The organism is Allosalinactinospora lopnorensis, assembly GCF_000981225.1.
GTDB classification, from domain to species: domain Bacteria; phylum Actinomycetota; class Actinomycetes; order Streptosporangiales; family Streptosporangiaceae; genus Allosalinactinospora; species Allosalinactinospora lopnorensis.
Genome location: NZ_LAJC01000013.1, coordinates 1 through 57,671, shown reverse-complemented (window position 1 = coordinate 57,671; position 57,671 = coordinate 1). Strand labels below are relative to the sequence as shown.

Below are 57,671 nucleotides of genomic sequence, written 5' to 3'. Positions count from 1 at the left end.
GATCGAGGGAGGTCTCGTTGCGCCCGGCAAGGCAGTGCGCGATCCCCAGAGCGATCAGGGTGACCGCGCTTCCCCGGTCGTTGCCCTGGGCCTGGCTCGCCGCGAGCGCCTTCTCCTGGGTGGACAGCAGCAGCTCGGTCTGGCCGTGGGAGGCGTAGAACCGCCAGATCGAATCGGCGAGCTGCCAGGCCTGGTCGCCGTGTCCGAGCGAGGCGTAGAAATCGACGGTCGAGGCGAGGTTCTCCTGGTGGGTCTCGAACCAGGCGATCGCCTCACGGCGGTTCGACAGCTCGGTGCGGTAGCGCGAGGAGTCCGGTACGCCCACCTCGTAGTCGTGCGCGCGTGGTCCCAGCCAGTCGGCCGCGCTGTGCGCCATGTCCAGGTAGTGGTCGGCCAGGCGGCGGCGCGCGGCCTCGATGTCGGTCTCCGGAGCGGTCCGCAGCGCCTTCTGCCGGGCATAGGCCCCGATGAGGTCGTGGAACCGGTAGAGGTCGACCCCGGACTCGTCCAGCAGGCACACGCTGACGAGTTCCTGGAGCAGGTCGTCGGTGTCGGGAGGGTCGCTGTCCAGTAGGGCCGCGGCTCCGTGCAGGTCGACGGTGCCCCCGATCATCACGCCGAGGAGCAGGAAGGTCCGCCGCTGTACCTCGTTCAGGCTCTGGTAGGAGAGCTCGAAGACGGCCTCGACGTTCTGCCCGTCGATGCGCAGTTCCCGGAACCTGCGCTGGTGCTCGCCCAGGCGCTGCGCGACATGGCCGAAGGTCCAGCGCGGCCGGCTCAGCATCCGCCCCGCGACGATCCGCAGCGCGAGGGGCAATCCCCCGCACAGCCGCACCACCTGCAAGGCATGCTCGGGCTCTTGCTCCACGCGTTCGGCACCGAGCACTGCGGAGAACAGCTGCAACGAGGACTTCTCGCTGAGCATCCCCAAGGAGATATATCGGGCCCCGCCCAGCCCGGTCAGGTCGTGGCGGGTCGTCACCACGGTCAGCGACCCCGGCGCCGCCGGGAGAAGCGGGTTGACCTGGGCGAAGTTGAAGGCGTTGTCGAAAACGACCAGGATGCGCTTACCGTCGAGCATGGCGCGCCACAGCGCCGAGCGCTCCTCCACCGACTCCGGGATCGACTCCGGCTCGGCACCGACGGCCCGCAGCAGGCTGCCCAGCGCGGAGGCCGCGGTCAGCGGATCCTGATCGACGGTGTAACCGTAGAGGTCGATGAACAGCTGACCGTCGGGGAAACGGTCGGCGAGCCGATGCGCGGCGTGCACGGCCAGGGTGGTCTTGCCCGCACCCCCCGGGCCGGTGATGACGGCGATCTCGGCGCGATCCTCAGCGCACTGGCCCACCTGCAGCAGCTCGCGCAGGGAGCGCCCGCGGCCGGTGAAGTCGGGGATGTCCCGCGGGAGGTCGTTGCGGGGGAGGAACTCAGCGGCCCTCTCCTCGGGAAGCAGGTCGTGCTCGGCCGACGCCGGTCCGCTCTGCACCGGAACGGTCGGGGAGTCCTCCGGGAGCCGTGCGGCACCGTCCTGGTCCTGCAGGATGCGCTGGTGCAGCTCCATGACCTCAGGACTCGGATCGACGCCCAGCTCCTCGGCCAGGTGCTCCCGTGTCTCCTGGAAGACGGTCAGCGCCGTCGCGCGCTGCCCGCTGCGATGCAGCGCCGCGATGAGAAGATACTGCAGCCGCTCGCGTAGCGGATCCTCGCGCACGAGCGGAGTGAGGCGGGTGACCACCTCCTGGTAGCGCCGCAGCGCGAAAGCGCACCCCGCCCACGCGGCCTCAGCGGCCCAGCGCTCCTCCAGCAGCGGTTGGCACACCGTGTACCAGAGCTGGTCGGATCCGGTGCCCGAGAACGGTTTGCCCCGCCAGCACGCCAGGGCGTGCTCCCACAGCACGATCGCTTCCTCGGGGTCACCGGCCGCTTTCCCGCGGGTCACCAGATCGCGGAACCGGTGCAGATCGACACGGCTCGGGTCGAAATAGGCGAGATACCCACCGGCAGTGGTCTGGATGACCTGCGGAAACGCACGGCGCAGATGGGAGATCTGCACCTGGATCACCGAACGCGCCGTCCGTGGAGGGGTGTCGTCCCACAGGTAGTCGATCAATCGGTCGACGGTGACTTCTTTTCCCAGATCCACCAGCAGCGCACCCAGGACGCACCGCTGCCTGGGCCCACCGACGGAAACCGCCTCGCCGTTGTCCCAGGCTGAAATGGGGCCCAGCACGCCAAATTCCACAAACGGCACTGTAGCAAGGTCATTTGCGGATTCCGGAGGACAGAGAGAAGGCCGTCGCACCCGTACCTCCCTCCCACGAGCACGGGTGCGATGGCGCTCATCCCGCCCGAGTCAACGGTCCGCGGACCTCCCCTTGTCGCCCTCGGGCTCCTCCCTCTCCCCTTCCTCGGCTCCGGTGTCTTCGCGTTCGGGGACCGGATACTCCATCGGGTCCTCGTAAGGCTGGAGTTTCGCCGTGGCCGGCGCTGGCTCCTCAAGACCGGCAACGATTTCCAGGAACCGCCCCTCAATCTGCGCCGGCTCGGCGCTCAATACCCGCCCCATATGCAACTCCTCGGTTCGAAACGCAATCCTCCGAGGGGGCTGCCATTACGGCCAGTCGACACCGCCGTCGCCAAGACCATCCTCGTCATCCCACGGCTCGATGTCCTCTTCCCGAGAAGGACCCTCCTCCCCCCAAGGTCGAGTTTCGCCCGAATCGGCCCGGCGGCCCCTAGACCCCCCACGATCTCCAGGAACCGCTCCTCGACCCGCTCCAGCTCGGTGGTCAGCATCTCTTCCGTTTCCCCCCTGGTGGACTTACGAAGGCGGACCGCCCCCTCCTGGTGAACGCCGGGACCGGTTCCGCGGGCCGTCCTCCCGCGGACACCGGTCTCGCCGAACGTGAATGACACTAGAGAGGAAGGCTTGCGCCCCGCTTTCACTTCGCTTACAGCTGGGCCTCACAGGGGCGGCCGGGCGGCACCGCCCGTTTCGGGCGGCTCGCGGAGAGCTTAGGCCACCGTGATGTCCCCTGCCCCGACGCCTGAACACGTCGATCCGCTGACCGGAAGCGGCCTGAAACGGCACACTGGTCCACGTACCTCATCAGCGCACTCGGCCCTTCCGGGCCGTCCAACGACTTACGGAGGCCCGATGACCGCGGGAGACGGCAACGGCTGGGTGGTGCTGCCCGATGGCACGCAGCGCTGGGGGCGCTACGGCGCGTCCGGGCTACTGCTGCATTCCACGGAGACGGCCGGAGCCGGCCACGTGCTGCTGCAGCACAGGGCGTGGTGGAGCCACCAGGGCGGCACATGGGGGATGCCGGGCGGCGCCATCGACAGTTCGGAGTCCGCGGTGCAGGCCGCACTGCGCGAGTTCGGCGAAGAGGTTCACGGCGACATCGGGGAGATCGTGCTGCGCGGGATCCACCGGCAGGACCACACGGTCTGGCGGTACGACACCGTTCTGGCTCGCTCAGTGGAGCAGAGGACTTTCTCCCCCGGGAACAACGAGAGCGCGGCCATCCGCTGGGTCCCGGTCGACGAGGTCGCCGACCTCCGGCTGCTGCCCGCGTTCGGGGAGATCTGGCCGGAGATACGCACGGCGCTCTCCCAGCGGCTCGTTCTCGTCGTGGACGCGGCGGCCGTTCTCGGCCAGGCGGCCGGCGCCTCGATGAGCGCGGACGCGCCAGGGGCGGCCGTGCGGCTGCGCGATGATCTCGCCGCGCTCGCCGCGGAAGGGCTCGGCACCCCGGCGCTGCCCGAAGGGCTTCCCCTCGTCGAACTGCACCGGTGGCTCCCGCAGGTCGTGCTCGTGACCGAGGAGGAGAGGCCCGGACTGCCCTCCGTCCCCGGTGTTGATGTCGTTCCGGCAGGCGGAAGCGGCGCGGACACCATCGCCGAGATCGTCCGGAGCCGCAGCGAGACACCGGTCCTCCTTACCGTCACAGCCCGGCCGGACGTGCACGAGCGCCTCGGTGCCGCCGGTACCGGCACGGTGCCGCCGGAGTGGCTGCGCGCCGCTCTTGGCGCGCTGGGGCACGCCGGGTCCGCACTGATACACCGATGACCTCGACCGATCGCGGTGCCGCGCCGGTTCCGAGGACGTACCCCGTCCACGGGCACCCCGCCGCGGAAGACCCTCGCCCTTTAGGATGGGGGTGTGCTGACAATGGAGATTCGCTCCCGCGCGCACAACCGACGCGGCACTGAATGTCACGCCCATTCGTTGGCTTGTCCAGGATGTTCGCGAACGGCATGTCGGTTCCAGGTGCCGGATCGCCGGGTCGGGGGTAAGTCAGGGGTGTGCCCTGATGTGCGCCTGCTGTTCGGTAGGCATCCTGGATACTGAAAGGCTGGGCGGCACCAGCCATGAACCAGCCAGACTTGAGGAGCTGACATGACGCTGGAGCGCGGAAACCCGATGATGCCCGTGCACGCGGCAACAATGATGTGGCCCACGGGTGTCGCTACCGGCGCGGGCGCGGTGGCCGGAGGGCTCTCCTTCCTGCTGTCCCTGCCGGCGATCACGATCGCCGGACCGCTCGGGTGGGCGATCTTCTGGTTCGCCCTCGCAGGGGGCGGCGTCGCGCTGCTCGGAGGCAAGGGCGACCGCCGGGCCCGCCGCTGGGCCGGCCAGTACCCGTGGCGCTGGGCCAGCGGGCCGGCCGTTCTCGCCGGGCTCGGTATCGGAGTAGTGCAGTTGTTCGGCGCGGGCATCCTCGGTGGTATCTTCATCGGTCTCGCCGCCGGCGCCGTGATCTGGGTCATCCTCGGCCTCATCGCTTCGGTCGCCGGGAACAAGAACTCCTAGATTCGGTGTTTCACTGTGGGTCCACGCTCCGCGGGGCCCACACGTTATGATGACCCACCACGGGGGACGACCAAGCGATCTATGTCAACTGAAGCTCGTCAGAAGATGATCGAGCGGGTCCGAGGGCTCCTCCGTATGGCGGAGGACCCCTCGGTCACCGACGCCGAGAGCCAGGCGTTCACCGCCAAGGCCGCCGAACTCATGACGCGGCACGCGATCGCCGAAGCAGAGGCGCGGGCACAGCGGGGCGAGGCCGCCGAATCCGTCACCCGACTGGACTTTCCCGTCTCCGGCGTGGGCGGACACGGCAAGGCCCGGGTAAAGGCGCTGGCCGGGATCGCCGCCGCCTACGGCTGCCAGTCGGCGGTCCGCGGCAACACCTCGGCCAACACTGAACGCACCCTCATCATCGTCGGCACCGTCACGGCGCTGGATTCGCTGCGCGTGCTGCTGCCGTCGATCACCATGCAGATGGAGGCCTCCGCGCGGCTCACCGCCCGCAACCACGTGGCCGACCTGCGCGAAATGCGCAATTACGACCGCTCCACACTGGCCACCGAGCGGAACCGCTTCTACCGGTCGTTCATCCGGGCCTACGGCTACGCGGTGGCCGAACGCATCCGCGAGTTCCGCGCCCGGCTGCGGGAGGAACCCTCGGCTCAGGCCGCGGAGAACGGTTCGGGGTCGGCGGCCGCCGCGGGCGAGGAAACGGCCCGCGGCGCCGAACTGATACTGCGCGAGGATGTCCACCGCGTGCAGGAGGAATTCCACCGCCGCTTCCCGCAACTCCGACCGACCCGCCCGGAGCGGACCCACCACCGCGCGGGAGCCCGCGCCGGCTACATCCGGGGACGCCGCGCCGACCTTGGGGTGGAGACCAACGTCGGGCAGGGCAGCGCCCCCTCGCTCACTGACAGCGACTGAGTGGCGCGGCACGCCCCGGAATACGGGCGATTTCGGGCTTCCCGTCCGCACTGGACGTCCACAGCATTCCGGCCAATCCTGTGGAAAACCTTGTGAATAACTGCGGAAAAGCGTCGGATGACAACCGACGGCCCAATCCCCCTGTGGATAAACCATTTTCCGTGGCCGGATCCGGCCAACTGGTTAGCGCCTGCCCGAAACCAGCCGTGTCCCGGCCTCGCACCGCCGCAGCGGGGCACGGAACTTCGTGGGGATCCCGAGGTGCGGCAACGCGGCGCCAGGGACCGAGGCGGTACCCGGGGACAGGAGAAGTCCCGGCCACGGCCTTCCCGGGAGTCGCATACGGAGCGCGGCGGTGGGCGCCGCGATCGTTCGGCCACCGCTGGGACCTTGACGTCGCTGCGGCGAGGCCGTGAGCAAGCGTTCTGGAAACTCGCACCATCGCGTGAGCGATTTCAGGTGACTCAGGTCACCGAATCGGGGAAAGTGGAGGGTGACGCCGTTTCCCACAGGAAGTGACGAGATGTCCCCAGCCACCCTCCTGAGGTCGTTCCGCAGTTTCAAGACGGCCTTGCTGACCACCTACCACAGTGATGGCATGCGCTGCGTCAACACGCCGATCAGCATCGTCATCGACGGAGACCGTGTACTGTTCCGGACCTGGTCGGACTCGGGCAAAGCAAAGCGCTGCGCCACTACCCTGTTGCCGATCTCCGGCCCTGCACGTTCCGCGGTGAACCGCTCGGCAAGCCCATACGCGGCGAGGTCCGGCTTCTGGAGGGTGATGACGCCAGGCGCGCGGCCCGGCTCCTCGCCCGACGCCACCCGGTGTTGCAGCGCTGGGCCGTGCCGATCTCGTACCGCCTGATGCGCTACACCACCCTGCACTACGAGTTGATCCCCCACGACGAGGACCTGGTGCAGAGCCTCGAAGGCTGGCCGGACTAGGAGATCCGCAGCGGCATAACGAGGTACCGGAAGTCGGACCGCGCACCCTCTTCGGCCGGCACACCGGAGATCACGGCGGGCTTGGTCGGCATGGTGAAGCGAGATGGGCCGTCTCGGTCTCGACCGCACCAAGGCCGTCGAGGAAGAACTCGGGGCCGAAGGCGATTCGCATGGGTTCGCCCTCGTACTTGACGTCCAGCACCTCCCGCGCCTGGGCGTCGTCGCCCGATCCGGCTTCGAGCAGCACCTCGGTCTCGGTGAACGAGAGCCGAAGGGGAGAGTTGCGGTCGGCGACGAGTGCCACCCGCTTCACCGCTTCGATGAGCTTTGCCTTGGACACCTCGGCACGAGCCGTGAAATCAGTGGGGAAGCGGGACTCGTACTTGATGAAGTCGCTGTCGATCAGCCGGGTGGTGGTACGCCGGCCGTTGTTCTCGAACCCGATCATGCCCTCGCCGTGCGACGGGGCGGTCCCTGCTCCGGCCGATACCGCGGACAACGCGATGCCGATATTGGACCCCGAGACCAGCGAGCGCCCCGTATCGGCGAGTGTGCGCGCCGGGACCAGCGCCGACGTATCGAGATCGGAGTACTCGGACTGCCACCAAAGCTCGCGGACGGCGATGCGGTAGCGATCGGTGGCGGCAAGGCTCAGCGAGTCGCCGGAGAAGGACATGTGTACGCCCGTAAGCATCGGCAGTGTGTCGTCGCGGCTGGCGGCCGGCGCCACCTGCCGCACCGCCGCCGCGAAGGCGTCCGCGGCCAGCGACCCCGTGATCCCCGGCATTTCCGGCAGCGACGGGTAGTCCTCCAACGGGAGTGTGAGCAGTGTGAATCGCGCACTGCCGCAGTTGACGAGGGCTCGCGAGCCGTCGCAGGAGAAGTCCACAGGCTGTGGGGAGAGATTGCGGGCGATCTCGGCGAGCAGCCGGCCCGAAACCAGGACCGCGCCGCTTTCCTCGGCCTCGACGTCCACCGCGGCCTGGGCGGAGACTTCGTAATCGAAACTCGACAGCCGCAGCTGCCCTGAATCTGTGGGTAGTTCCAGCCGCATCCCGGCCAGCACCGGCACGGCCGGGCGCGCGGGCAGAGCCCGGGCCGTCCAGGCCACGGCCTCGGCGAATGCGTCACGATCAACTCGGAACCTCACGTCAACCTCCTGATCGTGAGCGTCCGGACTATCGGATGCAGTCACCGTACCCAGAGGCGCCGACATTCCTTCCGGTAACACGGCAGGACAGCGGATGGATGCGCCGCCGCGACCGGGGAACCCGGGTTCGCCGGCGCCGAACGCCCACCGCGTCCCTCAGCGGTTGGGCTTCAGCGTCCACACGACGGTCATCGAGCCGGTGACCTTGCCGTCCTCGGTGCGCAACTCGACCTCGACCGAGAACTCGGGGCGCTTGCCCGCATCGAGTTCCGCGACGACCTCTTCCTTCGGCCGCCCCAGGCGCGCCTCGGCGATCACATCGCCCATAGCGAGCTTGTGGTAGTGGATCTCGGCCTTGACCGCGAGCGGAACGGCGCGGTCGAGCTGGTCGCTGAACGAGCCGATCACGATGACGCCAGAGGCCGACTCCGCGAGGGTGAACATCGCCCCGGCATGCAGGCCACCGACGTGGTTGTGGTGCGCCGGTTCGTCCGGCAGCCGCATGACGACCCGACCGTACTCCAGGTCCATGAACTGCACGCCCAGCGTTCGCGCGAACGGCACCGCCGCCAGGAACCCGGACTTCACTGTCTCCGCCGTCTCGGCGCTCATCGTTTCCATGAGGCCACATGTTACTCCCCGGTAACCAAAGAGGCCACCCATGGCAGCCGGAGAAATGTCTCTGGCCACGGACCGCGACACGTGGACCGGCTTCCCCGGACACCGGCGACCGTTTCCACAGAGACACGGATGGTGAGCTAGCATGAGCCCCGGGGAGCAGATCTCCTGCCCTCGGAGGGTTCGCATAGTGGCCGAGTGCAGTGCTCTTGAAAAGCACAAGATCCTTAACGGGGTCTCGTGGGTTCGAATCCCACACCCTCCGCTTCCATCCCCGGCCGGCCGGATCCGGTGCTCCCGTACGGAGAGCGTCGGAGCCGCCCGCCCCGTCTCGTGACAGGGCGAGGCGGTCAGCGCCCGGACCGGCTCGCAGCGGGACCGCGTCCTGCTGAGCCCCCTCCCGTCCACGGCACCAGCACCCCGAGACGGGCGGGGAAGCGACCCGCCGACATTCCCAGCCGGCGGGTTCGACAACGGGGCTACATCAGCGAGGCCAGGCGAAGGCTTCGCCGACCGTCGCGGCGAGCTGCAGGTAGGCGTCGCGTGTGGAGGGGGCGAGGCGATCGAGGTCGACCTCGGCGCCCTCCTCCAGGTGCGCGTCCCAGGGAACCCGGACCACAGCGCGGCAGCGGCTGGCGAAATGCTCCTCCAGCCGGTCCAGATCCACGCTGCTCTTACCATCCTGGCGCACCATGGACAGCACCACGACCGCACCGCGTACGTGGTAGCCGTACTCGTGCGCCTCCAACCAGTCGAGGGTGGCGCTGGCGCTGCGGGCACCGTCGACCGACGCCGAACTCACCAGAACGATCTGGTCGGCCAGGCCGAGCACCCCGCGCATCGCCGAATGCAGCAGCCCTGTACCGCAATCGGTGATGCAGATCGAGTAGAAGTGCTCCAGAATCCGGGTGACCTCGCGGTAGTCGTTCTCGCTGAACGCCTCCGAGACCGCCGGGTCGCGGTCGGAGGCCAGGATCTCCAGCCGACTCGACGACTGCGAAGTGAAACCGCGGATATCGGCGTAGCGCGTGATGTGGTTTCGCTCGTTGAGCAGGTCGCGGATGGTGGCAGCGGTTTCCAGACGCACCTTGTCCGACAGGGTGCCCCGGTCGGGGTTGGCGTCGACCGCCAGAACGCGGTCGCCGCGCAGAGACGCCAGCGTGGACCCCAGCGCCACGGTCGTGGTGGTCTTGCCCACCCCGCCTTTCAGGCTGAGCACCGCCACCCGGTGATGCCCGCCCGCCACGTGCGTGCTGGCGCGCTGGGTCAGTTCACGGCGCCGCATCTCCGCCGACGAAAGGCCGGGTTTCACCAGGCCGAGCGTTGCCGAATGCACGATCTTGCGCCACCCGGACGTGGGTGTCTGGCGCCGCCCGCGCACCAGGCTGTCCGCGTCCAGCGCGTCGGCCGTCTCGAACTGCCCCTGCTCCTGGGCCGCGGACTGGTTGCCGGGGAAGTGGGAGTGGTACTGGAAGCCCTGCGCAGGCTGCTGCAGCGGCGCCCCCTGCCCTCCGCCGGGGTAATGCGGCTGCCCTCCGTACGGCGCATGCGGCGGATAAGAGTGCTGCTGGCCGCCCTGCGGTGGCTGCTGGCCGGCGGGAGGCGGCTGGTAGGCGGGGGGAGGAGGCCCTTGGGGAGCACCGGGTGCTCCCTGGGGATGCTGAGGCACCTGCGGCGGACCGGCCGGCGGGTACCCGGGGATCTGATACGGGTTGCGCCGTTCGCCGGGCGGAGCCTGCGGTTCGGCCGCCGGCCCCTGGGCGGCGTGGGGCTCCTGCGGGGCGCCCTGCATGTTCGGAGGCGCTTGCGGTCCGGTGTACGGCGGCTGCGGATGGCCGGGCACCCGCCAGTCATAGGGGGACTGAACCGCTCCCGGCGGCATCGGCACCCCGCTGGGAGCCTCCTGCGCACCGCCCGGCCTGCCCGGCTGCCTTCCGGGAGCGTACGGCCCCTGGGAGTTATACGGGGTCTCCGGCGCGTAGAGAGGGGTCTGAGGGCCGGGCTGCGGCGGCTGACCCGCACCGGGGTCCTGCTGCGGGGCGAACCCGTGGGCGTCCTGCGGAAATCCCGGCGACTGCGGCTCGCCCGCCGGCCCTTCCGGGCCGCCCTGCCGCCACTCGCCATGGGACTGTGGGGTCTCCGCCGCCTCGGCGGCGTGCCCGCTCCGCTGACCGCCGGTGGCGCCAGGAGCCGACGCGCTGTCCTGGTACGGCTCTGGCACGGCGGGGTCCTGCTCAGGCTCGGTGGCCTGCGGCGCGGCCTCGGGGGGCTGCGGCTCCTCCGCCCCGCCCGGGAAGGCGCCCTGCGGCCGCTCGGACGCATCGAGCGCGTACGGTTCCCGGGGGTGGTGGGGAACTTCCGGGGTGTGCGACTCGTACGCCTGCCCGGGTTCGGCGGCACCGGGAACGAGGTCAGGCCCCTGCGGCTGCCCCTGCTGCACAGAGGGGTCCAGCGGAGGCAGCTGCTCGGGCTCGGGGATATCGGTCTCCAGGGAATCGGGTCCTGGCGGGAACAGGCCGACGCCTTCCTCGGGTATGGCGGGGGCCGCCGGGGGCGGATACCCCTGGTCGGGCCCCGGGTGCGGAAAGTCCGGCCGGAAGGCCGAGGGCGCCTGCCCCTGAGGGGCCGCCCGGTCATCGGCCGGCGCCCGCCCGGCGACATCCCATCCTTCCGCGGATGGCGTCTGGTGCGTTTCCGGGGAAGGCGGCGATCCCGGGTACCGCGTCTGGTCGGGCTGCGGAGGGTCGTACTGCTCAGGCGAGGGCGCCTGGTAGCCGGTGTCCGGCGGTGCGCTGTTGCCGTTCTGGGAGATGTCGTGGCCCGGCTGCGGTGCGGGAGGCGCCGGAGGGTCCTGGGGGGACGGGGGGAAAGCAGGGGGCGGAGCGATCTGATCACCGGCCGGCTGGGCGTAGGGCGGCGGTGGCGGGAGCATCCCATCCCCGAACCACTGGTCGGCCGGAGACATCTCGTAAGCCGCGCCCGGTGTCCCCTCTAGGGAGTCCCCGTTCCCTGTTCCCGCGGGATCCTCCTGATCAGGCTGATCCCACGGACGTGTACCCGCGTGTTCCCAGCCGTCGTGCTCTCTCGGTGCCACCGCGATTTTCTCCTCAAGGGCGGGTCAACATGGCGTGCAGGTTCATTCGCTGGGCGACCGGTTCACACCGGGGATGACATGGCCAAGCCAGACTCCCAGACTCGCGAGCTCTCTGACCCCAGTCTCAAAGATAAAACCATCTGCCAAACGGCTTCATCTTCGCCTGTCCACAGGGGTATCCCGGACCACCGGCACCCAGGTGGCGACGGGTAGCGTTCGGAGCATGCACGCAATTGTGATCAGTGAGCCTGGAGATCCCGACGTCCTCTCATGGGAAGAGGTTCCCGACCCCGTCCCCGCTTCCGGAGAAGTCCTCGTCGACATCGCCGCGTCAGCGGTCAACAGGGCCGACATCAACCAGCGCCAAGGTTCCTACCCGCCGCCGCCGGGCGCACCGGAGTACCCGGGCCTGGAGTGCTCCGGGCGGGTCGCCGCCCTCGGTCCGGACACGGAGGACTCCGGGTGGTCAGTAGGCGACGAGGTGTGCGTCCTTCTCAGCGGCGGAGGCTACGCCGAACGCGTCGCGGTTCCCGCGGGGCAGCTGCTGCCCATACCGCGCGGGGTGAGCCTGGCCGAAGCGGCGGCACTGCCCGAGGTGGCATGCACCGTATGGTCCAACGTGTTCATGGTCGGCGCTCTGCGCCCCGGCGAGACCCTGCTGGTGCACGGCGGCGGCAGCGGTATCGGCACATTCGCCATCCAGCTCGCACGCGCGCGGGGGGCCCGGGTCATCACGACGGCGGGCAGCGAGGAGAAACTCGCGCGCTGCCGCGAACTGGGCGCCGACGTCACCATCAACTACCGCGAGGAGGAGTTCGCCACACGCGTCAAGGAGGAGACCGGAGGCGCGGGAGCCGACGTCATCCTGGACATCATGGGCGGTTCCTATCTGGAGAGCAACGTCCGCTCCCTGGCCGTCAACGGGAGACTCGTCATCATCGGGCTGATGGGAGGACGCTCGGCAGAGCTCGACCTCGGGCGGATGCTCGTCAAGCGGCTCTCTGTACATGCGACGACGCTGCGCGCACGGCCTACTGAGGAGAAGGCCGCGATCGTCTCCGAGGTGGTCGAGCATGTATGGCCGCTTCTGGAGAAGGGGGCGATCCGGCCTATCGTGGACCGCACGATGGAACTGCCGGACGCGGCAGAAGCCCATCGCATCATGGAATCGAGCGCCCATGTGGGGAAGATCGTGCTCACCCGGTAAGGGTCGGGTTACCACCGTGACGGAAAAACTCGCGGACCCCGCATGAGTTTTCTAGGTGAGGGTTGATGAGCAACGGATTCAACGAAGAACGACAGCAGCCGCAGATCCTGGTGGTCGGCTCCGGAGCCGCCGACTCCGACGTCGAGCAGCAGGGCGAGGGGGCCGAGCAGGGGAAGGCCGCGGAACGCACGATCACCGAGCAGGTCGAGCAGCCCGCGAAGGTCATGCGCATCGGCAGCATGATCCGGCAGCTACTCGAAGAGGTGAAGGCGGCTCCACTCGACGAAGCCAGCCGCTCCCGGCTCAAGGAGATCCACACCAGCTCGATAAAGGAGCTTGAGGACGGCCTGGCCCCGGAGCTCATCGAAGAGCTGGAACGGCTCAGCCTTCCGTTCACCGACGGCTCCACACCGAGCGAAGCCGAGCTGCGGATCGCCCAGGCCCAACTGGTGGGCTGGCTGGAAGGACTGTTCCACGGGATACAGACCACCCTGTTCGCCCAGCAGATGGCCGCGCGCTCGCAGCTGGAGAACATGCGCAAGGCACTGCCCCCGGGGCGCCCGACGTCCAGGAGCAGCGGATGCCCGGCCCGGGATCGGGCCCGTACTTGTAGTCGTGCGGACAGGCGGCGCCGGGGCACGGGGGGCTTCCGGCGCCATGCCGCGGCCCGCTACTTGCCGACCGGTTCCAGCACCTCGCGGCCCACAAAGGGACGCAATGCCGGCGGCACCACAACGGAGCCGTCAGCCCTCTGGTGGTTCTCCAGAATGGCCACGATCCAGCGGGTGGTGGCGAGAGTGCCGTTCAGCGTGGCGGCGAAGCGCGGCTTGCCATCGTCCTGACGGTAACGGACGTTCAGTCGGCGCGCCTGGAAGTCGGTGCAGTTCGAGGTGGAGGTCAGTTCGCGGTAGCGGCCCTGGGTCGGGATCCACGCCTCGCAGTCGAACTTGCGTGCGGCGCTGGTCCCCAGGTCTCCGGCGGCGATGTCGACCACGCGGTACGGCAGCTCCAGCTTGTCGAGCATCTCGCGCTCCCAGGCCAGCAGCCGCAGGTGTTCGTCGTGCGCCTGCTCGGGGTGGCTGAAGACGAACATCTCGATCTTGTTGAACTGGTGCACCCGGATGATCCCGCGGGTGTCCTTGCCGTAGGACCCGGCTTCCCGGCGGAAGCACGGCGACCAGCCGATGTAGCGACGCGGCAGCGCGTCGGCGGCGAGGATCTCCTCAGCGTGGTACCCGGCAAGGGGAACCTCAGAGGTCCCCACAAGGTAGAGGTCGTCCGACGGCAGATGGTAGATCTCGTCGGCGTGGGCGCCGAGGAAGCCGGTTCCCTCCATGGTTTCGGGCTTGACCAGCACAGGCGGGATCATCGGGGTGAACCCGTTCGCCACGGCCTGCTGCATGGCCATGTTCAGCAGCCCCAGCTCCAGCATGGCGCCGACCCCGGTCAGGAAGTAGAAGCGCGCGCCGGAGACCTTGGCGCCCCGGTCGGTGTCGATGGCACCAAGAGCCTCGCCCAGCTCCAGGTGATCGCGCGGGGTGAAATCGAACTCGCGCGGGACACCGACCTCTTCGAGGACGGTAAAGTCGTCCACGCCCCCCTCGGGGGCTCCCTGCTCGACGATGTTCGGCACGCCGGCGAGGACCTTGTCGAGCTCCTCCGCGAGGCGCTCGGCCTCGCTCTCGGCCTCCTTGACGTCGGCGGCCAGGCCTTTGGCTTTGCTCAGCAGCTCCTCGCGTTCCTCCGGGGACGCTTTGGAAACCGACTTTCCGACGCTCTTCTGCTCCGCGCGCAGCGTCTCGAAGCGGGTCAGGGCCGAACGGCGGCGGGAGTCGAGGTCGAGTAGCCGGTCGACGGTGGACTCGTCCTCGCCGCGCGCCCGTTGCGAGGCGCGAAGAAGGTCAGGGTCGTCTCGGAGAGCACGAAGGTCGATCACGTTCAGCAGGTTACCGGGGATACACCACGGTCACACACTCTTTCCCCCCGCGGTCCCGACCGCTCGGCCTGTTCTTCGCCTTGCAGGGCGGTGCGGCCGCTCGGGGCGAACTCAGTGGGGAAAAGGGCGAACATGATCCGCGTGCCACGCGTGTGCAGGGGGGATGGGAACGAGGACCGCACGGAGTGCGTCCATATGAAGGACAGCCACGGGCTGAGAATCTTTTCGGGGGAGGTGCGGACCATGCCGCTACACCCGCCGCCGGCCGAGCGTCGCTCGGCCCCGCCGCGGCGGCGGTGGTCACGGCCCGGACGCACCGCGACGGCAAAGGGACCGGTGAAGGAGGCGGGTAGACGCCCCTCTGCCCGCCCGGCCCTGCTGGAAATTCCAGACCACGAGGGACGATGACATGAACGACGCACTGAAATCGGGAAACGAGAGGCACGGCCTACGGCAGACACGGCTGCTGGACGCACGCAGTCGGCGCGCCCTGCTGCGCGCATCGCAGCGGGACATCTCCCCCAGCGGGCGGCAGGAACGGCCGGGATCGGAACACGCGCGGGCCAAATCGGCGGTCTGACCTCATCCCGCCTGGCCTCGCGCTCTCGCGGGGCCCGTCCGCTCTCTTTCGCCGGTGTGATGACCGATGCCCCGCTGTCCTGGCAGGTGCCAGGACAGCGGGGCATCGTTGCGTTCGCCGAGCACGGGGCCGTGTTGGGAGGTCTGCTCCACCCGGCGGCGCCGCGCGAGAGTAGCGGGTATGGGGCTGCCCGCATGCGGCGTCGATCGACGAACCGAACCGCCGCCTGCGCGCGACCGGATGGCGACCGGCTTGAGGGGGAGGATGGCAGGCCCGAAGCACTCGGCCAGCTCCCGCCGAAGGGCCGCGGGCATCTCAGCCGGTCTCTGACGCTTCGAGCAGGTCGCGGACCTCTTCGGCGGTGGTCTCCCGGAGCTCCTCCGCGAGGAGCAGCCAGCGTGTGGTGCCGACCGATTCGAGGAAGGGCAGGTCGTGACTGGCGATCAGGAGCGCGCCCTGGTAGGAGTCGAGAGCGCTCGTCAGCTGCCGCATGCTGGCCACGTCGAGGTTGTTGGTCGGCTCGTCCAGCATCAGCAGCTGCGGGGCCGGTGCGGCGAGCATCGTCGCCGCAAGGGCGGCCCGGAAACGCTCTCCTCCCGAGAGGGTGCCCGCCGGCTGTTCGGCGCGCGCCCCCTTGAACAGGAACCGCGCGAGCTGGGAGCGGATGTGGTTCTCGTTGACCCCGGGAGCCATGCGGGCGGCATTCGCCGCGACGCTCATCTCTTCGTCGAGCACGTCCAAGCGCTGCGGAAGGAACCGCAGCGGCACGAACGTCGCGGCCTCGCCGGACAGCGGTGCGAGCTCCCCGGTGAGGGGGTGTGCAGCAGCGTGCTCTTGCCGGCTCCATTGCGCCCGACCAACGCGATACGTTCGGGCCCGTGCACCTGGAGATCGCCTTCGCGCAGCTCGCCGAACCGGAGGCGAAGCCCGCGCAGACGCAGGACGGTTCGACCTGAGGGCACGGCTGTATGGGGAAGGCTCACCCGGATCTCGGCGTCGTTGCGGACCGCCTCCGCGGCCTCCTCGCGCCGCTCGCGTGCCTCATTGAGACGATCCTCCTGCACGCCGCGGAGCTTGCCCGCCGACTCCTGCGCGGACCGCTTGCGTTCGCCGGCGACGATTTTCGGAACACGCCGCTGGACGTCCATCTTCGCGCCGTGCCGCCGGCGGCGGGCCAGCTTGGTCTGGGTCTCCTCCAGTTCGCGCTTTTGTCGGCGCACGTCCGCCTCGGCGGAGCGCAGCATCCGCTCCGCCGCTTCCTGCTGGGTGGCCAGAGCCTCCTCGTAGCCGGACCAGCCGCCCCCGTACCAACTCACCGATCCGGATCGCAGCTCGGCGATGCGGTCCACACGCTCCAGCAGGTCACGGTCATGGCTGACCACGACCAGCACACCGGAGCGCCAGGAGCCGACGGCCTCATAGAGCCGACGGCGCGCGAACAGGTCAAGGTTGTTGGTCGGCTCGTCGAGCAGCAGAACGTCGGGACGCTCCAGCAGCAGCGCGGCCAGGCGCAGCAGAACGGTCTCCCCGCCGGATATCTGCCCCACGGTGCGATCCAGCTCGACGCCGCCGAGCCCGAGGGAGCCCAGTGTCGCCAAGGCCCGCTCTTCGACGTCCCAGTCATCGCCGATGGTCTCGAAGTGCTCCTCGCTCACGTCTCCGTTCTCGACGGCGCGCAGCGCGGTGCGTTGCTCGGCGATCCCCAGGGTCTGGTCGACGCGCAGTGCCGTGTCGAGGCTGGCGTTCTGCGGAAGGTAGGCGAGGCCACCGCCAACGGTCACCGACCCCTGAGAAGGGCACAGCCGGCCGGCCAGCAGCCGCAGCAGGGTGGACTTGCCTGTGCCGTTGGCACCGACGAGGCCGGTGCGGCCCCGGCCGATGCTGAGAGAGAGCCCGTCGAAGACGGTCGTGCCGTCAGGCCACTGAAAAGACAGGGCGGAGCAGGTCACAGAGGTGCCGGGCGTGATGAGACTGGCCATGGTGATTCTCGCAGTCGCAAGCGCGGTGGATACGGGCTTCGTGTGCGAGCACCACGCGGCGACCCAGCCGAGAAAAAGGGTGCGGTCCTGCGGAGAGTGAGGACGGCTCATGCACCGAGGTCGCATCCACGCGGGTCACGGGCGACGGGAAATCCGGCTGCAGCGTGACGTGCCTACGGCCGGTGCCGTACCGCGCGATGATCGCGAACCTCAGATGCGCAACGTCCACCTCTATCGGAGACAACAGGACCGTTCACGACGGTAACGCTGCGGAAGGGGGAACGCAAAGCGTTAACGCGCACCCGGGGCGGAGCGCTAAGCGGGCGGCGGTCCCGGGTACCGGAGGGCACGGCGCCGGGGCGGTGGCGAGCCGCGACCCGCAGCGGTCGGTACGCGCTCGATCAGCCGGTCCGGCCGCTTCTCTCGGCCCGTCTCCTGCACGCGGGGATGGCCCCGTTGTTCTTATCCGCCCGCTACTCCGCCTCGCCCGTGCGGATCCGCGCCAGCCATCGTTCGGCTTCGTGGAAGTCGGCGTTGCTCGTGCGCCGCGGCGGCCGGAGCGCCGTGCCCCCGGTACCGTTGTCCGCACGCGGGTAGCTGCCGAGGAACCGGACGTCGGTGCAGATCCGGCGGATACCCATCATTGCCTCGCCGACCCGTGCCTCCAGCACGTGCCCCTCGGCGTCGATACAGAAACAGTACTTGCCCAGGCCGTCGCCGGTGGGCCGGGACTCCAGGCGCGTCAGGTTAACCCCGCGCATCGCGAACTGGTTGAGCAACTCGATAAGCGCGCCCGGATGGTCGTCGGCGATGAACGCGACGAGCGACGTGCGGTCGGCGCCGGTGGGCTCGGGCAGCGGGCCGGGCCGGGTGATGTAGACGAAGCGCGTCGCCGCGTCCGAGTTGTCGCCGATCCCCTCCGCGAGGGCGCACAAGCCATAGCGTTCACCCGCGATGCGCGCGGCGACGGCGGCGTCATACGGTGCTCCCGGCTCGACTACCGCCTGAGCGGCCGCGGCGGTCGAGGAGACGGCGTGCGTCTCGGCGTCCGGCAGGTTCGCGGCCAGCCAGCCGCGGCACTGCGCGAGCGCGTGAGGATGGGTGGCCACCCTCTTGACGTCGGCGAACGCGACCCCCTCGCGCGTGAAGAGGGTGAACTCGACCGGCACCGCGACCTCGGCGGTAATCAGCAAGGGAGCTCCGTTGATGAGCTCCGCAGTGGTGGCGGTGACTCCCCCTTCTACGGAGTTCTCCAGCGGAACCACCCCGCCGTCGACCTGGCCTTCACGGACGGCCGTGAAAACCGCATCGACCCCGGAGCAGGGGACCAGCGCCTCCGCCGGAGCCTCGGGCTCAAGCGCCCGGAGTGCGGCTTCGGTGAAGGTACCTGCTGGCCCGAGATAGGCATATCGGTTGGGCATACGTAGCAGGTTATACCCGTGACCGGGGGAAACCCTGACACCCGTGGTCGAAGGGCACGGCACGGGGCTATGTCGCCGTCTCCGGGACTTCGCTCCGGCGCGCGGAGTTGTCGGGGAAGCGGCCGAGCGGCCGTACCGACGGACCGACTCCGCCAGGGGTGTGCGGCTGTCCCCGCGCCTCTCCCCGTTCGGCGCTCGGGCCGGGCATCGCGGCCACGTTCGACGAGTCGTCCATTGGAGTCGTGGCTCTGGGTCCTTGGCCGAGTCGGGCGGCGCGGATCGCGCGGTACTCCTCCGGGGAGAGCGCTTCGGCCGCTTCGCCGCCCTCGATCGTCTTGGCGTAGGTGCGGGATTCGGTACGGCCGTTGATGGATGTGATGACCACACCGTTGCCCGCGGCGTTCAGGATGGCCAAGGAGAAGGAGCGTGCCCCGGACATCTCCTCCAACGCGTCGTAGCGTACGACCGCGACATCGCGGATCGCACGGACATCGATGCCGCCGGTCTCGGGAAACTGCCGGCGGGCCAGGGAACGGGAATCACCGAGCGCGGTGCGGGAGTACCGGAAGGCACACCCCCCGAGGATCAGCCCGCCCAGTCCCAGGAGCGCGCCGCCAGCGGCCAATATCGTCGTAATAGTGAACACAAGGCGAGGGTAGCCGCTACCATGCGTCTATACACAACTACCGTGGGTGTTTCCCGTGTCGAGTTTGGATAACTTTCCGGGACAGGGCCCGCGAGGTGGACCGGACGTTCTCCCGCCACCGCCGCGCCCGCCGCACCATCGCCGGACGCAGTTCGCGCTCCGCGAGCGCGCGGCCCACCTCGGCGAACTGCCGCGCCCGGTGTAACTGGGCCTTCATGTCGGTGCCGGTGGGCCGGTGCTCCATAGGCACGTCGACCTCGACCACGCGGTACCCCAGGTGCAGAACGTCGATCGTCAGCCCCGTCTCGGCACCGAACCCCGCCGCGAGCGGCCGCGCGTTCTCGAAAGCCTCGCGAGTGATGCAGCGCTGCCCATTGAGCGGTTGCTCGGCTTCCCATCCGGTGGCGCGGCGGATGCCGTCGCGGGCCAGCCGCACCACGAAACCGTGCCCGCCCAGACGCGTCCGGGTGGCCGGGAACAGAGCGATCGTCATGTCGGCGGCTCCGGAGCGCACGGGCTCGATCAGCGGAGCCGCGCCCGAGGCGGTCGACCTGAGGTCGGCGTCCAGGAAGAGCAGGTGCCGGGCCCGCACGGGGCCGCCGGTGGCGCCCTCGTGCTCCTCGATGAGGCGGACGCCTTCGGCGCCGCTCTCTATCGCGGCCCCTTTGCCCTGGTTGCGGCTGTGCCGGACTACACGGGCGCCGGCCTCGGTCGCGACCCCGGCGGTGTCATCGGTGGAGCCGTCGTCGACCACGAGAACCAGGTCCACGTCGGGAAGTGTCCGGGCCGCCCGCACCGTGTCTCCTATGCGGGCCTCTTCGTCCTTGGCCGCGATGATGACCGCGACGCCTACCCGGCCGGCCTCCACGGGACCGTCATTCATATCCCGACCGTCCTATGGGCATGCACTCGACCCGGCGGCGATGGGGAGCGCGTCGGTCGAGTCCTGGATGGTGAAGACGGCATCGAGCCCGGTGACCTCAAGGACCTTCATGACCGCCGACTTCGGCGCGACGAGTTCGAGGTCACCGCCCTTCTCGCGTGACCGCTTCATAGCGGACAGCAGAACACTCATCCCGGTGGAATCGCAAAAATCCACCCGTGACATGTCGACGATGAGGCGACGCGCCCCGTCCTCCAGCGCGTCGACGAATCCGCTACGCAGCTGCGGTGCCGTGTAAAGATCAATCTCGCCACGCACGGTGACGACCGCGTAATCCGCGCGAGATTGACTTGAGATCTTCAACTCCACAGTCGAGTACTGTAGCGGTCACAGGATCCCCTAGCCACCTCGCTTGCGGTGTTTCACCACATCATCCGCGATCCAAGGATTAGGAACCCCCGATCCGGGGAAACCTCACGCCCCCGTGATCTGCGGCTCGCAGCACATCGACGCCCCGCTGTTCCACGCCTCCGGCCGAGCGGCCTCGGGGGACCCGGACGCCACCTCCTCTCCGGCCGACTCAACGCCCTGCGCAGACAGATCCAAGATCGCCCACACCGTGGTGACCTGGTCGTCGACCTCGGTTCCCCACCTGGTCGCGATACGCTCCACGATCCCCAGCCCGCGGCCGCCCAGTGCCGATATCGAGGGCCGCGCGATCCTGGGCAGGCTCTCCGACCCGCCGTCGCAGATGGCGATCTCCAGGCTCCCGGCAGCCACCTTCCACGACACCCCCACGGAACCGGGCGGGAAGGGCTCGGGCAGGGGCGCCGCGTGGCGCAGGGCGTTGCTCATCAGTTCGCTGAGGACGAGGGTGGCGTCGTCGACCCTGGCCTCACTGACTCCCGCCGCCTCAAGAGCAGAGCAGAGGCTCCGGCGCGCGCTCGTCACACTCGCCGGTGCATGCGGCAGCAGTAAAGGCCTCGACACGTCCCTCTCCCGTCCTCCAGCACACCGCTTCCCGCCAAGCCGGCCCACCCCGCCGGCCGGAGGCGCCCCACCTGCCGCCTACCCCGCACAGGGGCGGATGCAGCGCATACTTCCGGTCGGCCGCGCGCGTAATTCCAGACCTCGGCCCACCAGGGCCCAAAATGCCCCGTTCGCCTGCGTGGAAAACACGCGGCGGCCGCTGCGGTCGGGTGTTACTCCTCTTCCGAAAGCCCTTGCACGGTCCGATCCACCCTTCTGGCCGCGGGTTCTGGCCCTGAAACCGGGGCGGAGCGTAAGGTGAATCTCATTTGCGTGCCCTTGTCCACCGCGTGGGCGGTGACGTCGCCTCCTTGTGCTCTGGCGAGTCTGCGCACGATGTAGAGGCCCAGCCCGATACCGCCGAACCTTCGCCGGTCGCCGGCATCCCCCTGCACGAACCGCTCGAAGATCCGCTCTTCGTCCCCCGGAGAGACACCGATTCCCTCGTCCTCGACGGTGACGATCACCCAGCCGTCGTCCCCGCATGCGGCTCGGGCGGTGACGGTGCCCCCATCCGGGGAGTACTTGAAGGCGTTCTCAAGCAGCTGGCCCATGATGACGTCGGTGGCGACCGGATCGCCCGCGACCTCGGGAAGCTGGTCGGACAGCTCCAGCAGCAGCCGGTGCCGGTCCGAGAAGGGGTGGAACGCGGTGGTGATCTCCCGCAGCAGCCGCCGCAGGTCGAACGGGGCGTTGCCGACGTTCAGCTCACCGCTGCCGGCGACCGATCCGAGGAGCAGGTTCTCCACCAGCTGCGCGAGCGCCGTGGACCGCTCGGCGATGGTGCCGACAGCGCTGCGGCGGGCATCGTCGTCGAACTGGTCCCAGCGCTGGATCAGCGTGCTGGCGAAGCCCTGCACCGCGGTGATGGGGGTGCGCAGCTCGTGGCTGGCGGTCGCGAGGAAGAGGTCCTTCTCCTCCTCAAGCGCCTTGGCCTCGCTGATGTCGCGGAAGTCGATCACGCGCTCCTCGGTCTCCGGGATGTCGGTGATGAGGATCTCCAGCCAGCGACCGCTGTCGAGCCGGTGCTTGAGGGGGTCGTCCTGCTCCGAGGGCAGCGGGAAGGGAAGCTGGCGTCCGACCACATCACCGAGAGAGCAGCCGGTCAACTCGGCGGCGGCCCGGTTCCACTTGCGCACCCGTCCGGAGGCGTCGAGGACGGCGATACCGTCGGCGCTGGAGTCCACCACGGCGTGCTCGTACGCGCGCTGCCGGACCATCTCCTGGTAGGCCATGGCGTTGCCGAGCGCCACCCCGGCGTGCGCGGCCAGCAGCTCCAGCAGTTCCAGCTCGATGTGGCCGACCTTGCGCCTGCTGTAGAGCGCGTACAACGCGCCGTAAGGGCGTCCCTGCACATTGGAGACACCGAGGGCGATGGTGTGCAGGCCGTCCAGGTCGGCCCAGATGAGATCGTCGAGGCTCCGGGTGTCGTCGGTGGCCAGCAACACCGTCTTACCGCTGCGAAGGAGCTCGCCGAAGAGGCTGGACTCCAACGGTGCGGTGTAGCCGTGCAGATGGTCGGAGAGCTGGGTGAGGCTGACCAGGCGTAGCTGGTCCTCTTCGATGAGCACGAAACCGCCGGCGTCGGCGCCGGTCAGCTCGGTGAGGCTGTGGGCGATACGGTCGAGCACCGTGCAGAGGTCGAGGTCGGCGTTGATATCGGCGACGACGTCGGTCAGCCGGCGTACCAGCCGCGCCCGCTCGGCGATATGCGCCTGGACCCGGCCGGCGTCCTCGTAGGTGTGGAACACGCTCATCCAGCCGGAGGCCCTGTACTCGTGGTCGAACAGGCAGCTGGTGTCGATCCGGACATCGATGGCGGTTCCGTCGCGCCGCAGCCGACGGCTCACGATCGAGAGCGGCTCGCCGGCGCGCACCCGTTCCAGCACCGCGTGGTGCTCCGCGAGCAGCTCCTCGGGGACGATCGGCGGCGCGGTGCCCATGACCTCCTCGGCTGCCCAGCCGAACATTCGCTCCGCTGCGGGATTCCACACCACGACGCGGAAATCGGAGTCGACGGCGACGATCGCGTCCGCCGAAAACGCCAGTACGGCATCAGCGTTGAGGGGTGCACGGTCGGAACTCACGTCGTCATAGTGCCAGCCACGACCGGACCCCCGGCTGCGATTCCGGAAGGAGCGGCGTCGGGTTCTACGCACTAAGGCGGTACAGATCGCATCCGTGACACAACGGACACCACGGTTCCGCGACGGCCGGATCGGAGGTCCACCCCTCAGATGACCTGGGGATCGGCCCCGTGCTCACTCGTCATCTCGCGGCCGGCGAGAGCCCATGCCTGCATACCGCCCGTGACGTTGGTGGCCTGCCAGCCGGCCTCATTAAGAGCCTGGACCGCCTGAGCGGAACGGCCGCCCGAACGGCAGACGACGTAGATCTGCCGATCTTGCGGTACCTCCCCGGCACGCTGGGCGAGCTCGTGCAGCGGTATGTGGACCGCGTCCAACGCGTGGCCGGCCTGCCACTCGTCCAACTCCCGGACATCGAGCAGGTAGCCGTCGCCCGGGACCGAGCCGACCTCCACCATCGGCACGTTCACACCAAACACCAGGAACCTCTCCTACCTAACATTGTGTCCCGGACGGTTCTCCGGAAGGAACCCCAGAATGTTCCCTCGCGTCGGACAGGGTATGCGCAAGCACATCTCAGCGACCGCGCTGCCCCGCCTCGCTACGATCGCGGCCATAGGCTTCCTGGTCGCGGGCTGTGGTGGCGGCGCAGACGAGGGCGCACCACCGGAAGACGACGCTCCCGCGACCGAAAGCCCCGAAGGACAGGACCGCGACGAGACACCCGGGGGAGAGGGCGATTCGGACGGGGCCGCCCCGGAAACCGAACTGACCATCGAGCTCTCCCTGGACGAAGAGGCCGGAGCCGGAGAGACCCCCGAAGGCTTCGAGGAGGGGACCTGGACGCTGACCTGCTCTCCTGCGGGTGGTGACCACCCCGACCCCGAGGCGGCCTGCGCCGACCTGGAGGAGGCCGGCGAGGAGGCCTTCGAGGAGATCCCCGACGACCAGGTCTGCACCGAGATCTATGGCGGTCCCGAGACCGCGCGGGTCAGCGGGCATGTCGGCGGCACTGAGGTCGACACCGAGTTCAACAAGTCCGGCGGCTGCGAGATCGACCGTTACAAGGAGATGGGGGCCGTGCTGGAGCCGTAGCCGGCTCCCTCAACGGGGCACGTCCCAGAACGCGATCTCGTGCCGCATGCCCTGGAGGAACAACTCCTCGGCACGCTCGGGCGCCGGTCCCGCTTCGTCGAGCATCTGCGCGCAGCGGCGGGTGAGTTCGGCGAAACCGGGATCGGCGTAGACCTCGATCCACCGCCGGTAGCGCGGATCGGCCGGCGCGTGTTCGGCGAGCTCCTGCCCGAGCGTGGAATACCCCCACATGCAGGGGTAGAGCGCGGCCAGTCCGTCGCCGTAGTCGGCCGCCGACTCCAGTAGCCACGACGTGTAGGCGGCGCACTCGGGCCCCTTGACGGCCCCGTCCAGGTCGGCCTGGAACTCCCCGGCCAGCGAGCGGTGCAGGTCGAGCTCGTCGTGCAGGGTGGAATGCGCGAGATCCACCAGGTCGGCGAGATGCTCCTGGGGAGCCTGCCAGGCGAGCCGGGCGAACACGCGGATGTAGTCCAGCAGGTAGAGATAATCCTGCTCCAGCCATGCCCGGAACACACGCTCGTCAAGATCGCCCCTGGCGATCCCGGCGACGGTCGGATGCCGCAACTGCTCCTCGATCAGGGGCCGCCCGATGGCGTGCAGCCGTTCACTGAGTCCCATCCGGGCCAGTCTGCCATGCGGCGCGAGAAGGCCTGCTGGTGAGAGACCGGAACGAAGTAGCCCCCGCCCACGGCTGTGACGCTACCCACACGCACCGGCCCGGCAGACGAAAAAGACCCCGACCTCCCTTGAAGAAGGCCGGGGTCCGAAGAACCTGGTGACACCGTGTGGGCGAGGAGGGATTTGAACCCTCACGTCCTTTCGGACACACGGACCTGAACCGTGCGCGTCTACCGTTCCGCCACCCGCCCGAGTGACATATACCTGGAGTGTCGCCAGTTGCCGGAAGGCCGGGTTCTCAGTTGCCGTCCCCCGGCGACAGAGACAAGGCTAGCACGGTCACGACATCGGTCATGCACACCTTTTTCACGTCCCTCCGGTACCCCCTCGCGGAGGGACGGCGGGCGTGCGTGCGACCAAGGAAGCTATATGCCCGGTTACGATCGTCATTACATCCGGAGTGGAGTAAGGGAGGAACCTCGTGGGAGTGCTACAGCGCTTCGAGCGTCGGCTTGAAGGCATATTCGAAGGCACCTTCGCGCGGGTCTTCAAGTCGGAACTCCAGCCTGTCGAGGTGGCAAGCGCCGTCCAACGCGAAATGGACGAGCGCGCGGCGATCGTCGCCCAAGGACGGACCCTGGTCCCCAACGACTTCGTCGTGGAACTCTCGGGCACGGACAGGGAGCGTTTGGAGGTCTACGCGGACAGCCTCGGTCAAGAGCTGTCGAAACTGGCCCGGGACTACGCCACTGAGCAGGGGTATTCTTTCGTCGGCCCGGTGCGGGTCCATTTCCAGACCGAGGACGACCTGCAGACCGGGCGGTTCCGCATCCGCTCGGGCGTCATCCGCGGCTCCACCGTGGAGAGCGGTGAGATCCGGCAACCGGTCAGCGACCAGCCACGCGGTAACCAGCAGCATGGGCAGCCGCGGCTGCTGATCTCCCCCGGCGGGGCCGTCCAGAACACCAGCCCGGCCGGTCAGGGCCAGCAGCAGTCCTTCGAACTCAACGCGCAGGTCACGCTGCTCGGCCGGGGGACCGACTGCGACCTCAGGTTGGTCGACAACGGCGTTTCGCGGCATCATGCCGAGATCCGGGTGGAGGACGACGAAGCCGTCCTCGTGGATCTCGGGTCCACCAACGGCACGTTCGTCAACGGCCAGCAGGTGAAACGGGCGCGCCTGGTGGACGGGACCCGGGTGAGCCTGGGACGCACCACCATGACCTTCCGCCGCGACTGAACCGCGAGAAGAATCGCAAACCGGAACCGCCCTCCCGGCGTCTGAAGGGGGTGGGGCCGAACTCACAAGAGCACATCGTCAAACTGAAACAGGTGCCGGACCCTCCGCAAGGAGGGAACCAATCGGGCAGAATGATCGCGTCCGTTGGTTACGTTCGGCTGCCCGGGACGATCTCAGGGGGTTCGAGGCCGAGAAGACGCGGTGGCGGCGCCGATGACCGCTACTCGCCAGAGCACGACAGGGGCTGAAGAGCAGTTCGATGTCCGAAGTCACCCTCATATTCATCAAGATCGTGTTCCTTTCGGTGCTGTGGCTCTTCGTGCTCATGGCCGTCGGGGTGATCCGCACCGACCTGCTCGGCCCTTCTCCGGAGAAGAGCAAACGAGCCAAGCAGTCGGAACCGCGCCGCTCGTCCGCCCCGCGTGCCCCTCGCGGCCGGCGCAACGAGCCGCGCTCTCTTGTCGTCACCAAGGGGCCGTTGGCCGGTACCAGCCTCAACCTCACCTCCCAGCCCATCGTCATCGGACGGGCTAAGGACTCGACGCTGGTCATCAACGATGACTACGCTTCCGGCCGACACGCGCGCATCTTCTCCGACCAGGGCAAGTGGATCGTGGAGGATCTCGGTTCGACCAACGGCACATACCTCGGTCAGCAGCGCCTGACCAACCCCCAGCCAATTTCGGTGGGGCAGCCCATCCGCATCGGCAAAACCGTCCTGGAACTGCGCAAATGACAATCGCTCTCCGATACGCGGCGTACTCCGACGTAGGATGCCTCCGCGAAGGCAACGAAGACTCCGCGTACGCCGGCCCGTACCTCCTCGCGGTCGCCGATGGGATGGGTGGATACGCAGGCGGCGAGATCGCGAGCTCGCTCGCGATCTCGACACTGATGTCGCTCGACGATGACGTCCCCAGCGCCGAAGAGATGGCCGGGTCGCTGCAGCAGGCCGTGGAGACCGCCAACGGCGCCGTGTCCCAGCGGGTCACCGAGGAGCCCCGGCTGGAGAACATGGGGACCACCCTGACCGCGATGCTGTGGTCGGGCCCGCGCGTCGCTCTCATCCACATCGGCGACTCCCGGGCCTACCTGCTGCGCGAAGGGGAGTTCGGCCAGATCACCCACGATCACACCCTCGTACAGACCCTCGTCGACGAAGGAAAGATCACCGAGGAGGAGGCCGAAAGCCACCCCCAGCGCTCCCTTCTGCTGCGCGCGCTGGACGGCCGCAACCAGGTCGAACCGGACATCTCCATCCTCGAAGCCAAGGTCGGCGACCGCTACCTGCTCTGCTCCGACGGCCTTTCCGGTGTCGTCAGCAAGGAGACCATCCAGGAGACGCTTGTCGCGGAAGAGCACCCGGACGCCGCCGCCCGAAGACTGATCGACCTCGCCAACCGCGGCGGCGGCCCCGACAACATCACCGCAGTGGTCGCCGACGTCATCGACACCGCGACCTCTCCCGTCGGGCCCATGCAGGAACCGGCCGTCGTCGGCGCCGCCGACCAGCGGCGCGAACCCATTATGACCCCGGACACCCCCGCGGGTCGGGCGCAGAACCTGAAGCGCGGCTCCGGCGACACCGCGGAGATGGACCGGATCCCCGGAATCGGCTCCGAACCCGACTCCGAACCGGAGCCGGAACGGCGCACCAAGAAGTGGTGGCCAATGGTGCTGACGTTCGTGGTGATCGTGGGCGTCATCGCTGTGGCCGGTTTCTTCTTCGCCCGGATGTACCTCGCCGGACAGTACTTCATCGGCCCCTCGGAGAACGGCGAGAACGTAGCCATCTACCAGGGCATCGACAGCGACGTCGCCGGATACGAACTCGCCGAACAGATCGACGACACCGGTGTGCAACTGGATATGCTGCCCGCCAATGAGCGCGAGATCGTCAGCCAGAGCATCAACTTCAACAGCCGCGAAGAGGCCGACGCCCGCGTCGAGTCCCTCCGCGAGACCGCAGCGGGCTGCGAGGCCGATCCCGCCTCCTGCGGGTTGGAGGAACCGCAGGAGGACCGGCCGGAGACCGAGACCGATGCCGATACAGCCCAGGACGCCCGAAACCAGAGCGAGCAGGACCCCGACCCCACCAGCGGGCCGGGTGAGCCCGCCGGAGGGCAGTGATGAACGCGCCAAGTACCGGACCAGCAACGTTACCGCCGATCAAACGGCGCAACGCTGAACTCGTCATGCTCCTTCTGGCGCTGGGGATCTCACTCGGCGCCTTCGCCGCCGCCGGCCTCGCTCTGAACGAGCGCATCCCCGGCGGCATGTTCGGGTACGGGTTCACGTTCGGCGGCCTGGCCATCGGGGTGCACGCGGCGCTGCGCTTCATCGCCCCTTACGCCGACCCGCTGATCCTGCCGTGCGGAATCTTCCTGAACGGTCTCGGCCTGTCGATGGTGTGGCGGCTCAACCAGGGCGAGGAAGGAGAGCACGCCGGCGTCGGCATGCAGTTGACCTGGGCCGCCATCGGCATGGTGCTGTGCCTGCTCATCCTGTTCTTCCTCAAGGAACCGCGCGTCCTGCAGCGCTACCCCTACATCACGCTGCTGCTGGCCATCGTGCTGCTCGCCTCGCCTATGACGCCCGTCCTCGGCCAAGAGGTCCTGGGCGCCCGCCGCTGGATCGGCATCGGCGGTTTCACGCTGCAGCCCTCGGAGTTCGCCAAGATCGCACTGGTCGTCTTCCTCTCGGGCTACCTCGTGATGAAACGGGATGTACTCTCGCTGGCCAGCAAGGAGTTCAAGGTCGGACCGTTCAAGGTCCTCGACCTGCCCCGGATGCGCGACATGGGCCCCATGGTCGTCGCCTGGTGCATAGCGATCCTGATCCTGGTCGGCACCAAGGACCTTGGCACCTCACTGCTGATGTTCGGCACCTTCCTGGCGATGATCTACGCCGCGACCCAGCGTTCCTCGTGGGTCATCATCGGCATCGTCATGTTCCTGGCCGGCGCGACCGCCGCGTGGGCGATCTTCTGGCACGTACAGCAGCGCGTGACGATCTGGCTCGACCCGTTCAACCCCGAGGTCATCGATGCCGTGGGCGGCAGTTTCCAGCTGGTCCAAGGCCTCTTCGGGCTGGCGGAGGGCGGCGTGCTCGGCACCGGGTTGGGCCAGGGCCAACCGGACACCATCTTCGCCGCCGACAGCGACCTCATCCTCGTCTCCTTCGGTGAGGAGCTCGGGCTGACCGGTCTCATGGCGATCGTCGTGGTGATCTTCCTGCTGTGCGAACGGGGATTGCGGGTGGCCCTGGCCTCGCGCGAGCTGTTCGTCAAAATGATGGCCACCGGTATCGCGTTCGTCATCGCCTTCCAGGTGTTCATCACGATGGGCGGGGTCACCCGGCTGATCCCGCTCACCGGTATGACCACGCCGTTCTTGTCCGCCGGCGGGTCGTCGCTGATGGCGAGCTGGATCATGCTCGGCTTGCTGCTGCGCATGAGTGACAACGCCCGGCGCCCCGCTCCCCAGGCCATCCAGGACGAGGGAATGACGCAGGTGATCTCGCGATGAACAAGCCGATCCGCCGCCTCGCGGTCTTCTGCATGGTGCTGTTCGGCGCGCTACTGATCAACGCCAACTACCTGCAGGCCATCAACGCGGAGAACCTGCGCGAGCATCCCCGGAACGCACGGCAGACCGCCCGGCAGTTCGACGCCGCACGCGGGTCGATCATCGTCGGCAACGAGCAGATCGCCTACTCCGAGCCGACCGGGGACGACAGCGCATACGACTACCAGCGCCGCTACAAGAGCTCCGAGGAGTACGCGCACCTGACGGGCTTCTACTCGCTCTACAACGCAACCGGCATCGAGAGCGCGGAGAACTCGATGCTCAACGGCTCCGACAACCGGCTCGCCGTGAGCAACTTCATGGACACCATCACGGGCGAGGAGGTCCAAGGCGCCAGCGTCGAGCTCACCATCAACCCGGACGCCCAGGAGGCGGCCTTCGCCGGACTGCGCAGCGTCGGCAAGAACGGCGCCGCGGTGGCGCTCGACCCGTCCACCGGCGCTGTTCTCGCCTCGGCCTCGCTGCCGACCTACGACGCCAACCCGCTGTCCCACCACGATCCCTCCGAGGTCGTGGCGGAGTACGAACGTCTCGACGAGGACGAGGACAAGCCACTGCTCGACCGGGCGCTGAACCAAAGGTACCCACCGGGGTCCACGTTCAAGATCGTCACCGCCGCCGCCGCACTGGAGGACGGTGCGACGCCGGACAGCACCCAGCCCGCGCCGGCGACCTACAACATGCCGGCCGGCGGCACGATGCCGAACGCCAGCGGCGGGGCATGCAACGGCGGAGACCCGGACACCCTGCAGCACTCCATCGAGATCTCCTGCAACACCTCGATGGGACACTGGGCCGTGGAGCTCGGGGAGGACAAGATGGCCCAACAGGCAGAGGCTTTCGGCCTCGACGGCGGGGAGATGCAGATCCCGCTGACCGTCTCCGAGAGCTCATACCCCCGGGGCCTGGACGACAGCCAGCTCGCCCAGACCGGAATCGGCCAGTTCGATGTCGCGGCCACCCCGCTGCAGATGGCGATGGTCGCGGGCGGGGTCGCCAACGGGGGCGACGTCATGAAGCCCTACCTGATCGATACAGTGCAGAGCTCCGACCTCACCGAACTCGAAACGGCGAACCCCGAGGTCCTGTCACAGGCCGTGAGCTCTTCGACCGCGAGCGACCTGACCGACATGATGGTGGAGGTCACCCAAGGCGACGAGGGAAGCGGCAAGAACGGAGCCATCTCGGGAATCGAGGTCGCCGGCAAGACCGGTACCGCGGAAACCGGCGAGGGCCCCACCCACAACTGGTTCATCTCCTTCGCACCGGCCGATGATCCGCAGGTCGCGGTGGCCGTCGTCATCGAAAACGGTGGCGGCAGCGGTGGCGAACTCGCCGCCCCGGTCGCGAAGTCGATCATGGAGGCAGTGATCGACGAGTGAGCGAAAACGACTCCGAATCCCCAGGCGCCTCCGGTCAGGGAGAGCTGTCCGGTACCCTCCTCAGCGGTCGCTACCGGCTCGACGAGCAGATCGGCTCGGGTGGCATGGGCACGGTGTGGCGGGCCACCGACACCCTCCTCAACCGTCCTGTCGCGGTCAAACTGCTGCACCCCGCGCAGATGGCGCAGCCCACCTCCCGGGAGCGGTTCCGCACCGAGGGCCGGATCACCGCTGGGCTGTCCCATCCCGGGATCGCGCAGGTCTTCGACTACGGCGAGCAGGACGACCGCGCGTTCCTGATCATGGAACTGGTTCCCGGCGAACCGCTGTCCTCCATCCTCCGGCGCAAAGGGGCCCTGGAACACGGCGCCACACTGGACATCGTCGTCCAGGCCGCGCAGGCGCTGGCCGCCGCGCACGCCCGGGGTGTGGTGCACCGAGACATGAAGCCGGGCAACCTGCTGGTGACCGAAGACGGTACGGTCAAGCTCACCGACTTCGGAATCGCCCGGGGCAACGAGTCGGTGACCCTCACGCAGACCGGCATGGTCATGGGAACGGCCCAATACATCTCGCCAGAGCAGGCCTCCGGCGGCTCGGCCACCTTCGCCTCCGACATCTACGCGCTCGGAGTGGTCGCCTACGAGTGCCTGGCAGGGCGCCCTCCGTTCACCGCCGACACCCCCTTGGCGCTGGCACTCGCGCACACCAGGGAGCCTCCGCCGCCGTTGCCGGAGGAGATACCGCCCCAGCTGAGCGCGTTCGTGGATCGGCTCCTGGAGAAAACCCCCGACCAGCGCCCCTCCTCCGCCGGAGAGGTCGCCCATCTCGCGCAGCGGCTGCGCACCGGGGTGGGGGTTGTCGATGCCACCACAGCCATGGATCTCACGGACCCCGGACAGACCATGGTCGCCAGTGCCGGCGGGAGCGGCGCCGGCCCGTCCACTCAGCCCACGTCCTTCGATCCGCGCCGTACACAGCCGGGCCGGGCCGCTGCACCGCGTACCGGAGCACCAGCCGACGACGGTTCCTCCGATAGGCTTGCCGAGCAGTCCGACAAGAGAACCCGCCCGAGCCTGGCGGTGGTGCTCGCGGTACTCGCAGCCGCAACGGTCCTAGTCAGTGGGGTTGTTCTGGCCGGATGGCTGTGGGGAGGGACAGAGCCCGACGAGACCGTGGGCGACAGACAACCGGAGACCTCCGAAAGCCCGTCCCCCACAAACGACGATCCCAATACCGAAGAACCCGCCGTCGACCCGGACACCGGGTTCGAGGAACCCGAAATCCCAGAGGAACCGCCCCCTGAGACGACGGAAGCACCGACACAGGAAGCGCCGCAGGAACCGACCTCCCCGCCTGAGAACGGGCAGACCTCGCCGGAGGAGTCCCAAGATCCCGGTGACGGCAATGGCGGTGGTGGCGAGCAGGAAGAAGGCCAGGAACAGGAGAATGGCGAACCCCCCGATCCCGGGGGCGACGCCGACGGGGACGGTACGGGGGATGAGTGACAAGGCAGTACGCACCCGACCTCACTAGGTGACATGGGCTCTCCCCCATCACCGTGGAGAGATACGAGGAACAGTTCACGACATGTCTCAGCCCCGGCTACTCGGTGGCCGCTACCAACTCGACGGTGTCATCGGGCGTGGCGGCATGGCCGAGGTCTACCGCGCTCGCGACCAGCGTCTCGAGCGGCTCGTGGCGGTCAAGTCACTCCGGCACGATCTCGCCCGCGACCACACCTTCCAGGCCAGGTTCCGCCGCGAGGCGCAGTCAGCAGCCTCGCTGAACCACCCCTCGATCATCGCCGTATACGACACCGGCGAGGACATGGTCGACGGCGTGGCCATGCCCTACATCGTCATGGAGTACGTCGAGGGGCGGACCCTCAAAGAACTACTCGACGACGACCGCCGTCTGCTGCCCGAGCGCACCGCCGAGATCGTTGACGGCATCCTTCGGGCGCTGGAGTACAGCCACCGCAACGGCATCGTGCACCGGGACATCAAGCCCGCCAACGTCATGCTGACCCGGCAGGCCGAGGTCAAGGTCATGGACTTCGGCATCGCGCGGGCCACGGACGACTCCCAGGTCACGATGACGCAGACGTCGCAGGTCATCGGTACGGCCCAGTACCTCTCCCCGGAGCAGGCCCGCGGCGAGCGGGTGGACGCCCGCAGCGACATCTACTCGACCGGCTGCGTGCTGTACGAGCTGCTCACCGGTGGCCCCCCGTTCACCGGCGACTCCCCGGTCTCCATCGCCTACCAGCACGTGCGTGAGGACCCTGTTCCACCTACCGAGCTCGATCCGGAGATCCCCGAGTGGCTCGAGGCCGTCGCGTTGCGGGCCATGGCCAAGGACCGCGAAGAGCGGTACCAGAGCGCCGAGGAAATGCGGGAGGACATCCAGCGCGGGCTGCAGGGCATGCCGACCGCCGCCGCAACGACCGCGTTGCCCGCCGTGAACAACCGGCCGGCTGACGACTACGACGACTACGACGATTACGACGACCGGCGGCGCGACGGCAACGGTGCGAAGGCGGCACTGTGGGTGCTGCTCGCGCTGGCCGTCCTCGCGGCCCTGGTCTTCGCCGGCTGGCTGCTCATGTCCGGTAGCGCGGACACCGTGGAAGTCCCCGATGTCGCGGACACCCCGCAGGACGAAGCCGAACAGACGCTGAACAACGCCGGGTTCACCGATGTCGACATCGAGGAGCGCAACGACGACGACATCGAGGAGGGCAACGCGATCGAGACCGATCCCCCGGCCGGCGACGATGTCACCGAGGGGTCGTCGATCACGCTCGTCGTCTCGACGGGCCCGGGGAGCCTCGAAGTCCCGGATGTTACGGGCATGACCCTGGACGAGGCGACCCAAGAGCTCCAGGACTCGGATTTCCAGATCGGCTCCACGTCGGAGGAGGCGTCCGACGAGGTCGAGGAGGGCAAGGTCATCCGGACGGCCCCTGAGGCCGGCAGCAGTGCCGACCCGGAGACCGCTGTCGACATCTGGATTTCCGAAGGCCCCCAAACCGTCGAGGTTCCCGATCTCGACGGTTTGACGCAGGGGCAGGCCGATGCCGCACTCCGGGAGAAGGGTCTGGAGGCGTCCTTCGAGGAGCAGGAGAACGGCGACGAAGCCGCTGGGCGGGTGATCGGCCAGAACCCGGAGACGGGCAACGAGGTCGAGCCGGGGACCACCGTCACCGTGACGCTGGCCAAGGCGCCCGGGGGTGATCAGGGCAATGGCAACGGAAACGGCAATGGGAACCAGCCTCCCGGGCAGGAGCCGCCACCAGGGGAGGACCCGCCGGAGCTGCCGATCCCGCCCGGAGAAGACGGTGACGATGGTGACGGCGATGGTGACGGGGACGGGGACGGGCAGAACAACCGGCGGAGCCTACTGTGGAGTCCCGGTTAGCCGGCCGGAACCAGGTCTTTCGTAGGCCGCAGGGTCCCGCACGGTTCTCAGTGCGGGACCCTTTCCGTTGGCGGAGGCGGCCCCGACGCGACCGTCCCCGAAAAGTCCCGGAGACTCATGGGGCGGGCGTAGACTGAGGGGCGCGTCCCGCTTAAATCCAAGCCCACCGTTTTGGAGCAGCGACCGTGCCCAAATCCAGCAACGATCGCAAGAAGAAGGCTGTTTACACCCCGCCGTCGTCCTCGGTGAAGCCGAAGGTCAGCCCGCGTTGGCTGGCGCCGACAATGATCGCGTCCTTCCTTCTCGGCGTCCTGTGGATCGGGGTGTACTACATCGCCGGTGCGAAGGTCCCCTACATGCAGGACCTCGAAAACTGGAATCTGCTCATCGGCTTTAGCGGAATCATCATCGCCGTACTGTTGTCCACACGCTGGCACTAGCCGCGTTTTTCCAGTTCACTAAGCTCTTCAGCCATTTATCCACAACGGGCGGCACAACTGTCCACACAGTTATCCACAAGCTGTGGGTAGCTGTGTTCGATACGCCCGCAACGCGGCCGCGCACCGGGCATGACGCTCCGACGACCAGGGCCTGGGATCCGACGAATCCCAGGCCCTGCTGTATGCGATGGCGTGTCAGCCGAGCGCGAAAACCGCCCCCGCCACGGCCAATGCCAGGAGCAGCACCGCGAACCCGGCCGTCGCCACGACGTGCACGAGCGTCCGGGCCTGCGGCGACCCACCGTTCTGCGCGGTTGGCAGGTAGCTGTACACCGCCCCCAGGAGCAGGCCGCTCACCAAACCTCCGATATGCGCGGTCCAGGAGATCTGCGGCACGAGGAATGTGAACACCAGGTTCACCGCGACCAGGACGAGCAGGAAGCGGGTGTCCAACCGCAGCCTGCGGCTCATCACGAGGATCGCGCCGACCAGGCCGAAGATCGCGCCCGAAGCTCCGACGGAGAGCTGACCCAGCGGGGACGCCAACAGAGTGAGGACCGACCCCCCCAGAGCACTGAGCAGCCACAGGGACAGGTAGCGGCCGTGCCCAAGCGCCGCTTCGAGCTGTCGCCCGAAGACGAACAGCACGAATCCGTTGAGCAGCAGGTGCCCGATACCGCCGTGCAGGAAGGCCGCGGTGATCATGCGATACCACTCGCCCATGGCCACCGGCGCGCCCGCCATGCCAAAGGCACCCGTTACCTGGGGATCGGCCATCTGCACGACGAATCCCAGCCCCATGAGAACGAGCAGGACGTAGGTGACGTACGGGGCGGTCGTCACCTTCCCGCCGAATACGGTGCGCGCCTGCCGAATGCCCCTCTGGCCGTCGGCGACGCACTCCACGCACTGGTGCCCCACAGCGGCCTCACGCATGCAGTCGGGGCAGATGTGCTTCTCACAGCGGGTGCACCGCACATAGGCCTCCCGCTTGGGATGCCGGTAGCACGTGGGCACCTCGCGCGCCCCGGGATCGGGCTGCGGTGGCGGAGAGGAGGTCATGCGCGGTCGGCCCTAGCCCCGTTCGATTTCGACGGAGGAGATGGCGACGTCCTCCAGCGGGCGGTCCTGCGGGTTGGTCGGAACCTTGGCGATCGCCTCGACGACATCGCTGCCCTCGACGACCTCACCGAAGATCGTGTGCTTGCCGTTCAGCCAGTTGGGCGTGCCCACGGTGATGAAGAACTGCGAGCCGTTGGTGCCGGGCCCCGCGTTCGCCATGGCCAGCAGGTACGGGCGGTCGAACTTCAGCGAGTCGTGGAACTCGTCCTTGAACTTGTATCCGGGACCGCCGCGGCCGTTTCCCAGAGGGTCGCCGCCCTGGACCATGAACGTGTCGATGACCCGGTGGAAGATCGTGCCGTCGTACAGCTTGGCGTTGGTGGGTTGACCGGTGTTCGGGTTCACCCACTGCTTCGTCCCCTCGGCGAGGCCGACGAAGTTCTCGACCGTCTCGGGCGCCTCCTGAGCGAAGAGTTTGACGACGATCGTTCCCATGGTGGTGTTCAGGCGCGCACGAACCTGACCATTGACGTCGGACACCTGGGTGCCTTTCCGTTGCGATTACTTACGCCCCTACGTTACCGGTCCCCGGCCTCGCCGCCCTCCGTTCCCCTGCTGCACTGGTGGGCCGACTCCGGCATCGCGTGTCGAAACAGTGGCGGACGGACGGAGAGGACGTATGTTGAGATAACACACCAGTAACGAGTCACAGTGCTCTCCGAACCGGGTTCACGCATAGGACGGGCGGAAGCGGGCAGGGGGCATCTGGAACCGCGATCTCAAAGGAGGTTCACGTGGGCACCAAATCGAAACGCCCCAGCAAGAACGACTTCGAGACGGAAGCGGCAGTGGCCCGGCTGCAGGAGTTCGCCCGCGAACAGGCCGAAAGACTCGGCCCATACGCTGATCAGGCCAAGGCGACCGCGGCCGACCGACTACACAAGGCACGGGGTTGGACCGCACCGCGGCTGGAGGTCGCGGCGCACCGTGTCGAGGACACTGTTGCTCCACGCGTAGCCGACCTCCTCATCACCGCTGCACACCGGGTCGAGCCGAACAGGACCAAGCGCGGCCTCATGGTCGCCCGGCGGAACGGGCGCCGCGTCCCGAGTGTGATGGTCTTCGCCGGCGTTGCGACGCTCGGCGCATTCGCCGTTTACGGCGCGCTGAAACTGCGCCAGGCGACCCAGGACGCGGAGTGGCAGGAGAACCTCGACCAGGCCCGTGAGCAGGTACGCGAGACCCGTGAGCAGCTCACGGCGAAGGCCAAGGACGCCAAGAACAGGGTCAGCCGCGCGGCCGAGAGCGCAAAGGTCCAAGGCGAAGAGAAGACCGACGCGGCCGATTCGAAGGAGGCGACCCAGGACCTCAACGGTCGCATCAAGAAATGACCGGGACGCCGGACCGCCGGCATCGCCGTCATCCGCGGCCCCGCTGAGCTCAGCGGGGCCGCTCGTGTGTACGGGCGCCGTCGGTACTACTCGTCCTTGACGGGGCGCCAGGTGAAGGGGTACTTCCAGTTGCCTCCCATCAGGGAGGCCAGCCCCGCGATCATGGGCAGGAAGAGCCATCCGAGCAGCATGAACACCCAGGCGATGAGGGGCAGCACCAGCCAGGACAAAAACCACAGCACGATCGTCCCGACGATGAAGGTGAGCTGGAAGTTCAGCGCCTCGATGGCGTGCCTGCGCACGAAGGCGGAATTCTTGCCGCTGACCAGCAGGATAGCGAGAGGGCCGAGCGCCGTGAGGAAGTAGCCGGAGACGTGGCCGGCCAGTGCCGCTACGCGTTCCCCGCTGTTCGGCCGCGGCTCGGGCTCGCGTGCTCGGGGGGTGAACGCCTGGGTTCCCTCCGGAACGAGGTCACTGAGCAGTGGTTCCAGGTCGGCGCGGACCTTGGCGCTCATCGCGAGGCCGAGGCGCTCATCGAACTCCTCCGAGTCAAGCCGCCCCTCGGCGTATGCCTCCTTCAGCAGGTCGGCCACCGCGTCGCGATCGGCGTGCGTTAGACGCAGATACTGGTTGTGCCGCCCGCGCTGCGGGACCGGCCGTCCGCGACCGTACGGGCTGGGCGGAGGTGTCGGGTTCTGCACAGCCACTCTCACTCCTAACGGTGTCGGCCGGCGACGGGCCGAGGGCGGGACGCTCGGCTCCACCTACCATCATGCGCCCTCGCTCCGTGCCCGCACCATGGGGTACGTCCCTGAGCCGTCCCTGATTCCCATTCAGGGAACCGATCGGAGCGCCGCCCGCATTCCGCCGACCCCGATTCCGGCTGCCGGCGACCGCGGTTTCCGGCGACGCATACCACCCCGGTACTTGGTAAGCATGCCTTAGGAGCAGACGTTCTGACCGGTTTCCGCTCATACCATCCGGAGAGGAGGGAGAGTCCGACGCCGGCCGTCCCGGAACCACCGGACTCGCCACGCATGGAATTCGGCGTGTGCACGTTCATCACCGACGAGGGCATCGGGGCGGCCGAACTCGGCCGCGCAGTGGAGGAACGAGGACTGGAGTCGCTGTTCGTCGCCGAACACAGCCACATCCCCGCCAGTCGCGAGACCCCGTTTCCGCCGGGCGGCGAACTGCCCGGCAAGTACTACCGGACGTTGGACCCCTTCGTCGCGCTCTCCGCCGCCGCGGCCGTCACCCACCGGATCCTCGTGGGCACCGGCATCGCGCTGCTGATTCAGCGCGATGCCATCATGGTGGCGAAAGAGTCCGCCTCGCTCGACCATGTCAGCGGGGGCCGTTTCGTCCTGGGCGTCGGGTCGGGCTGGAACCGCGAGGAGATGCGCAACCACGGCACCGACCCCACGAGCCGGGTCGCGCTGCTGGGCGAGCAGGTCAGTGCGATCAAGCGGATCTGGACCCGGGAGCAGGCCGAGTTCCACGGCGAGTTCGTCGATTTCGACCCCGTCTACTCGTGGCCGAAGCCCGTCCAGCGGCCGCACATCCCCGTTTGGCTGGGCGGTGAAGTGCCGACGGTTCTCGACCGTGTCATGGACTACGGGGACGGGTGGTTCCCGCGCTGGAGCGGCGCCCCCGAGCCGCTGGCGACCCGTATCGCGGAACTGCGCAAGCGCTGCGTCCAGGCGGGCAGGGCCAGGATGCCGGTCAGCGTGTTCGGTGTCCCGCCCAAGGCCGCGGACGTGGAAGCCGCGGCCGGCTTGGACGTCGAACGGCTGCTCATCCTGCTCCCGACGCTGCCCCGCGACGAATCGCTAAGGCGACTCGACGACATCGCGGCGATGGCGCGCACGGCCGAAGAAGGGTGACCGGACCGCGGTTTCTCCCGCATGGTGATCTCGCACAACGGCGGCCGTTCCCGGCGCGCGCACCGCGTGGTGTGAACCGGAACGCCGCTCCGCCGCGTGAACGTGGTCGAAAAGTTCGCCGGCTGACACATCGCCCGCGGGCACGCGGCTCCGAAGAACAGATTAAGGACCCTGCTTCGAGTCGGCGTTGTCCGAGGAGCGATCGAGGGGACGGCAGAGGCAGCGCGTCCCTGGCGTCGGCTGGAGTTCCCCGGTCACAGCAGAAACCGCGAGGTGCTCATGGAGATCCCGTCCCGTCCGGCAGTGTCGGTGTTCGCCGCCGCGGTGGCGCTCCTGCTTCCCCTGTCCGGGTGCAGAGCCGACACCCCCGAAGAGACCACGAGCGACGCACAGGCCGCGGAGGACACCGACAACGCCACCAGTGCGGACGAAGTCACCCCGGCCCGTGACTTCGAGGTACGTACCGTCGACGACGAGGAATTCGCCGGCGCCTCACTGGAGGGCAAGGCCGCGGTGCTGTGGTTCTGGGCTCCGTGGTGCACCGTCTGCCAGAGCGAGGCCGAAGGCGTGGTCGAGGCCGGCGAGCGCTATGCGGACGAGGTGGAGTTCCTCGGCGTGGCGGGACTCGGCCAGGTCGGGCCCATGCAGGAGTTCGTCGCCGACCACGAATTGGAGGAGATGACCCACCTCGTCGACAACGACGGTACGGTCTGGTCCGGGTTCGGGGTCACCAGGCAGCCCTCGTTCTCCTTCCTCCGCCCTGACGGAACCCACCACACGGTCCAGGGAGTCCTCACCGACGAGGAACTGGACGGCTACATCGAGGAGGAACTCTTGGACACCGACCAGAACACCTCGTGAACGAGCTGCCGTATGCGATCGCTGTCGTAGCGGGCATGCTCGCGGTGCTCAACCCGTGCGGTTTCGCGCTACTGCCCGGCTACGTGGCGCTGCTGGTCGCCTCCGGGCAGGACCAGGCCGGCACCGGGGGCGAGCGGTGGCGCCCCCTGGGGCGAGCGTTGGGCAGCACCGCCGCCATGACCAGCGGGTTCGTTCTCGTCTTCGCGAGCTTCGGGCTGGTCGTCACCCCGCTCGCCCTGTCGGTGGAGCGCCATCTGCCCTGGGTGACGGTCATCGCCGGCCTGGCGCTGATCGGCCTGGGCTCGTGGCTGCTGACCGGCCGCGACGTCTCTCTGGTACTGCCCAAGCCCGTACCAGGCAGGCCGGTGCGCTCACTGCGCTGGGCCGCCGTCTACGGTCTCACCTACGCCATCGCGTCGCTGTCCTGCACCATCGCCCCCTTTCTGGCTCTGACCACGAGCGCGCTGCGCTCGGCCAGCGCGCTCGGGGTGATCGCCATGTTCCTGGCCTACGCGGCCGGGATGGGGGTGGTCGTCGGCGTCATCACAGTGGCCACCGCGCTCGCCCGCGACTCCGTCGCCGCCTGGCTGCGCCGCGCGATGCCATATGTGACACGCGCAAGCGGGGCCCTGCTCCTCCTCTCCGGGAGCTACGTCGCCTACTACGGCTGGTTCGAGCTGCGGGTGTTCTCCGGCCCCATCGCCGATCCGCTGGTCGGCGCCGCCACCCGGGCCCAGGACGGCCTCGCCGGCCGGCTGGAGAGCCTCGGCCCCGGATGGGTCGCCCTCGGCCTGCTCCTCCTCGTCGCCGCCGGAGCGGCGACCACGCTCCGGCGCGCGGCACGCCGGAAAGAGCCGTCCTCGTCCGGCCGGCGCTGACCTCTCAGCCGAGGGGTCACAGTCCGAAAACAGCGGGGGCCATGTGCGCGGCGAGCGGCGGCACGACATGCTCGGCATCGCGGTACACGCCGCGCAGGGTGTTGGACGAGAACGACCGCTGGAACTCCAGTCCGACGTAGACGAGCCCCGGAGTGGCCGCCGAAAGGCCGCCGACGTGCTGGGGCATGCCGTTGTCGAGTGCCCCCAATGGCCGCAGGTAGTCGAGGTCGGGCCGGTAACCGGTGGCGAAGACGACCGTGTCCACCCTCTCGCGCACACCGTCCGACCAGACGACCTGGTCGCCGTCGAATGCGGTGAACACGCGGCGCTGGTCCATCCGCCCCGAGTCGAGGGCGTTGCGGTAGTCGCCGGTGTCCAGGACGAGTGTGGTCGTGACGATGCGGGCCAGCCATTCGGGCGGCAGGTGGTCGAAGCCGTTGCTGGTGATCCAGTAATGGAAGTCCCGCCCATGGGGGCGCTGGGACAGGAAGGCGAGTGGATGCCGGGTGGCGAGCGTGACCGAGGCGACGCCGGCGAGCTCGTATCCGACCTGCACAGCGGAGTTTCCGGCGCCGACGACCACGATGCGCTCGCCGGCGTGGTCCTTGGGGCCGCGGTAGTCGGCGACGTGCAGCAGGCGGCCGGTGAAGCCGTCCTGTCCGGGCAGCACCGGAGTGTAGGGGTTGCCGAACGATCCGCTCGCGGCCACGACGCCCGCGGTGTGCAGGGTCTCGCCCGCGGTGGTGCGTACGTGGAAACCGCCGTCGCCGTCCGCTTCCACGGAACTGACGCGGGTTCCGGTGCGGATCTCCGCGTCCAGGTCCGCGGCGTAGCGGCGCAGATAGTCGACCACCTCGTCGCGGTGCGGGTAGTGATCGGGGTCGCCGGGGAACGGCAGGCCCGGCAGCGCGCTGTAACGGGCGGGCGAGAAGAGGGCGAGGCTGTCGTAGTAGTGCGGCCAGGATCCCGTCGGTTCCGGGCCGGCTTCGAGCACGAGCGGGGCAAGGCCGTGCGCGCGCAGCGCGCGTGCGGCGGTGAGACCGGACTGGCCCGCACCGATCACGACGACGTCGTTCACGTGTACCTCCTGACGGATGGACGTGGTGTGCTCGCCATCCCGAGTGCGGCACCGACCAGGGTGATCGCGGCGAGCACGAGGAACATGGGGGAGTAGCCGTCGAGCACTCCGGCGAGCGCGGCACCGGCCCACGGTGCGAGCGCGATGGTGATGGTCAACGGCGCGGACAGCATGCCGTTGAGGTGCCCGTAATTGGCGGCGCCCCAGCGGTCGGTGATCGCGGTGGCGTGCAGCAGTGTGAGCGCGCCGCGGGCCATGCCGGCGACGACCGCCGCGGCGATCAGTGCCGCGAGCGAAGTGAGCAGGCCGAGCAGCGCTGTGGTGGCGGCGACGGCGAGCAGCACCAGCAGGCTTCGGCCGCGCACGCTGAATCTCCGCGTGAGCGGGGCGTAGCCGAGCCGGCCGAGCACCTGGCCGACGCCGCCGAGACCGAGGACGACCGCCGCCGAGCCGGCACTGACACCACGCTCGGTGAGCAGCGGCACAAGGTTGATGACCACCGCGAACGCCGCGAAGGTGGTCAGCGCGAACGCGAGCACGAGCGTGATGAACGGGCGGCCGCGCACGATCCGCGCCGGTGCGTGCGACGCCTCCGGGGACTCGCCCGGGTCGGGGGTGTGGTCCGGCCACGGCCCCCGCAGGCCCCACAGATGGCCGGGGATGGTGATGGCCGCGAGTACCGCCCCAAGCACCAGGTAGACGTGCCGCCAGTCCAGGTGGGCCCCCGAGCACGGCCGTCAGAGGGGCGAACACGGTGCTCGCCAGCCCCGCGGCGAGGGTGAGCACGGTGAGCGCTCCGACCCGCCGGGCCCCGTACCAGCGGGTCAGGGCGGCGAACGCCGGCGGGTAGAGCACGCCGCCCATCGCGATCCCGGCCAGAACCCACGCGGCGACGAACCACGCCAGGTTCTGCGCGGTCGCGATCGCCGCCATGGCGGGCACCGCCAGCAGCGACCCCGCGGTCATCACCCCGCGGGGCCCGTACCGGTCGAGCCAGCGACCGACCGGGATGCCCACAAGCGCGGCGGTGAGCTGCCCGGCCGAGAACGCCGCGGTCACCGCCGGCATCGACCAGCCGGTCGTGGCGCTGATCGAGGGGGCCAGCACCGGAAACGCGTAGTACAGCACGCCCCAGCTGGTGACCTCGGTAACGCAGAGGGCGATCAGGACCCGGCGCAGCCCCGTGCGCGACAGCCCACCGGCCCGCGCGGTCCCTGGTGCGGACCGGATCGTCTCGGCCACGCCGTCAGCGGCCGGGACCAGGAACGGTGATGGCCGCCTCGACCGGGCCGGACGGCGGACCGCAGCAGCCCTCGGTGGCGGTCTCGGCCGGCTCGTCGAACAGGTCCGCCCCGCCGCACACCCCGGTCTCCGGCAGCGTCAGCTCCACCCGCTCGGCGGCAGCATGGTCTCCGGCGATCGCCGCGACCACGGAGCGGACCTGCTCGTAGCCGGTCATCGCCAGGAAGGTGGGCGCCCGCCCGTAGCTCTTCATCCCGACCAGGAACACATCAGGCTCGGGATGCGCCAGCTCCTTCGCGCCGTGCGGGTACACGGTCCCGCAGGAGTGCACGTTCGGATCGATCAGCGGCGCCAGCGCGCGCGGCGCCTGGAGGACCGGGTCGAGGTCCAGCCGCACCTCCGACAGCCAGGACAGGTCCGGCCGGAACCCGGTCAGCACGACGGCCTCGTCCACCGGGTCCAGCCGACGCCCGTCGAGGGAGGCCGGCACCAGCCGCCCGTCCGGGACGCGCTCCACCGAGGCGGTGCGGAACCCGGTCACCGTGCGCACGTACCCGGCCTGTGCCGCGGCCTTCGCGCGCCGGCCCAGTGCTCCCCTAGCCGGCAACTGGTCGGCCTCGGCCCCACCGAAGACGTTGCCTGCCGTACCGCGGCGCAGCAGCCACACGATCTCGGTGCCCGGGTGCTCTTCCGCCAGGTCGGCGAAGGCGACCAGGGCGGTAAGGGCGGAATGGCCGCTGCCGGCGAGCGCGATCCGGTTGCCCGCGTACCGGGCCCGAACGTTGGGGTCGGCCAGATCCGGCACCCGGTAGACGATCCGCTCGGCGGCGGCCTCCCCCAATGCCGGGAGGCCGTCGCCGCCCAGGGGATTCGGTGCCGTCCAGGTGCCGGAGGCGTCTATCACCGCCCGCGCGGCGATCCGCTCCTCGCCCGCGGCCGTACGCACGTGCACCGTCAGGGGTTCGGTCTCACGTCCGGCGTCCACGACCAGGTCCCGGCCGCGCCTGGCCACTCCGACCACCCGGGTGCCGAAACGCACCCGTTCCCCCAGCACCGCGGCCAGCGGCCGCAGGTACGCATCGGCCCACTCCGCCCCCGTGGGGCAGGCCTCCGGGTCGGGCGACCGCCAACCGGTGGTCTCCAGCGTCCGGGCGGCTACCGGGTCCACTAGCTCCGGCCACCGGGAGAACAACCGGACGTGGTGCCACTGGGCCACCGCCGCCCCCGCACTCGGACCGGCCTCCAGCACCAGGGAGGGAAGGCCCCGTTCCGCCAGGTGCGCTGCCGCGGCCAGTCCGACCGGGCCCGCCCCCACCACGACCACCGGCAACTCGGTCATCCCGCACTCCTTTAATCGACGAACATCGATCCAACGAAGGAAAATGTATCGGCCGCCATCGATTAAATCAACCATCGATTCTGGTCGATAATGGGAGCATGACGATCCCGCTCCCGCAGGCCGAGGTCCTGCCCACCGCCGACGCGGCCACCTACGCCGATTGGTTCGCCTGTCTGGCCGACCCCACACGGGTGCGGCTGCTGCACGCCGTCGCCACCAGCCCGAAGGGCATCACCGTGGGCTCGCTCACCGAGATCCTGCGGATCAGCCAGTCCACCTGTTCGCACCACGTGCGCAAACTGGCCGAGGTCGGGTTCGTGCTCGCCCGGAGGAGGGCACCGCCACCCTGGTCTCGGTCAACTCCGCCTGCTGCACCGGACTGCCGCACGCCGCCGACGCGGTGATGGGCATGCTCGCGCCCCGCCCGTGCTGCCCGGACAACCTGCCCGCGGACGTGCGCGTCCGGGCCCTGCACGCCGCTGACTGGCCCGCGGTGCGACGCATCTACGCCGAGGGCATCGCAATGGGGCACGCCACCTTCGAGACCCAGGTGCCGCCCCGTACCACCCTGGAAGCCAAGTGGCTGCCCGAGCACCGATGGGTGGCCGAGATCGACGGAGAGGTCGCCGGCTGGGCCGCCGCCTGCCCGGTATCCGCCCGGGAGTGCTACGCCGGAGTGGCCGAGACATCGGTCTATGTCGGCTGCGACTTCCGGGGCAGGGGCGTCGGAAGGGCTCTGCTGCACAAGCAGGTCACCGCCGCCGACGCGGGCGACCTGTGGACCCTGCAGACCTCGATCTTCCCCGAGAACCGCGCCAGCCTCACCCTGCACCACGCCGCCGGGTTCCGCACCGTCGGCGTGCGCGAGCGCATCGCGCAGCACCATGGTGTCTGGCGCGACACCGTCCTCCTGGAACGCCGCTCCCCGCTCGATTAGGAAACCTCGGCGATCCCGCGGAAGTCGTCCGGCGCCGCATGGGAGGCGGCCCGGTCTCCGCAGGATCACCGGAAGGGGGCGTTAGGATCGCTGCTGGAGTGATGACGAAACAGGAACTGGTCGACCGCCGGCAGCGCGAGATCATCGCCGTTGCCTCGCGGGTCTTCGCCGAGCGCGGCTACCACAACACCGGGGTGGCGGACATCGCCCGTGAACTCGGGGCCGGGCACGGTACCTTCTACCGCTACTTCGAGAGCAAGCTCGACCTGTTGCGGCACGTGCTCGACCACGCTGTGGACCGCATCATGGCGGCGCTGGCCGACGAGGATCCGGGGGCCAGCGACACTGCGCAGGAATACCGCGCTCAGGTCGAGCGCATCGGCGCCGCCCTCTTCCGCCTCCTCCGCGACGACGACCACCTCGTCCGCCTGCTGACAATGCACGCCTCCAACGTCGACGCCGAGATCACCGCGCGCGTGTCCGAGGCGGCCGAGTCGCTGTTCTCACTCACCGAGTCCTACCTGCGCAACGGTGTGGACAAGGGGTTCCTGCGCGCCGATCTGGATATCGAGATCACCGCGCGAGGTGTGAACGGCATGATTCTCCTGGGGGCGCTGAACGCGCTCGGCCGCGAGGAGGCGATCAACAGCGAGCGGTGGATCCGCGGGTTCACCGACCTGATGTTCGACGGCATCACCGCCCGTTAGTCGGCCTCCTGCTCCCCGGGCCACCGCGCCCTCCCCCCTTCTCCAGCGGAAGAGCAGGCCGGGCCGACTGTTCCGAAAACCGGTGATCAGCCTCTTGCCCATAACTTACTCATAAGTAGAATGACTAGTCATTCCGTTCTTGTGCGGCTTCTACAGGAGTTGGCATGGTGCAGGTCGACGTGTTCTGGTCATACGCCATCGGGGCGGGATTCGCCCTTGCCGCTGGAGAGCGTCCGCGAGCGGAGATGACAGGCCTACCTCCGGAGGGCGAAGGAGGCGGAGATGTACTGCGGAACCCGCACTTCACCGCGTCGGTGCTGTTCTTCGCGGTGGTCTTCGCTCCGAGCGGAGCCTGGCTGCTATGGGCCTTTCCCGGTTGGGAGACCATGCACGCGGCCAGCGGACACGCCGCGATCCCGGCCTGGGTGGTGGCCGCGTTCGCAGCCACCAACACCGCCCTGGGGGCCGCCGGTTTCGTCGCCACCCGGCGGCTGGTCCGGCTCGGGCGGAACCGGTTGGCCGCTCTGCAGTTCCTCGGCGGCTACTTCGGTTTCTTCCTCATCCTGGTGCACGGCTGGGACGGCACCGGGTACCGGCGCTTCCTCTCTTCCACCGCCGCGGACCTCGCCGCGTGGGAATCCGGCGCGCCCCTGGCCAACGCAGCCGAGTGGCTGTCCTCCGGCGTCGCTCTCACCCTCTACGGGATGGGTGCCGTCATGCTTCCGCTCATGCTGGGCATGATGGCCCGCTGGCACAACGCGGAACGCCGACGGGCCGGAATCCGGTCCTCGGCGTCGACCGCCAGTGCGTTCATCGCACGTGTACTCGTCTACGTCTTCGGAATCGCGCTCGGTGCCGCCGTTCTCACCAGTGCGCTCATCCACCACATCGGCTGGCTCGGCGGTCTGGCGGTCTCCGGTACGCTCGCTGCGGCGTCCTGCCTCCCGCGCCGGGGAGTGCTCGCCTGGGTGGGCGACCGGTTCTGAACAGCCGGTACATCAGCCTTCCGTAGGGGTGAGCAGCACGAAGTCCGCACCGGAGAGGTCGAGGCAGACGGCCAGCCGCCCGACCCCCTCAGCGTCCTCCGGTCCCATCTGTACGCTGCCGCCGTTCTCGGCGACCCTGGCGACCGCGGCATCGCAGTCCGCGACCTCGAACACCGGGTGCCAATAGGGGCGGCCGCCACTCAAGGCAAGATCTTCCGCTGCGAGCTGCATGATGCCGCCCTGCATGCGCTCCTCGCCGTGGCCGGAGGGATTGATGAGCCAATATGTCCCCCCGCCGCCCGGTAGCGGCATGCCCTGGGTCGTCCATCCGAAGACGGTGCCGTAGAACTCCTTCGCGGCGTCCGCGTCGGTGGTGTAGTGCTCGATCCAGTTCAGGGCGCCCGGTTCGTTCACCGCTTCCAGCCCCTGGTTCTTCACCGCCTGCCAGACGGCGAACTCGCCCCCCAGGGGGTCGGTGAACTGGGCCATTCGGGCCTCACCGTTGACATCGAACGGGGCGACCCGCACCGTGCCGCCCGACCCCTCCACGGTCTGGGCCGTGGCCTGCGCATCGGGGGTGGCGAAGTAGATCATCCAGGCCGAGCTCGCCCCCTCCTCCGTGAGCGGGCCGACCGCGGCGACCGTCCTTCCGTCCATTTGGAAGAAGCCGTACCCGTCCCCCTCCGACTCGAAGGGCCGGTACTCCCAGCCGAAAACCGAGCCATAGAAGGCGACCGCGGCGTCGACATCCGGAGCGCCGAGATCGATCCAACACGGGGAGCCAGGGATGAGGTCAGTGGTCAGCATGGTGATTCCCTTCGCAGATCGCTGCTCTCCCCAGGGTGCGCCATCCGCCCCCGATATTCGCCCGCGGGCTGTTTTCGAACCTGCCAAATTTCCGCCAACACGGAGGAAGGCGCGCTCTCGCCGACGCCTGTGGTGGACGGCGGTCCCGGTTCCGGTGCCGCGCGTTCAGACGCCGGGAACGGCCGGTGATCGCCCTCCGCACGGAGGGACTCACGCTGGCATCACCCTTCCCACCTGGTGATATATCCGTATACTGGCGCTGTTCGGGCCGGGGGTTCAGTGGAGCCCGAGCCGTTTGCCATGGGGGCAACGGATGCGACGTGTGGCTACGGGGCTGCTGGGCCGGGAAAGTGAGCTGGCCCGGGTCTGTGCGTTACTCGAAGAGACGCCGCTGTTGACAGTGACCGGGGCCGGCGGGGTGGGGAAAACCCGCCTGGGGCTGGCCGCCGCCGAGACGGTCGGGAGAACCGGCCGCAGGGTCGCCGTGTGCGAGCTGAGCGAGGTGGGCGACTCGGCCGCCGTTCCGTTCGCCGTCGCTGATGCGCTGGGCTTCCCCTCCCTGGAGACCGCCATGCTCGGGCTCGACGAGGAAGCGCGGCTGCTGGTCCTGGACAACTGCGAGCACGTTCTCGACGCCGCCGCCGATGTGGTGGCGCGGCTGGTCGAGCGCTACGCCGGCGTTACCGTACTGGCCACCAGCAGGGAGCCGCTCGACCTACCGGTGGAGCGGGTGCTCGCCCTGGGCGCGCTGGAGCTGCCGTCAGACTTGGAGACCGCGGGGGACTCGCCCGCGGTACGGCTGTTTCTGGCTCGCGCCGTCGCGGTCGGCGCGCCCCTGAGCCTGACCTCCGACGCCGAGGCGATCACGGCACTGTGCCGGCGCCTCGACGGGCTGCCGCTGGCCATCGAGCTGGCCGCGGCCCGGATGCGCAGCCTGACCCCGAACGAGGCACTCGATCACCTCGACCGCAGGCTCGGGCTGCTCAGCCAGAACCGCGACCGCGGACCGGAGCGGCACCGCAGCCTGGAGGCGGCGATCAGCTGGTCCTACGACCGGCTGCCCGCGGCGGCTCGGAGATACTTCGAACGGGTCGGGGTGTTCTCCGGGCGGTTCACCGCGGACACCGCGCATGCGGTGGCGGCCGAGCCGGGGGCCGATCCGCTTGACACAGTGAAGCTGCTCGACCAGCTCGTCGTGCAGTCACTGGTCACCATCGAACAGCGGGAGGGACGCACCTGGTACGGGCTGCTGGACACGTTGCGCAGCTATGCCAGGGCACGGCTGGCCGAACGCGGCGAACTGGGCACGGTGCGGGACCGCTGGGTCGCCTCGATCGTGGCCACCGCCGTCGCCACTCGGGGACGGATGCTGCGGGCCTGGCCGATGGACCTGTTCGTCACCCTGCAGAATGTGCACGGCGACGTCGACGAGGCACTGCGCTGGTGCATCGACCACGACGACCGGCCCGACCGGGCGCTGCCGCTGTTCGTTCCGCTGTGCGGACTGCTCAAGAAGCGCAACGCGATGCCCGTTGCCGAGCTCGGCGACCTGCTGCTGGAACGCTGGCCGGACGAGGCCACGGAACGCTGGGCCGAAGCCGCGGCGGCGGCCTCGGTCGCGCACGTACTGCGTGGTTCGGGTGCGCGCGGCGCCGCACTGGCCCACCGGGCCATCGTCGATGCCCGGTCCGGGCTGGCGGAGGTCAACGCCCGCCGGGCGCTCTTCTTCCACGACCGGATGGCGGGCCGCAACGAACACGCGCTGCGCTGGGTGGAGGAGGCGATCGAGCACGCCGTCGCATACGACATGGTCCCCTGGCACAACGAGCTGCTGACCTTCCGAGCCATCGCGTTGGCAGCACTGGGACGGACAGAGGAGGCCGTCACCCAGGCAGGCACGGCGTACCGGGCCGCGGCCGGGATCGGCAGCCCGGCACTGGAGGCGTGGGCCGCGTCGATCCAGGCGTGCCTGATCGCGCTGCGCGACCCGGTGGCCGGACGGGCCACCCTGGAGGAGGCCGCCGCGTACTGCGAGCGGGTCGACTACCCGATCGGCGCCGGCATAAGCCTGCGTGCGCTGGGGGCACTGTCCCTACGGGCAGGTCGGCACACGGAGGCGGCCGGGCTGCTCGCCCGGGCGCTCGACGCCTACACCGGGATCGGCTACGCGTCGGAGATCCGGGAGACGCTGCGCTGGGTCGCGCGGCTCGTACTGCTGGCCGAACGGCACACCGACACGGCCGGGCTGCTGTGGCGGTCCGCGGTATCGGCGCACGGCGACGTCGTCGACGCTCTCAGCCCGGCAGAGGCGAACCGGGAACTCGCGCGGATGGCGGCCGCGCCGACCGCCGGCACGGCAATGGTGCCGACGGAGCCGTCGCTGGCCGACGCGGTGGCGCTGGCCCGCCGCGAACTCGCCGCCCTCACCGCCGCCCCGGTCGGCCTAACGGACCGGCCGGGTGGGCCTGAGCCCGCGACGACAGGTCCCGCGGCCTCCCACGAGGAGCCCGAGCGTGAGCCGGCGAACGTCTTCCGGCTCGACGGCGCCATCTGGACCCTGTCGTTCGCGCGCACCACTGTCCGGCTCCCCGACCTCAAAGGACTGCACGACCTCGCCGTGCTGCTCGCCCGCCCGGACCGGGAGGTGCACTGCACCGAACTGGTGGGCGCAATGGTGGAACAGGCCGACACCGGCCCGATCCTGGACGAGCGCGCCCGCCGCGAGTACCAGGCGCGGGTGATCGAACTGCAGGAGGAGCTGGCCGAGGCCGAAGACGCCAACGACCGCGGACGGGCGGAGAAGGCCGGCGTCGAAATGGAACTGCTACTCAGCCAGCTCACCGCGGCCAGCGGGTTGGGCGGCCGCCCCCGCCGCGACGGAAGCGGCACCGACCGTGCCCGCTCCGCGGTGACCTGGCGGATCCGCGCGGCGATCAAGCGCATCGACACGGCCCACCCGGTCCTCGGCGCCCACCTGCGCAACGCGGTGCACACCGGGGCGTGGTGCGCCTACCGGCCCGATCCGGCGCCGGCGTGGGACCTGTAAGGCCGCGCCCCACACCGTAAGGCCCCGCCTTCCGCCTTTCCGGGTGAGAGTAGGAAACCGGCCCGGAAGGAAACCATGCACACCCGCTGCACCATGCCGTTCTGTGTCGCCGCCGCGCACCGACACGCCGCGGAACCGATGACCGCGCCCCGGCGAGGCCACCGGACGCCGTCGCCAACGCCGCCATCGGCCCACCGGCACCTGAGGAGCGTTCTGGGATGATCGCCACCGAGACACAACACCTTCTCTTCGACTCCGCCCGCCTCGAACGCCTGCTGGGCAACGCAGTCGTCGACGCCGGCGCGACCATGGCCGCCGGACTGGTCGTACTCGGCTCCCGACTGGGCCTGTACGCCGCCCTCGATGACGGTCCGCTGACCACCGCCGAACTCGCCGAGCGCACCGGCACCGCCGAGCGGTACGTCCGGGAGTGGGCCAGAGCGCAGGCCGCCGGGGGCTACCTGACCTACCACGCCGACAGTGACCGTTTCGGGCTCAGTCCCGAGCAGTCGCTCGTCTTCGACCCGGAGGGTCCGGTGAACGCGGCCGCGATGTTCGAGCTGTCAGTGAACGTGCTAAGCGGCCTTGACCGGCTGGAAAACGGCATGCGTACCGGTGCCGGGCGGGGCTGGCACGACCAGAGCGACGACGTGGTCTGCGGCACCGCCGGGTTCTACGCCGCCGGTTACCGCACCTACCTGCTCACCGACTGGATTCCCGCACTCGACGGAGTGTCCGAGCGGCTCAGGGCGGGCGCGAGGGTCGCCGACGTCGGCTGCGGACACGGGGTCACCACAGTGCTGCTGGCCAAGTCCTTCCCGGCCTCGACCTTCCACGGCTTCAACTACCACGCCGCCTCGATCGCCCGGGCCCGCGACGCCGCCGACGACGCCGGGGTGGCCGACCGGGTCACCTTCGAAACCCGCGACGCCGCCGATATCCCGGCGTTGGGCTATGACCTGGTGTGCACGTTCGACGCGCTGCACGACTACGGGGACCCGTTCGCGGCCGCGCGCCGGGTGCGCGAGTCGCTCGTTCCGGGCGGCAGTTGGATGATCGTCGAGCCGCGGACGGGAGACTCGGTCACCGACAACCTGAACCCGGTCGGCCGGATGTTCTACTCCGGCTCCACCTACATGTGCGTTCCGAACGCCCTTGACCAGGGAGGATCAGCGTTGGGGGCCCAAGCCGGCGAGGCGGCGCTGCGCGAACTCCTCACCGCAGCGGGGTTCGGCGACGTCCGGGTGGCGGCGAAGACGCAGTTCAACATGGTGCTCCAGGCGCGCCCATAGCAGTCGGCGGCGTTCCCGCGGCATACGCCGGAACTCCCCTCAGGGAAGCCCGCGGGCCGAGGCGTTCGCGCAGGACGCCGCCCGAACCCTGCCGAGGGGAATCGGGGCCCGTCCGCGTCGGGCCCCGACTACGCGCTCTGAGCGGCGGATCCTCTCGACCGCGGCACCCCCATGCCGGTTACCGGCGTGGACGAACACGTGAAAGAGCCGACCACCGCAGAAACCATCCCACGGAGGAAACTCATGTACCTGCAGATCATCACCTTCCGCCTCGATGGAATCTCCCCGGACGAGTTCGCGGTCCTCAACGACCGCGTGGCAACGCAGTACGGCGGGATGCCTGGTCTGATCAGCAAGATCTTCCTTGCTGATCCCGACGACGACCACGCCTACGGCGGGGTGTACCTCTGGGAGACCCGCGACAATGCGGAACGTTATCTACAGAATGGGCCGGTCCAGATCCTGGTGAACGACCCCCGGTTCGTCGACCTGCAAACCCGGACCATGGTCGTGTTGTCCAAACCGACCTCGATCACCGGCGGTCCGGTCGCCGGAATGGTGTCGGGTTCGACCGCCTGACGACCGTCACCGGGGAAATTCCGCCCTACATGGTCTTTTGGGCGAGGACGCCGAGCGGGTGGCCACCGACAAAGGGGTGTGCATCCGCCCGGTGAACCTGCGGCGCACCGACACCACTACCGGTGAGTCCGGGCTGGTGGACAGGTTCGTGCGGAATTCGCGCCGGGTGGCCGGGTTCGATGCCCACTACGTCACGGCCGTGTAGAGCCACAGCGCCGGCTGGTGCCCCACCCGCACGGCCACCCGGGGCACCAGCCTCCGCCCAGAGCCGCGCCAGACCGCGACGGGCCACCTGATAGGAAGCACGCCCGGGCCGCGTGAGGACTCTCAGCGATGCGCAACGGCCACCCTGGCACTCGCCCGGGTGGGGGTCGGACGTGCCGACCAGTGGCGCTCAGGCGCGGGTGACGTCGAGCTCTCCCTGGGAATACGAGGTACGCAGCCGCTTCTTGTCGAACTTGCCGACGCTGGTCTTGGGCACCTCGTCGACGAACGTCCACTGCTCGGGCATCTGCCACCGGGCGACCTTGTCGGTCAGGAACTCGCGCAGCTCACCCGCGGTGACCTGCTGCCCCTCGGCCACCACCACCGCAACCAGCGGACGCTCGTCCCATTTCTCGTCCGGAACGCCGATCACCGCGGCCTCGACCACGGCCGGGTGGCTCATCACGTGGTTCTCCAGGCCCACCGACGAGATCCACTCGCCCCCGGACTTGATCACGTCCTTGGTCCGGTCGGTCAGGGTCAGGAAACCGTCGGGGCTGATCGTGCCGACGTCCCCGGTGCGCAGCCAGCCGTCGCGGAACTTCTCCGGATCGACGTCCGCACCGCCGTAGTAAGACTCCGCGATCCACGGCCCCCGGACCTCCAGCTCGCCCACGGACTCGTTGTCCCACGGCAGTTCCGCGCCGGTTTCCCCCACCAGCCGCGCCCGCACCGACGCGGGAAAGCGGCCCTGCGTGTAGCGGTACGCCCACCGCTCCCTTCCCGTGGTCCGCGCCGGAGGACGGGCGACGCTGCCCAGCGGCGAGGTCTCCGTCATGCCCCACGCGTGCAGCACCGGGACACCGTAGCGCTCCTCGAACGCGTGCATCAGCGACGGCGGCGCCGCGGACCCGCCGATGATGACCTCGCGCAGGTGCGAGATGTCCTGCGGGTGCGCTTCGAGGTGCTGGAGCAGCCCCTGCCAGATGGCGGGCACCGCCGCGGCGAAGGCCGGTCTCTCGGCCGCCAGGATCTCCGCGATCGGACCGGGCTGCAGGAACCGATCGGGCATCACCAGTGAGGCGCCGACCATCAGCGCGGCGTAGGGCAGGCCCCAGGACATCGCGTGAAACATCGGCACGATCGCCAGCGCGGTGTCGCCCTGGGCCAGGCGCATGCTGTCGCTCATGCAGACCTGCATCGAGTGCAGCCAGATCGACCGGTGCGAGTAGACGACGCCTTTCGGATCCCCGGTGGTGCCGGAGGTGTAACACATCGCCGCGGCGGAGCGCTCGTCGATATCGGGCCAGTCGAAGACGTCCGGTTGGGCCGCCAGCAGCTCGTCGTAGGAGTGCACCTCGACACCGTGCGGGGCCTCCAGGACGCCGGCGTCGCCGCCGGTCACGATCACGTGCTCGACGGTCGTCATCGACGGGAGGTGCTTGGCCAGCATCGGCCCGAGGGTGCCGTCGACCAGGATCACCCGGTCCTCGGCGTGGTTGGCGATGTAGACCAACTGGTCGGGGAACAGCCGGATGTTGAGGGTGTGCAGCACCGCCCCCATCGACGGGATCGCGCAGTAGGCGACCATGTGCTCGGCGTTGTTCCACATGAACGTTCCGACCCGCTGGTCGCCCGTGACACCGAGACCGCGCAACGCGTTGGCCAGCCGCGCCGAGTTCCGCCCCACCTCGGCGAAGGTTGACCGGCGCGCGTCCGCTCCGGTCCACGTGACGATTTCACTGGCCGCGTGCGCAACGCTGCCGTGCCGCAACAGGTTCGCGATCGAGAGATTTCCGTCCTGCATCGTGCTCAACATGGTCGCTCCCTTGGGGTGTTCAGGAGTTGCTGGAATCGCTTTATCGGGCCGCATCCCGGCGGGGCGCCGCGAGCCCGGTCCTCTCCGCCACCGGTGTCCATAGCCCGAACGACTCGTCATATGCGACGAACCGCCACCGCGGCGGGGCCGTCCGCTCATGAGGTTCCCCCTGACTCCAACGGGCACACCACGGCACGGGCCCGGACACGCGCAGTCCGGTGCCGACGGAGGGGCTCAGCCTTCGCGGACCCGGATGCCGGGTCGCCACCCGAGCAGCCGCGAGATCCCCAGACCACTCGCCAGGACCGACGGAAGGGCGGCCTGGTGCTTGACCGAGCCCGCCCGGAGCACCACCGACAGCGCCGCGACGACGCGACCGTGGCCGTCGACGATTCGCGTGGCCACCGAGTCGGCCTCCTCGGTCAGCTCACCGCGAACGCCGGCAGTGCCGGTCCGGCGGCACGCTGCGATCTCGTTGCGCAGTTCCGCCGGGTCGACCACCGTCCGCGGCGTGTAGCGACGAAGCCCGCCATTCAAGACGCTCTCGATCAGCTCCGGGCCACCATGGCTGAGCAGCACCTTTCCGACGCCGGAACAATGGAGCGGCAGACGTCCACCGACCCGCGACACCAGTCTCTGAGCGTGCGGTTCGGAAAGCCGCTCGATGATCACTGCCTCGTGTCCGTCGAGGACGGCCAGTTGCAGATGCTGGTGAAGCGCGCTGTGGAGGTCCTCCATGAACGGCTGGGCCAGGGTCCGCAACGACTCGGTCAGCGGCGCCTAGAAGGCTGCTGAAGATCTTGGGGGAGCGGCTTCTTGCAGGGTCCAGCTGCGGGGTGTGGGTGAGTCCGAGGTTGACCAGGCGCCGTAGGTTGAGCGCGGCGGCGCGCGTGTGGAGCCAGATGTCGTTGTCTACCGTGCCGCGGTAGCGCAATCGGCGGTTGCCCTTGTCCGCGAGCCAGGCGATACAGCGTTCGACCGGGGGCCGCCACCGGCGGTACTCCGCCTGCCAGCCCGGATCCTCACATGCCCGGCGCCGTGCAGCGGCCTGCAGGTCGTGGTGCGGGCGGATGGTCACAATCCGCCCGTTCTTGGCAGTGGTGCAGCGTGGGCGCAGCGGGCAGGGGCCGCACCGGTGGCCGAACTCGGCCTTGCGCTGACGGTGCGGCCCGCCTTCGCGACCAAGAGCCACCGTGTGCCCGGCCGGGCAGGCCACCCGTCCCGCCGCGGTGTCGATAGTGAAGTCGTCCAGGGTGAAGCCACCAGCAACAACCGCACGCAGCGGCGCGGGATTGATCACCGTCCGGTGCCCGGATTCGGCCAGCAGCCCGCGCAGCTCCCCTGCGCTATAGGCGCTGTCGCCCAGCACGGTCAACGGGGCGTACTCGTCAACGAGCAGGTCAGCGGCGATCACGGCCTCGTGGTGGTCTGGCCCGCTGCCCGGGCGCAAGGCAACAGCGGTGAACAGCCCCGTCTCGGGCTCCACAGCCACGTGGGCCTTGTATCCGTCCTGGCGCTGGGTCCGGCTCTTGTGCACATGCCGGGAGTCAGCATCGACAGTGGAGACCACGCGATCCGAGGCGGTGCCCGAACAGATCCGCCACCGCCCGTCACTGCCGTCGGAGCCCGCGGCGGGCTCGACGTCTTGGCCGGCAACCAGAGCGAGCAATCCCACCGCGTCGGCCGCCGCGTGCCCCAGCGGCTGCTCGGGCACATGGGCCAGAACATTGATCGCGTCGGTGACCAGGCCATCGACCAGCCCGACGCGGGCCTGGGCATCCTCCCAGGCGATGCGCGGCTTGCCCGGATCGGCGTAGTCATGGGCGCGACAGTGGCGGGCCACCACCTCCCCTGCGCCGGGCACCTCGCGGGCCACCCGGCGGATGCAGGCGATGATCTGGGTAACGGTGTCCTGGATGGCCACCGCGTCATCGAGCACGGCCGAGTCCAGCGCTCGACGCTGACGAGCCTTGAGCACACCGGTCTCAGCGATCACCCGGCTGGTGATGGTGAAGACCCGGCGGGGATCGGCCAAGGCGGCCAAACGCCGCCGGAAGTAGGTGAGCAGGGAAGGATCAAAACCGCCATCATGCAGCCCCAGGCCGCAGGCCGCCTTCCACCACAGGTCATAGCGCAGGTTCTGGACGGCCTCGCGATCAGAGGCGCCTTCCAGCGCTTGCAAGACCACCACTGCGGCCAGCACCGAGGGCGGCGCGCTGGGACGCCCGTTGGGCGAAGGGTACATATCAGCGAACGCCTCGGGCTCAAACAACTCCTCACGATGCTGGGCCAAGAAGGCATGCACACCATCGGGCGGGATCATCTGCCGACAGCTCTCCCACACATCCGGCCCCACGGACCCACCATCCATTCTCCCTGCATGCACGCGATTGTGGCCCCGCAGCATCCACCGCGGGGCCACAATCCCAAGATCTTCAGCAGCCTTCTAGT

General features: G+C 69.1%; 48 protein-coding genes, 2 tRNA genes and 6 pseudogenes (1 of these 56 running past the window's edge). 27 read left to right on the top strand and 29 right to left on the bottom strand.

Features of this window, described 5'->3' with window-relative positions; all coding sequences use genetic code 11:
• From VS93_RS07035 to VS93_RS29680, 3 genes are all read right to left on the bottom strand, one after another.
• On the bottom strand, nt 1-2,230 hold the 5' portion of the coding sequence (locus VS93_RS07035; protein ID WP_082126676.1) for an AfsR/SARP family transcriptional regulator. 815 nt of this gene lie to the left of the window's left edge; only the first 2,230 of its 3,045 coding nucleotides appear in the window; its start codon is at nt 2,228-2,230; its stop codon lies off the left edge, out of view.
• A gap of 123 nt (nt 2,231-2,353) precedes the next feature.
• On the bottom strand, nt 2,354-2,554 hold the full coding sequence (locus tag VS93_RS07030) for a hypothetical protein (RefSeq protein ID WP_162231650.1): 201 nt from the start codon (nt 2,552-2,554) through the stop codon (nt 2,354-2,356).
• The gene (locus VS93_RS29680; protein WP_162231649.1) at nt 2,551-2,796 is read right to left on the bottom strand and encodes a hypothetical protein; all 246 of its coding nucleotides are present in this window, start codon (nt 2,794-2,796) and stop codon (nt 2,551-2,553) included. Before VS93_RS29680 ends, VS93_RS07030 begins: the two co-directional genes overlap by 4 nt.
• A 361-nt stretch (nt 2,797-3,157) precedes the next feature.
• On the opposite strand from VS93_RS29680, the gene VS93_RS07020 reads away from it, so the two are divergent.
• The 3 genes from VS93_RS07020 (at nt 3,158) to VS93_RS07010 (ending at nt 5,743) form a co-directional block, all read left to right on the top strand.
• The gene (locus VS93_RS07020; RefSeq protein WP_046469196.1) at nt 3,158-4,075 is read left to right on the top strand and encodes an NUDIX hydrolase; all 918 of its coding nucleotides are present in this window, start codon (nt 3,158-3,160) and stop codon (nt 4,073-4,075) included.
• A 330-nt stretch (nt 4,076-4,405) separates the two neighbouring features.
• Nucleotides 4,406-4,819: a hypothetical protein gene (locus VS93_RS07015; RefSeq protein ID WP_046469195.1), complete on the top strand. Its 414-nt coding sequence runs from the start codon at nt 4,406-4,408 to the stop codon at nt 4,817-4,819.
• 105 nt (nt 4,820-4,924) lie between these two features.
• Nucleotides 4,925-5,743 carry a DUF2786 domain-containing protein gene (locus VS93_RS07010; RefSeq protein WP_394298797.1) on the top strand — a complete coding sequence of 273 codons (819 nt, stop codon included), beginning with the start codon at nt 4,925-4,927 and terminating at the stop codon, nt 5,741-5,743.
• 582 nt (nt 5,744-6,325) lie between these two features.
• Here VS93_RS07010 and VS93_RS31150 read toward each other — a convergent pair.
• The 3 genes and pseudogenes from VS93_RS31150 to VS93_RS06985 form a co-directional block, all read right to left on the bottom strand.
• On the bottom strand, nt 6,326-6,568 hold the full coding sequence (locus VS93_RS31150) for a hypothetical protein (protein ID WP_236700384.1): 243 nt from the start codon (nt 6,566-6,568) through the stop codon (nt 6,326-6,328).
• A gap of 119 nt (nt 6,569-6,687) precedes the next feature.
• Nucleotides 6,688-7,841, bottom strand: a pseudogene (gene dnaN, locus VS93_RS06995) (DNA polymerase III subunit beta).
• Nucleotides 7,842-7,997: 156 nt separating this feature from the next.
• Nucleotides 7,998-8,462 (bottom strand): DUF4442 domain-containing protein, encoded by a 465-nt coding sequence (locus tag VS93_RS06985; RefSeq protein ID WP_046469191.1) that lies wholly within the window; start codon nt 8,460-8,462, stop codon nt 7,998-8,000.
• Between the two features lie 173 nt (nt 8,463-8,635).
• Between VS93_RS06985 and VS93_RS06980 the strand changes: the two genes are divergently transcribed.
• Nucleotides 8,636-8,724, top strand: a tRNA-Ser gene (locus tag VS93_RS06980).
• A gap of 219 nt (nt 8,725-8,943) precedes the next feature.
• On the opposite strand, the gene VS93_RS31145 is transcribed toward VS93_RS06980, so the two are convergent.
• A complete protein-coding gene (locus VS93_RS31145) occupies nt 8,944-11,553 on the bottom strand; it encodes a MinD/ParA family ATP-binding protein (RefSeq protein ID WP_236700383.1) in 2,610 nt (869 codons plus the stop codon).
• A 223-nt stretch (nt 11,554-11,776) separates the two neighbouring features.
• On the opposite strand from VS93_RS31145, the gene VS93_RS06970 reads away from it, so the two are divergent.
• Both VS93_RS06970 and VS93_RS27725 read left to right on the top strand, forming a co-directional pair.
• On the top strand, nt 11,777-12,760 hold the full coding sequence (locus VS93_RS06970) for an NAD(P)H-quinone oxidoreductase (RefSeq protein ID WP_046469190.1): 984 nt from the start codon (nt 11,777-11,779) through the stop codon (nt 12,758-12,760).
• A 65-nt stretch (nt 12,761-12,825) separates the two neighbouring features.
• Nucleotides 12,826-13,373, top strand: a pseudogene (locus tag VS93_RS27725) (bacterial proteasome activator family protein).
• Between the two features lie 57 nt (nt 13,374-13,430).
• On the opposite strand, the gene serS reads toward VS93_RS27725, so the two are convergent.
• On the bottom strand, nt 13,431-14,696 hold the full coding sequence (serS, locus tag VS93_RS06960; RefSeq protein ID WP_046469188.1) for a serine--tRNA ligase: 1,266 nt from the start codon (nt 14,694-14,696) through the stop codon (nt 13,431-13,433).
• Between the two features lie 409 nt (nt 14,697-15,105).
• On the opposite strand from serS, the gene VS93_RS28930 reads away from it, so the two are divergent.
• Nucleotides 15,106-15,276 carry a hypothetical protein gene (locus VS93_RS28930; protein WP_156184707.1) on the top strand — a complete coding sequence of 57 codons (171 nt, stop codon included), beginning with the start codon at nt 15,106-15,108 and terminating at the stop codon, nt 15,274-15,276.
• A gap of 315 nt (nt 15,277-15,591) precedes the next feature.
• Here VS93_RS28930 and VS93_RS06955 read toward each other — a convergent pair.
• The 8 genes and pseudogenes from VS93_RS06955 to VS93_RS06920 form a co-directional block, all read right to left on the bottom strand.
• Nucleotides 15,592-17,255 (bottom strand): annotated as a pseudogene (locus VS93_RS06955) (ABC-F family ATP-binding cassette domain-containing protein).
• 473 nt (nt 17,256-17,728) lie between these two features.
• Nucleotides 17,729-18,676 carry a prephenate dehydratase gene (pheA, locus tag VS93_RS06950; protein WP_046469187.1) on the bottom strand — a complete coding sequence of 316 codons (948 nt, stop codon included), beginning with the start codon at nt 18,674-18,676 and terminating at the stop codon, nt 17,729-17,731.
• A gap of 67 nt (nt 18,677-18,743) precedes the next feature.
• Complete coding sequence (locus VS93_RS06945) at nt 18,744-19,301, bottom strand: DUF4446 family protein (RefSeq protein ID WP_394298796.1); 558 nt, start codon at nt 19,299-19,301, stop codon at nt 18,744-18,746.
• 58 nt (nt 19,302-19,359) lie between these two features.
• Nucleotides 19,360-20,205 (bottom strand): glycosyltransferase family 2 protein, encoded by an 846-nt coding sequence (locus VS93_RS06940; RefSeq protein ID WP_046469186.1) that lies wholly within the window; start codon nt 20,203-20,205, stop codon nt 19,360-19,362.
• 12 nt (nt 20,206-20,217) lie between these two features.
• Nucleotides 20,218-20,574 carry an STAS domain-containing protein gene (locus VS93_RS06935; protein WP_173434275.1) on the bottom strand — a complete coding sequence of 119 codons (357 nt, stop codon included), beginning with the start codon at nt 20,572-20,574 and terminating at the stop codon, nt 20,218-20,220.
• A gap of 105 nt (nt 20,575-20,679) precedes the next feature.
• Nucleotides 20,680-21,195, bottom strand: a complete 516-nt coding sequence (locus VS93_RS06930) for an ATP-binding protein (RefSeq protein ID WP_082126675.1) — start codon at nt 21,193-21,195, stop codon at nt 20,680-20,682.
• 212 nt (nt 21,196-21,407) lie between these two features.
• The gene (locus VS93_RS06925) at nt 21,408-23,321 is read right to left on the bottom strand and encodes a PAS domain S-box protein (protein WP_046469185.1); all 1,914 of its coding nucleotides are present in this window, start codon (nt 23,319-23,321) and stop codon (nt 21,408-21,410) included.
• A 146-nt stretch (nt 23,322-23,467) separates the two neighbouring features.
• Nucleotides 23,468-23,800, bottom strand: coding sequence for a rhodanese-like domain-containing protein (locus VS93_RS06920; protein ID WP_046469184.1), 333 nt, complete (start codon nt 23,798-23,800; stop codon nt 23,468-23,470).
• Between the two features lie 82 nt (nt 23,801-23,882).
• Between VS93_RS06920 and VS93_RS06915 the strand changes: the two genes are divergently transcribed.
• The gene (locus tag VS93_RS06915; RefSeq protein WP_046469226.1) at nt 23,883-24,416 is read left to right on the top strand and encodes an SSI family serine proteinase inhibitor; all 534 of its coding nucleotides are present in this window, start codon (nt 23,883-23,885) and stop codon (nt 24,414-24,416) included.
• Between the two features lie 9 nt (nt 24,417-24,425).
• Here the strand turns inward: VS93_RS06915 and VS93_RS06910 are convergent, their stop codons facing one another.
• Nucleotides 24,426-25,034, bottom strand: coding sequence for a TenA family protein (locus tag VS93_RS06910; protein ID WP_046469183.1), 609 nt, complete (start codon nt 25,032-25,034; stop codon nt 24,426-24,428).
• A 168-nt stretch (nt 25,035-25,202) separates the two neighbouring features.
• A tRNA-Leu gene (locus VS93_RS06905) sits at nt 25,203-25,285 on the bottom strand.
• A 230-nt stretch (nt 25,286-25,515) separates the two neighbouring features.
• On the opposite strand from VS93_RS06905, the gene VS93_RS06900 reads away from it, so the two are divergent.
• The 8 genes from VS93_RS06900 (at nt 25,516) to VS93_RS06865 (ending at nt 35,106) form a co-directional block, all read left to right on the top strand.
• A complete protein-coding gene (locus VS93_RS06900; RefSeq protein WP_449353790.1) occupies nt 25,516-26,274 on the top strand; it encodes an FhaA domain-containing protein in 759 nt (252 codons plus the stop codon).
• Between the two features lie 259 nt (nt 26,275-26,533).
• Nucleotides 26,534-27,010, top strand: a complete 477-nt coding sequence (locus VS93_RS06895; RefSeq protein ID WP_046469181.1) for an FHA domain-containing protein FhaB/FipA — start codon at nt 26,534-26,536, stop codon at nt 27,008-27,010.
• Nucleotides 27,007-28,404: a Stp1/IreP family PP2C-type Ser/Thr phosphatase gene (locus tag VS93_RS06890; protein WP_046469180.1), complete on the top strand. Its 1,398-nt coding sequence runs from the start codon at nt 27,007-27,009 to the stop codon at nt 28,402-28,404. Before VS93_RS06895 ends, VS93_RS06890 begins: the two co-directional genes overlap by 4 nt.
• Entirely contained in the window at nt 28,401-29,801 is a 1,401-nt protein-coding gene (locus VS93_RS06885) for an FtsW/RodA/SpoVE family cell cycle protein (protein ID WP_394298795.1), read from the top strand. The genes VS93_RS06890 and VS93_RS06885 overlap by 4 nt, the downstream gene beginning before the upstream one ends.
• The gene (locus VS93_RS06880) at nt 29,798-31,243 is read left to right on the top strand and encodes a peptidoglycan D,D-transpeptidase FtsI family protein (RefSeq protein WP_046469178.1); all 1,446 of its coding nucleotides are present in this window, start codon (nt 29,798-29,800) and stop codon (nt 31,241-31,243) included. The genes VS93_RS06885 and VS93_RS06880 overlap by 4 nt, the downstream gene beginning before the upstream one ends.
• Nucleotides 31,240-32,751 carry a serine/threonine-protein kinase gene (locus VS93_RS06875; RefSeq protein ID WP_046469177.1) on the top strand — a complete coding sequence of 504 codons (1,512 nt, stop codon included), beginning with the start codon at nt 31,240-31,242 and terminating at the stop codon, nt 32,749-32,751. Before VS93_RS06880 ends, VS93_RS06875 begins: the two co-directional genes overlap by 4 nt.
• An 82-nt stretch (nt 32,752-32,833) precedes the next feature.
• The gene (gene pknB / locus VS93_RS06870) at nt 32,834-34,666 is read left to right on the top strand and encodes a Stk1 family PASTA domain-containing Ser/Thr kinase (protein ID WP_046469176.1); all 1,833 of its coding nucleotides are present in this window, start codon (nt 32,834-32,836) and stop codon (nt 34,664-34,666) included.
• 185 nt (nt 34,667-34,851) lie between these two features.
• Entirely contained in the window at nt 34,852-35,106 is a 255-nt protein-coding gene (locus VS93_RS06865; protein ID WP_046469175.1) for a cell division protein CrgA, read from the top strand.
• A gap of 195 nt (nt 35,107-35,301) precedes the next feature.
• Here VS93_RS06865 and VS93_RS06860 read toward each other — a convergent pair whose 3' ends face one another.
• Both VS93_RS06860 and VS93_RS06855 read right to left on the bottom strand, forming a co-directional pair.
• Nucleotides 35,302-36,168 carry a rhomboid family intramembrane serine protease gene (locus VS93_RS06860; RefSeq protein ID WP_046469174.1) on the bottom strand — a complete coding sequence of 289 codons (867 nt, stop codon included), beginning with the start codon at nt 36,166-36,168 and terminating at the stop codon, nt 35,302-35,304.
• 12 nt (nt 36,169-36,180) lie between these two features.
• Nucleotides 36,181-36,708 carry a peptidylprolyl isomerase gene (locus VS93_RS06855; RefSeq protein ID WP_046469173.1) on the bottom strand — a complete coding sequence of 176 codons (528 nt, stop codon included), beginning with the start codon at nt 36,706-36,708 and terminating at the stop codon, nt 36,181-36,183.
• Between the two features lie 254 nt (nt 36,709-36,962).
• Between VS93_RS06855 and VS93_RS06850 the strand changes: the two genes are divergently transcribed.
• Nucleotides 36,963-37,559, top strand: a complete 597-nt coding sequence (locus VS93_RS06850; RefSeq protein WP_046469172.1) for a hypothetical protein — start codon at nt 36,963-36,965, stop codon at nt 37,557-37,559.
• Between the two features lie 86 nt (nt 37,560-37,645).
• Here VS93_RS06850 and VS93_RS06845 read toward each other — a convergent pair whose 3' ends face one another.
• Nucleotides 37,646-38,266: a DUF1707 and DUF4870 domain-containing protein gene (locus tag VS93_RS06845; protein WP_082126674.1), complete on the bottom strand. Its 621-nt coding sequence runs from the start codon at nt 38,264-38,266 to the stop codon at nt 37,646-37,648.
• A gap of 342 nt (nt 38,267-38,608) precedes the next feature.
• On the opposite strand from VS93_RS06845, the gene VS93_RS06840 reads away from it, so the two are divergent.
• The 3 genes from VS93_RS06840 (at nt 38,609) to VS93_RS06830 (ending at nt 41,184) form a co-directional block, all read left to right on the top strand.
• Nucleotides 38,609-39,445 (top strand): LLM class F420-dependent oxidoreductase, encoded by an 837-nt coding sequence (locus VS93_RS06840; protein ID WP_236700382.1) that lies wholly within the window; start codon nt 38,609-38,611, stop codon nt 39,443-39,445.
• 279 nt (nt 39,446-39,724) lie between these two features.
• On the top strand, nt 39,725-40,306 hold the full coding sequence (locus VS93_RS06835; protein ID WP_082126673.1) for a redoxin domain-containing protein: 582 nt from the start codon (nt 39,725-39,727) through the stop codon (nt 40,304-40,306).
• Nucleotides 40,303-41,184, top strand: coding sequence for a cytochrome c biogenesis CcdA family protein (locus VS93_RS06830; protein WP_046469170.1), 882 nt, complete (start codon nt 40,303-40,305; stop codon nt 41,182-41,184). The genes VS93_RS06835 and VS93_RS06830 overlap by 4 nt, the downstream gene beginning before the upstream one ends.
• 16 nt (nt 41,185-41,200) lie before the next feature.
• Here VS93_RS06830 and VS93_RS06825 read toward each other — a convergent pair whose 3' ends face one another.
• From VS93_RS06825 to VS93_RS06815, 4 genes and pseudogenes are all read right to left on the bottom strand, one after another.
• Nucleotides 41,201-42,262: a flavin-containing monooxygenase gene (locus VS93_RS06825; RefSeq protein ID WP_046469169.1), complete on the bottom strand. Its 1,062-nt coding sequence runs from the start codon at nt 42,260-42,262 to the stop codon at nt 41,201-41,203.
• Nucleotides 42,259-42,954 (bottom strand): MFS transporter, encoded by a 696-nt coding sequence (locus tag VS93_RS31140; protein ID WP_236700381.1) that lies wholly within the window; start codon nt 42,952-42,954, stop codon nt 42,259-42,261. The genes VS93_RS06825 and VS93_RS31140 overlap by 4 nt, the downstream gene beginning before the upstream one ends.
• A 91-nt stretch (nt 42,955-43,045) precedes the next feature.
• Nucleotides 43,046-43,369 (bottom strand): annotated as a pseudogene (locus tag VS93_RS31135) (MFS transporter); the annotation flags it as partial.
• A gap of 139 nt (nt 43,370-43,508) precedes the next feature.
• Nucleotides 43,509-44,843, bottom strand: a complete 1,335-nt coding sequence (locus tag VS93_RS06815; RefSeq protein WP_046469168.1) for an FAD-dependent oxidoreductase — start codon at nt 44,841-44,843, stop codon at nt 43,509-43,511.
• Nucleotides 44,844-44,941: 98 nt separating this feature from the next.
• On the opposite strand from VS93_RS06815, the pseudogene VS93_RS06810 reads away from it, so the two are divergent.
• From VS93_RS06810 to VS93_RS06800, 3 genes and pseudogenes are all read left to right on the top strand, one after another.
• Nucleotides 44,942-45,780, top strand: a pseudogene (locus VS93_RS06810) (helix-turn-helix domain-containing GNAT family N-acetyltransferase).
• A gap of 101 nt (nt 45,781-45,881) precedes the next feature.
• Nucleotides 45,882-46,487, top strand: a complete 606-nt coding sequence (locus VS93_RS06805; protein WP_046469167.1) for a TetR/AcrR family transcriptional regulator — start codon at nt 45,882-45,884, stop codon at nt 46,485-46,487.
• A gap of 164 nt (nt 46,488-46,651) precedes the next feature.
• The gene (locus tag VS93_RS06800) at nt 46,652-47,473 is read left to right on the top strand and encodes a hypothetical protein (RefSeq protein WP_046469166.1); all 822 of its coding nucleotides are present in this window, start codon (nt 46,652-46,654) and stop codon (nt 47,471-47,473) included.
• Nucleotides 47,474-47,485: 12 nt separating this feature from the next.
• Here the strand turns inward: VS93_RS06800 and VS93_RS06795 are convergent, their stop codons facing one another.
• Nucleotides 47,486-48,280 (bottom strand): VOC family protein, encoded by a 795-nt coding sequence (locus tag VS93_RS06795; RefSeq protein ID WP_046469165.1) that lies wholly within the window; start codon nt 48,278-48,280, stop codon nt 47,486-47,488.
• Nucleotides 48,281-48,593: 313 nt separating this feature from the next.
• On the opposite strand from VS93_RS06795, the gene VS93_RS26735 reads away from it, so the two are divergent.
• The 4 genes from VS93_RS26735 to VS93_RS32830 all read left to right on the top strand — a co-directional run bounded on the left by VS93_RS26735 (nt 48,594) and on the right by VS93_RS32830 (nt 53,402).
• Complete coding sequence (locus VS93_RS26735) at nt 48,594-51,326, top strand: ATP-binding protein (RefSeq protein ID WP_162231648.1); 2,733 nt, start codon at nt 48,594-48,596, stop codon at nt 51,324-51,326.
• A gap of 218 nt (nt 51,327-51,544) precedes the next feature.
• On the top strand, nt 51,545-52,618 hold the full coding sequence (locus tag VS93_RS06785) for a class I SAM-dependent methyltransferase (RefSeq protein ID WP_046469164.1): 1,074 nt from the start codon (nt 51,545-51,547) through the stop codon (nt 52,616-52,618).
• Between the two features lie 243 nt (nt 52,619-52,861).
• The gene (locus tag VS93_RS06780; RefSeq protein ID WP_046469163.1) at nt 52,862-53,197 is read left to right on the top strand and encodes a YdhR family protein; all 336 of its coding nucleotides are present in this window, start codon (nt 52,862-52,864) and stop codon (nt 53,195-53,197) included.
• 58 nt (nt 53,198-53,255) lie between these two features.
• Nucleotides 53,256-53,402 carry a hypothetical protein gene (locus VS93_RS32830; RefSeq protein ID WP_338022682.1) on the top strand — a complete coding sequence of 49 codons (147 nt, stop codon included), beginning with the start codon at nt 53,256-53,258 and terminating at the stop codon, nt 53,400-53,402.
• A gap of 189 nt (nt 53,403-53,591) precedes the next feature.
• Here the strand turns inward: VS93_RS32830 and VS93_RS06775 are convergent, their stop codons facing one another.
• From VS93_RS06775 to VS93_RS27720, 3 genes and pseudogenes are all read right to left on the bottom strand, one after another.
• On the bottom strand, nt 53,592-55,220 hold the full coding sequence (locus VS93_RS06775) for a long-chain fatty acid--CoA ligase (protein WP_046469162.1): 1,629 nt from the start codon (nt 55,218-55,220) through the stop codon (nt 53,592-53,594).
• Nucleotides 55,221-55,454: 234 nt separating this feature from the next.
• Nucleotides 55,455-55,958 carry an IclR family transcriptional regulator gene (locus tag VS93_RS06770; protein ID WP_082126680.1) on the bottom strand — a complete coding sequence of 168 codons (504 nt, stop codon included), beginning with the start codon at nt 55,956-55,958 and terminating at the stop codon, nt 55,455-55,457.
• Between the two features lie 103 nt (nt 55,959-56,061).
• Nucleotides 56,062-57,624 (bottom strand): annotated as a pseudogene (locus tag VS93_RS27720) (IS1182 family transposase); the annotation flags it as partial.
• Nucleotides 57,625-57,671 lie beyond the last annotated feature (47 nt).

Bases quoted from the DNA above. Each gene is read 5' to 3' on its own strand.
- VS93_RS06910 (WP_046469183.1), bottom strand. From the start codon at position 25,034: ATGGGACTCAGTGAACGGCTGCACGCCATCGGGCGGCCCCTGATCGAG.
- VS93_RS06915 (WP_046469226.1), top strand. From the start codon at position 23,883: ATGCGCAAGCACATCTCAGCGACCGCGCTGCCCCGCCTCGCTACGATC.
- VS93_RS06775 (WP_046469162.1), bottom strand. From the start codon at position 55,220: ATGTTGAGCACGATGCAGGACGGAAATCTCTCGATCGCGAACCTGTTG.
- VS93_RS06890 (WP_046469180.1), top strand. From the start codon at position 27,007: ATGACAATCGCTCTCCGATACGCGGCGTACTCCGACGTAGGATGCCTC.
- VS93_RS07010 (WP_394298797.1), top strand. From the start codon at position 4,925: ATGATCGAGCGGGTCCGAGGGCTCCTCCGTATGGCGGAGGACCCCTCG.
- VS93_RS06970 (WP_046469190.1), top strand. From the start codon at position 11,777: ATGCACGCAATTGTGATCAGTGAGCCTGGAGATCCCGACGTCCTCTCA.
- VS93_RS06785 (WP_046469164.1), top strand. From the start codon at position 51,545: ATGATCGCCACCGAGACACAACACCTTCTCTTCGACTCCGCCCGCCTC.
- VS93_RS06940 (WP_046469186.1), bottom strand. From the start codon at position 20,205: ATGAATGACGGTCCCGTGGAGGCCGGCCGGGTAGGCGTCGCGGTCATC.
- VS93_RS26735 (WP_162231648.1), top strand. From the start codon at position 48,594: ATGCGACGTGTGGCTACGGGGCTGCTGGGCCGGGAAAGTGAGCTGGCC.
- VS93_RS29680 (WP_162231649.1), bottom strand. From the start codon at position 2,796: ATGCTGACCACCGAGCTGGAGCGGGTCGAGGAGCGGTTCCTGGAGATC.
- VS93_RS06985 (WP_046469191.1), bottom strand. From the start codon at position 8,462: ATGGAAACGATGAGCGCCGAGACGGCGGAGACAGTGAAGTCCGGGTTC.
- VS93_RS28930 (WP_156184707.1), top strand. From the start codon at position 15,106: ATGAACGACGCACTGAAATCGGGAAACGAGAGGCACGGCCTACGGCAG.
- VS93_RS07020 (WP_046469196.1), top strand. From the start codon at position 3,158: ATGACCGCGGGAGACGGCAACGGCTGGGTGGTGCTGCCCGATGGCACG.
- VS93_RS06835 (WP_082126673.1), top strand. From the start codon at position 39,725: ATGGAGATCCCGTCCCGTCCGGCAGTGTCGGTGTTCGCCGCCGCGGTG.
- VS93_RS06800 (WP_046469166.1), top strand. From the start codon at position 46,652: ATGGTGCAGGTCGACGTGTTCTGGTCATACGCCATCGGGGCGGGATTC.
- VS93_RS06880 (WP_046469178.1), top strand. From the start codon at position 29,798: ATGAACAAGCCGATCCGCCGCCTCGCGGTCTTCTGCATGGTGCTGTTC.
- VS93_RS07015 (WP_046469195.1), top strand. From the start codon at position 4,406: ATGACGCTGGAGCGCGGAAACCCGATGATGCCCGTGCACGCGGCAACA.
- VS93_RS06770 (WP_082126680.1), bottom strand. From the start codon at position 55,958: ATGGAGGACCTCCACAGCGCGCTTCACCAGCATCTGCAACTGGCCGTC.
- VS93_RS06895 (WP_046469181.1), top strand. From the start codon at position 26,534: ATGTCCGAAGTCACCCTCATATTCATCAAGATCGTGTTCCTTTCGGTG.
- VS93_RS06815 (WP_046469168.1), bottom strand. From the start codon at position 44,843: ATGACCGAGTTGCCGGTGGTCGTGGTGGGGGCGGGCCCGGTCGGACTG.
- VS93_RS06795 (WP_046469165.1), bottom strand. From the start codon at position 48,280: ATGCTGACCACTGACCTCATCCCTGGCTCCCCGTGTTGGATCGATCTC.
- VS93_RS06780 (WP_046469163.1), top strand. From the start codon at position 52,862: ATGTACCTGCAGATCATCACCTTCCGCCTCGATGGAATCTCCCCGGAC.
- VS93_RS06805 (WP_046469167.1), top strand. From the start codon at position 45,882: ATGACGAAACAGGAACTGGTCGACCGCCGGCAGCGCGAGATCATCGCC.
- pheA (WP_046469187.1), bottom strand. From the start codon at position 18,676: ATGCCCAACCGATATGCCTATCTCGGGCCAGCAGGTACCTTCACCGAA.
- VS93_RS06860 (WP_046469174.1), bottom strand. From the start codon at position 36,168: ATGACCTCCTCTCCGCCACCGCAGCCCGATCCCGGGGCGCGCGAGGTG.
- pknB (WP_046469176.1), top strand. From the start codon at position 32,834: ATGTCTCAGCCCCGGCTACTCGGTGGCCGCTACCAACTCGACGGTGTC.